At 67.9% G+C, this 57,671-nt stretch carries 47 protein-coding genes and 1 pseudogene (1 of these 48 running past the window's edge); 26 read left to right on the top strand and 22 right to left on the bottom strand.

The genetic code is table 11. The annotated features are described in order from the left end of the window. The 4 genes in view from ACOMG5_RS11360 to ACOMG5_RS11345 are tightly spaced (at most 18 nt apart) and all read left to right on the top strand, a layout consistent with a single transcriptional unit that may run on beyond the window. A protein-coding gene (locus ACOMG5_RS11360) for an ATP-binding cassette domain-containing protein (RefSeq protein ID WP_420343917.1) crosses the window boundary here: on the top strand, nt 1–321 show its final stretch. 504 nt of this gene lie to the left of the window's left edge; only the last 321 of its 825 coding nucleotides appear in the window; its start codon lies beyond the left edge, outside the window; it ends in the stop codon at nt 319–321. Next, complete coding sequence (locus tag ACOMG5_RS11355; RefSeq protein WP_420343916.1) at nt 318–1,556, top strand: sugar ABC transporter permease; 1,239 nt, start codon at nt 318–320, stop codon at nt 1,554–1,556. The genes ACOMG5_RS11360 and ACOMG5_RS11355 overlap by 4 nt, the downstream gene beginning before the upstream one ends. Nucleotides 1,557–1,574: 18 nt before the next feature. After that, nucleotides 1,575–2,303, top strand: a complete 729-nt coding sequence (locus tag ACOMG5_RS11350) for an SDR family oxidoreductase (protein WP_420343915.1) — start codon at nt 1,575–1,577, stop codon at nt 2,301–2,303. Between the two features lie 18 nt (nt 2,304–2,321). After that, nucleotides 2,322–3,935 carry an FGGY-family carbohydrate kinase gene (locus ACOMG5_RS11345; protein ID WP_420343914.1) on the top strand — a complete coding sequence of 538 codons (1,614 nt, stop codon included), beginning with the start codon at nt 2,322–2,324 and terminating at the stop codon, nt 3,933–3,935. Nucleotides 3,936–3,938: 3 nt separating this feature from the next. Here ACOMG5_RS11345 and ACOMG5_RS11340 read toward each other — a convergent pair whose 3' ends face one another. Next, nucleotides 3,939–4,913 (bottom strand): LacI family DNA-binding transcriptional regulator, encoded by a 975-nt coding sequence (locus tag ACOMG5_RS11340; protein WP_420343913.1) that lies wholly within the window; start codon nt 4,911–4,913, stop codon nt 3,939–3,941. 182 nt (nt 4,914–5,095) lie between these two features. On the opposite strand from ACOMG5_RS11340, the gene ptsP reads away from it, so the two are divergent. The 4 genes from ptsP (at nt 5,096) to ACOMG5_RS11320 (ending at nt 12,167) form a co-directional block, all read left to right on the top strand. After that, nucleotides 5,096–7,603, top strand: coding sequence for a phosphoenolpyruvate--protein phosphotransferase (gene ptsP / locus ACOMG5_RS11335; protein ID WP_420343912.1), 2,508 nt, complete (start codon nt 5,096–5,098; stop codon nt 7,601–7,603). Further along, a complete protein-coding gene (locus ACOMG5_RS11330) occupies nt 7,600–8,541 on the top strand; it encodes a 1-phosphofructokinase family hexose kinase (protein WP_420343911.1) in 942 nt (313 codons plus the stop codon). The genes ptsP and ACOMG5_RS11330 overlap by 4 nt, the downstream gene beginning before the upstream one ends. Nucleotides 8,542–8,584: 43 nt before the next feature. Further along, complete coding sequence (locus ACOMG5_RS11325) at nt 8,585–10,309, top strand: fructose-specific PTS transporter subunit EIIC (RefSeq protein WP_420343910.1); 1,725 nt, start codon at nt 8,585–8,587, stop codon at nt 10,307–10,309. Between the two features lie 139 nt (nt 10,310–10,448). Beyond that, on the top strand, nt 10,449–12,167 hold the full coding sequence (locus ACOMG5_RS11320; RefSeq protein ID WP_420343909.1) for a sugar phosphorylase: 1,719 nt from the start codon (nt 10,449–10,451) through the stop codon (nt 12,165–12,167). Here the strand turns inward: ACOMG5_RS11320 and ACOMG5_RS11315 are convergent. The 3 genes from ACOMG5_RS11315 to ACOMG5_RS11305 form a co-directional block, all read right to left on the bottom strand. After that, nucleotides 12,164–13,378, bottom strand: coding sequence for a glycosyl transferase (locus ACOMG5_RS11315; protein WP_420343908.1), 1,215 nt, complete (start codon nt 13,376–13,378; stop codon nt 12,164–12,166). The two genes, ACOMG5_RS11320 and ACOMG5_RS11315, sit on opposite strands and share 4 nt — an antisense overlap. Nucleotides 13,379–13,396: 18 nt before the next feature. Beyond that, a complete protein-coding gene (locus ACOMG5_RS11310) occupies nt 13,397–14,143 on the bottom strand; it encodes an HAD-IIB family hydrolase (protein WP_420343907.1) in 747 nt (248 codons plus the stop codon). A gap of 106 nt (nt 14,144–14,249) precedes the next feature. Beyond that, complete coding sequence (locus ACOMG5_RS11305; protein ID WP_420343906.1) at nt 14,250–14,882, bottom strand: RraA family protein; 633 nt, start codon at nt 14,880–14,882, stop codon at nt 14,250–14,252. Between the two features lie 152 nt (nt 14,883–15,034). Between ACOMG5_RS11305 and ACOMG5_RS11300 the strand changes: the two genes are divergently transcribed. Beyond that, a complete protein-coding gene (locus ACOMG5_RS11300; RefSeq protein WP_420343905.1) occupies nt 15,035–15,970 on the top strand; it encodes a LysR family transcriptional regulator in 936 nt (311 codons plus the stop codon). On the opposite strand, the gene ACOMG5_RS11295 is transcribed toward ACOMG5_RS11300, so the two are convergent. The 14 genes from ACOMG5_RS11295 to ACOMG5_RS11230 form a co-directional block, all read right to left on the bottom strand. After that, entirely contained in the window at nt 15,971–17,212 is a 1,242-nt protein-coding gene (locus ACOMG5_RS11295; protein WP_420343904.1) for a Zn-dependent hydrolase, read from the bottom strand. It lies immediately after the preceding gene. A gap of 151 nt (nt 17,213–17,363) precedes the next feature. Continuing rightward, nucleotides 17,364–18,383, bottom strand: coding sequence for a histone deacetylase family protein (locus tag ACOMG5_RS11290; RefSeq protein ID WP_420343903.1), 1,020 nt, complete (start codon nt 18,381–18,383; stop codon nt 17,364–17,366). A gap of 21 nt (nt 18,384–18,404) precedes the next feature. Beyond that, nucleotides 18,405–19,769 (bottom strand): FAD-binding oxidoreductase, encoded by a 1,365-nt coding sequence (locus tag ACOMG5_RS11285; RefSeq protein ID WP_420343902.1) that lies wholly within the window; start codon nt 19,767–19,769, stop codon nt 18,405–18,407. Continuing rightward, nucleotides 19,766–21,343 carry an ABC transporter ATP-binding protein gene (locus ACOMG5_RS11280; protein ID WP_420343901.1) on the bottom strand — a complete coding sequence of 526 codons (1,578 nt, stop codon included), beginning with the start codon at nt 21,341–21,343 and terminating at the stop codon, nt 19,766–19,768. Before ACOMG5_RS11280 ends, ACOMG5_RS11285 begins: the two co-directional genes overlap by 4 nt. After that, a complete protein-coding gene (locus ACOMG5_RS11275) occupies nt 21,343–22,179 on the bottom strand; it encodes an ABC transporter permease (RefSeq protein WP_420343900.1) in 837 nt (278 codons plus the stop codon). The genes ACOMG5_RS11280 and ACOMG5_RS11275 overlap by 1 nt, the downstream gene beginning before the upstream one ends. A gap of 4 nt (nt 22,180–22,183) precedes the next feature. Continuing rightward, nucleotides 22,184–23,158, bottom strand: a complete 975-nt coding sequence (locus ACOMG5_RS11270; protein ID WP_420343899.1) for an ABC transporter permease — start codon at nt 23,156–23,158, stop codon at nt 22,184–22,186. 52 nt (nt 23,159–23,210) lie between these two features. Continuing rightward, nucleotides 23,211–24,758 carry an ABC transporter substrate-binding protein gene (locus tag ACOMG5_RS11265; RefSeq protein ID WP_420343898.1) on the bottom strand — a complete coding sequence of 516 codons (1,548 nt, stop codon included), beginning with the start codon at nt 24,756–24,758 and terminating at the stop codon, nt 23,211–23,213. 162 nt (nt 24,759–24,920) lie between these two features. Then, entirely contained in the window at nt 24,921–25,622 is a 702-nt protein-coding gene (locus ACOMG5_RS11260; RefSeq protein ID WP_420343897.1) for a type 1 glutamine amidotransferase, read from the bottom strand. A 133-nt stretch (nt 25,623–25,755) separates the two neighbouring features. Next, nucleotides 25,756–27,066, bottom strand: a complete 1,311-nt coding sequence (locus ACOMG5_RS11255) for a glutamine synthetase (protein ID WP_420343896.1) — start codon at nt 27,064–27,066, stop codon at nt 25,756–25,758. A gap of 9 nt (nt 27,067–27,075) precedes the next feature. Next, the gene (locus ACOMG5_RS11250) at nt 27,076–28,275 is read right to left on the bottom strand and encodes a cytochrome P450 (RefSeq protein ID WP_420343895.1); all 1,200 of its coding nucleotides are present in this window, start codon (nt 28,273–28,275) and stop codon (nt 27,076–27,078) included. A gap of 51 nt (nt 28,276–28,326) precedes the next feature. Next, nucleotides 28,327–29,589 (bottom strand): RNA polymerase factor sigma-54, encoded by a 1,263-nt coding sequence (locus ACOMG5_RS11245; RefSeq protein ID WP_420343894.1) that lies wholly within the window; start codon nt 29,587–29,589, stop codon nt 28,327–28,329. A gap of 9 nt (nt 29,590–29,598) precedes the next feature. Next, nucleotides 29,599–30,927 carry a sigma 54-interacting transcriptional regulator gene (locus tag ACOMG5_RS11240; protein WP_420343893.1) on the bottom strand — a complete coding sequence of 443 codons (1,329 nt, stop codon included), beginning with the start codon at nt 30,925–30,927 and terminating at the stop codon, nt 29,599–29,601. After that, nucleotides 30,924–32,150, bottom strand: coding sequence for a PAS domain-containing protein (locus ACOMG5_RS11235; RefSeq protein ID WP_420343892.1), 1,227 nt, complete (start codon nt 32,148–32,150; stop codon nt 30,924–30,926). The genes ACOMG5_RS11240 and ACOMG5_RS11235 overlap by 4 nt, the downstream gene beginning before the upstream one ends. Nucleotides 32,151–32,494: 344 nt before the next feature. After that, nucleotides 32,495–33,154, bottom strand: coding sequence for a GntR family transcriptional regulator (locus ACOMG5_RS11230; RefSeq protein WP_420343891.1), 660 nt, complete (start codon nt 33,152–33,154; stop codon nt 32,495–32,497). 181 nt (nt 33,155–33,335) lie between these two features. On the opposite strand from ACOMG5_RS11230, the gene ACOMG5_RS11225 reads away from it, so the two are divergent. From ACOMG5_RS11225 to ACOMG5_RS11190, 8 genes are all read left to right on the top strand, one after another. Continuing rightward, nucleotides 33,336–34,625 carry an NAD(P)/FAD-dependent oxidoreductase gene (locus ACOMG5_RS11225; protein ID WP_420343890.1) on the top strand — a complete coding sequence of 430 codons (1,290 nt, stop codon included), beginning with the start codon at nt 33,336–33,338 and terminating at the stop codon, nt 34,623–34,625. Nucleotides 34,626–34,633: 8 nt separating this feature from the next. Beyond that, on the top strand, nt 34,634–35,947 hold the full coding sequence (locus tag ACOMG5_RS11220) for a hypothetical protein (protein ID WP_420343889.1): 1,314 nt from the start codon (nt 34,634–34,636) through the stop codon (nt 35,945–35,947). Nucleotides 35,948–35,973: 26 nt separating this feature from the next. Further along, a complete protein-coding gene (locus tag ACOMG5_RS11215) occupies nt 35,974–37,452 on the top strand; it encodes a glutamine synthetase family protein (RefSeq protein WP_420343888.1) in 1,479 nt (492 codons plus the stop codon). Nucleotides 37,453–37,498: 46 nt separating this feature from the next. Beyond that, a complete protein-coding gene (locus ACOMG5_RS11210; protein WP_420343887.1) occupies nt 37,499–38,548 on the top strand; it encodes an ABC transporter substrate-binding protein in 1,050 nt (349 codons plus the stop codon). 113 nt (nt 38,549–38,661) lie between these two features. Continuing rightward, entirely contained in the window at nt 38,662–39,759 is a 1,098-nt protein-coding gene (locus ACOMG5_RS11205; RefSeq protein ID WP_420343886.1) for an ABC transporter ATP-binding protein, read from the top strand. Next, on the top strand, nt 39,756–40,622 hold the full coding sequence (locus ACOMG5_RS11200) for an ABC transporter permease (RefSeq protein WP_420343885.1): 867 nt from the start codon (nt 39,756–39,758) through the stop codon (nt 40,620–40,622). Before ACOMG5_RS11205 ends, ACOMG5_RS11200 begins: the two co-directional genes overlap by 4 nt. A 1-nt stretch (nt 40,623) precedes the next feature. Further along, nucleotides 40,624–41,415, top strand: coding sequence for an ABC transporter permease (locus ACOMG5_RS11195; protein ID WP_420343884.1), 792 nt, complete (start codon nt 40,624–40,626; stop codon nt 41,413–41,415). A 6-nt stretch (nt 41,416–41,421) separates the two neighbouring features. Further along, on the top strand, nt 41,422–43,188 hold the full coding sequence (locus ACOMG5_RS11190) for an MOSC domain-containing protein (protein WP_420343883.1): 1,767 nt from the start codon (nt 41,422–41,424) through the stop codon (nt 43,186–43,188). On the opposite strand, the gene ACOMG5_RS11185 is transcribed toward ACOMG5_RS11190, so the two are convergent. Next, complete coding sequence (locus tag ACOMG5_RS11185) at nt 43,185–44,045, bottom strand: urea carboxylase-associated family protein (protein ID WP_420343882.1); 861 nt, start codon at nt 44,043–44,045, stop codon at nt 43,185–43,187. The two genes, ACOMG5_RS11190 and ACOMG5_RS11185, sit on opposite strands and share 4 nt — an antisense overlap. A 417-nt stretch (nt 44,046–44,462) precedes the next feature. Here ACOMG5_RS11185 and ACOMG5_RS11180 point away from each other — a divergent pair, with 417 nt between their 5' ends. The 7 genes from ACOMG5_RS11180 (at nt 44,463) to ugpC (ending at nt 51,127) form a co-directional block, all read left to right on the top strand. Further along, nucleotides 44,463–45,104, top strand: a complete 642-nt coding sequence (locus ACOMG5_RS11180) for a BTAD domain-containing putative transcriptional regulator (protein WP_420343881.1) — start codon at nt 44,463–44,465, stop codon at nt 45,102–45,104. Between the two features lie 3 nt (nt 45,105–45,107). Further along, nucleotides 45,108–46,094, top strand: a complete 987-nt coding sequence (locus tag ACOMG5_RS11175) for a tetratricopeptide repeat protein (protein WP_420343880.1) — start codon at nt 45,108–45,110, stop codon at nt 46,092–46,094. Between the two features lie 102 nt (nt 46,095–46,196). Beyond that, on the top strand, nt 46,197–46,673 hold the full coding sequence (locus ACOMG5_RS11170; RefSeq protein ID WP_420343879.1) for a cupin domain-containing protein: 477 nt from the start codon (nt 46,197–46,199) through the stop codon (nt 46,671–46,673). A gap of 327 nt (nt 46,674–47,000) precedes the next feature. Next, on the top strand, nt 47,001–48,296 hold the full coding sequence (ugpB, locus tag ACOMG5_RS11165) for a sn-glycerol-3-phosphate ABC transporter substrate-binding protein UgpB (protein ID WP_420343878.1): 1,296 nt from the start codon (nt 47,001–47,003) through the stop codon (nt 48,294–48,296). A gap of 55 nt (nt 48,297–48,351) precedes the next feature. Beyond that, on the top strand, nt 48,352–49,233 hold the full coding sequence (gene ugpA / locus ACOMG5_RS11160; protein WP_420343877.1) for a sn-glycerol-3-phosphate ABC transporter permease UgpA: 882 nt from the start codon (nt 48,352–48,354) through the stop codon (nt 49,231–49,233). Further along, nucleotides 49,226–50,071 carry a sn-glycerol-3-phosphate ABC transporter permease UgpE gene (gene ugpE / locus ACOMG5_RS11155; RefSeq protein ID WP_420343876.1) on the top strand — a complete coding sequence of 282 codons (846 nt, stop codon included), beginning with the start codon at nt 49,226–49,228 and terminating at the stop codon, nt 50,069–50,071. The genes ugpA and ugpE overlap by 8 nt, the downstream gene beginning before the upstream one ends. Then, complete coding sequence (ugpC, locus tag ACOMG5_RS11150) at nt 50,072–51,127, top strand: sn-glycerol-3-phosphate ABC transporter ATP-binding protein UgpC (RefSeq protein WP_420343875.1); 1,056 nt, start codon at nt 50,072–50,074, stop codon at nt 51,125–51,127. 16 nt (nt 51,128–51,143) lie between these two features. On the opposite strand, the gene ACOMG5_RS11145 is transcribed toward ugpC, so the two are convergent. Then, nucleotides 51,144–52,946, bottom strand: a complete 1,803-nt coding sequence (locus ACOMG5_RS11145; RefSeq protein ID WP_420343874.1) for an NAD(P)-binding domain-containing protein — start codon at nt 52,944–52,946, stop codon at nt 51,144–51,146. 279 nt (nt 52,947–53,225) lie between these two features. Here ACOMG5_RS11145 and ACOMG5_RS11140 point away from each other — a divergent pair, with 279 nt between their 5' ends. Continuing rightward, nucleotides 53,226–55,028 (top strand): sigma-54-dependent Fis family transcriptional regulator, encoded by a 1,803-nt coding sequence (locus tag ACOMG5_RS11140; RefSeq protein ID WP_420343873.1) that lies wholly within the window; start codon nt 53,226–53,228, stop codon nt 55,026–55,028. On the opposite strand, the gene ACOMG5_RS11135 is transcribed toward ACOMG5_RS11140, so the two are convergent. Both ACOMG5_RS11135 and ACOMG5_RS11130 read right to left on the bottom strand, forming a co-directional pair. Next, the gene (locus tag ACOMG5_RS11135; protein WP_420343872.1) at nt 55,025–55,984 is read right to left on the bottom strand and encodes a dihydrodipicolinate synthase family protein; all 960 of its coding nucleotides are present in this window, start codon (nt 55,982–55,984) and stop codon (nt 55,025–55,027) included. The two genes, ACOMG5_RS11140 and ACOMG5_RS11135, sit on opposite strands and share 4 nt — an antisense overlap. A gap of 69 nt (nt 55,985–56,053) precedes the next feature. Further along, on the bottom strand, nt 56,054–56,755 hold the full coding sequence (locus ACOMG5_RS11130; RefSeq protein WP_420343871.1) for a GntR family transcriptional regulator: 702 nt from the start codon (nt 56,753–56,755) through the stop codon (nt 56,054–56,056). Between the two features lie 794 nt (nt 56,756–57,549). Here ACOMG5_RS11130 and ACOMG5_RS11125 point away from each other — a divergent pair. Beyond that, a pseudogene (locus tag ACOMG5_RS11125) lies at nt 57,550–57,671 on the top strand (transposase); the annotation flags it as partial.

Here is a 57,671-nt window from a genome sequence, read left to right as displayed (position 1 = left end):
TCGCTGCTCCTCGACCCGAAGATCATCATGCTCGACGAGCCCACCGCCGCGCTCGGCGTCGCCCAGACGGCGGAGGTGCTGAACCTGATCGAGCGCGTCCGCGACCGCGGCCTCGGCGTGATCATCATCAGCCACAACATGGAAGACGTGCGCGCCGTCGCAGACCGCATCGTCGTGCTGCGTCTGGGCAAGAACAACGGCGTCTTCACGCCGGAGGCCAGCAACCACGAACTGGTGGCCGCCATCACCGGCGCCACCGAAAACGCCGTATCCCGCCGGCGCGCCCGCAAGGCCGCCGAACAGGGGGAGATTTCCGCATGAGCCAGAAGCAACCCGCCCTCGACCGCAGCGACGAACGCGTCCGCCATGCGGAAACGCTGGGCGACAGCCTGCGCGCCTTCCTCGACCGGGTCCGCTCGGGCGATCTCGGCATGCTGCCGGTGATCGTCGGGCTGATCGTCATTTCGGTCGTGTTCACCTCGCTCAACCCGGTGTTCCTCGCGCCGAACAACCTCGTCAACATGCTGTTCGATTGCGCCACGGTGGGGATGATCTCGCTCGGTATCGTCTGCGTGCTGCTCTTGGGCGAGATCGACCTTTCGGTGGGCTCCATGAGCGGCTTCGCCTCCGCCATCGTCGGCGTGCTGTGGGTGAACCACGGCTGGCCGGTGCCCGCGGCAATCGCGGTGGCGATCCTCGCCGGGGTCGCGGTCGGCGCGATCTACGCGACGCTTTACAACCGCCTCGGCATGCCGAGCTTCATCGCCTCGCTCTCGGGCCTGCTCGCGCTTCTGGGCATGCAGCTCTATATCCTCGGGCCGACCGGCTCGATCAACCTGCCCTATGCCTCGCCGCTGGTGAAATTCGGCCAGGTGCTGATCATGCCGGATTGGGTGGCCTATGTGGCGGCGCTGCTGCCGGGTGCTGCGCTGCTGGTGACCGGGCTCTCGGTGCGGGCCCGGCGGATGACTGCGGGCCTGACCGCGCAGCCGATGGCAAACCTGATCCTGAAAGCCGCGGCGATCACCCTCGGGCTGCTGTTCGCGGTCTATTACCTGAACCTCGGCCGGGGCGTGCCGTGGATGTTCGGCCTGTTCGTGCTCCTCGTGGTGGCGATGAACTATGCGCTCACCCGCACGCGGTGGGGCCGTTCCATGTTCGCCGTGGGCGGCAACCGCGAGGCCGCGCGCCGCTCGGGCATCAATGTGCGGCGGATCTATCTGTCGGCCTTCATGCTGTGCTCCACGCTGGCGGCGCTCGGCGGGGTGCTCTCGGCCTCGCGCCTGGCCTCCTCCAGCCAGCAGGCCGGTGCGGGCGATGTGAACCTGAATGCCATCGCAGCGGCAGTCATCGGCGGCACCAGCCTTTTTGGCGGGCGTGGCAGCGCCTGGGCAGCACTTCTGGGCATCATCGTGATCCAGGCGATCTCCAACGGCCTGACGCTGCTGAACCTGTCGTCCTCTTTGCGCTACATGATCACCGGGGCGGTGCTGGCCATTGCCGTGATTGTGGATTCGCTCGCCCGGCGCTCCCGCGTCAGTCACGGCCGCGCCTAATTCCCAGGAGAACTGAACATGGCTGAATCACTGCAAGGCAAGGTTGCCGCCATCACAGGGGCTGCCTCCGGCATCGGGCTGGAATGCGCCCGGCATCTGGTGGCGGCGGGGGCGACGGTCGTGCTCATCGACCGCGCCGAGGACCGGCTGAAGGCACTGTGCGTCGAGATCGGGCCGCGGGCGCTGCCGCTGGTGGTGGATCTGCTGGATGGCGCGCAGGTCTCGGGCATGCTGCCGCGGATCCTGGATCTGGCGGGGCGGCTCGATATCTTCCACGCCAATGCCGGCGCCTATATCGGCGGCCCGGCGGCAGAGGGGAACCCCGACGCCTGGGACCGCATGCTGAACCTCAATATCAACGCGGCCTTTCGCTGCGTGAATGCGGTCCTGCCGCATATGATCGCGCAGAAGTCGGGCGACATCCTGTTCACCAGCTCGGTCGCGGGCGTGGTGCCGGTGGTCTGGGAGCCGATCTATACCGCCTCCAAATTCGCGGTGCAGGCCTTCCTGCATGCGACCCGGCGGCAGGTCTCGCAATACGGGATCCGCATGGGCGCTGTGCTGCCCGGTCCGGTGGTCACGGCGCTGCTCGACGATTGGCCGAAGGCCAAGATGGAGGAGGCGCTGGCCAACGGCAGCCTGATGCAGCCGAAGGAGGTCGCGGAGGCGGTGGTGTTCATGCTGACGCGGCCGCGCGGTGTGGTGATCCGCGATCTGGTGATCCTGCCCAACAGCGTCGATCTCTAAGCGCCGGAGGGCTGCGGCATGGCACAGGCAAGCACAGCGCAATCCTATCTGATCGGTGTCGATGTCGGCACCGGCAGCGCCCGGGCGGGCGTGTTCGATGCCGGGGGGCGGATGCTGGCCTCGGCCCGGCGCGAGATCACGCTCTGGCGCGCGCCCGGCGGGATCGTGGAGCAATCCAGCGACCAGATCTGGGAGGCGGTCTGTGCCTCGGTACGCGAGGCGGTGGCGGCCGCAGAGGTGCCTGTGGCGCAGGTGAAGGGCATCGGCTTCGATGCCACCTGTTCGCTCGTGGTGCTGGGGGCGGAGGGGCGGCCGCTGCCCGTCGGCCCGTCGGAGGATCCGGCGCGCAACATCATCGTCTGGATGGATCACCGGGCGGTGGCGCAGGCCGAGCGGATCAACGCGCTCGGCCATGAGGTGCTGCGCTATGTGGGCGGGCGGATCTCGCCCGAGATGGAGACGCCGAAGCTCCTGTGGCTCTCCGAGCATCGCCCGGAGGTCTTTGCCGAAGCCCGGGATTTCTTCGACCTCGCCGATTTCCTGACCTGGAAGGCCACCGGAAGCCGCGCGCGCTCGACCTGCACCGTCACCTGCAAATGGACCTATCTCGCGCATGAAGGCCGCTGGGACCCGGAGTATTTCCGCAAGGTCGGCCTCGGGGTGCTGGCCGATGAGGGCTTCGCCCGGATCGGTACGCAGGTCGTCGCGCCCGGCACGGCTCTGGCGCAGGGCCTGGGCGCGGAGGCGGCGCAGGCGCTCGGGCTCCTGCCCGGTACCGCCGTGGGGGCGGGCATGATCGATGCCCATGCCGGGGGCATCGGCACCGTGGGCGTGGAGGGCGCGCCCACGCGCACGATGGCCTATGTGTTCGGCACCTCGTCCTGCACCATGACCAGCACCGCGGCGCCGGTTTTCGTGCCGGGCGTCTGGGGGCCCTATTATTCGGCGATGGTGCCGGGGCTGTGGCTGAACGAGGGCGGCCAGTCTGCCGCCGGTGCCGCGATCGACCAGCTGCTCTCGCTGCATCCGGCGACGCCCGAGGCGCGCGCGCTGGCGCAGGCGGCGGGCAAGCCGTTCCCGGTCTATCTGGCCGATCGGGCCGTCGCGGCCGCGGGCGGCCCCTCCGAGGCGATTCGCCTTGCGGACCGGCTGCATGTGGTGCCCGAATTCCTGGGCAACCGCGCGCCGCTCGCCAATCCGCATGCCCGCGCCCTGATCGCGGGGCTGGGGATGGAGAGCGATCTCGACAATCTCGTCGCGCTCTATGTGGCGGGGCTGTCGGGCGTGGCCTATGGGCTGCGCCAGATCATCGAGGTGCAGGCGCAGGCGGGGGCGCCGGTCGGGGCCATAGCCATCAGCGGCGGCGCCGGGCAGCTCGATCTGATCCGGCAGCTGCTGGCCGATGCCACCGGCACCCCGGTGATCGCCACGGCAGCCGAGGAGCCGGTTCTTCTGGGCGCCTCCATCCTCGGTGGGGTGGCAGCGGGGCTCTACCCCGATATGTCCGCCGCCATGTCGGCGATGACGCGCGCGGAGCGCCGCTATGCGCCGCAGGGTGGGGAGATCGCCGCGCTGCATGACCGCCGCTATGCGGCCTTCGTCAAGCTGCAGAGCCTCGGCGCGGAGCTGTAGACCTCAGGCGGGGGCGGTCGATCCCCGCACCACCAGCTCGCCCGAGAGCGTCACCTTTCGGCTCGGCAGGTCCGGGTGGTCGAGCCGCGCGAGCAGCATCTGCATCGCCTCGCGGCCGAAGCTCTCCACCGGCTGGCGAATCACGGTGATCCCCGGCTCGACGAAGGTCGTCCAGGGCTCGTCGTCGAAGCCAGCGATGGCGACGTCTTGCGGAATCGCCAGGCGCCGCTCGCGGCACAGCCGCAGCATGGCGCCGATGAAGAGCCCGTTGGAGAGCACCACCGCCTCCGGCTGCTCCGCGAGCAGGCCGCAGAGCGCATCATGCCCGGCATCGGTGCTGGGCGCGACCATCCGCAGGATCGGTGCCAGCCCATGGCGGCGCATCGCGCTCTCGAAGCCTTCGCGCCGCTCGGCGCCGGTGGCCGATGTCGCGCCGAACAGCCCGGCAATCCGGCGTCGGCCGGTCGCGACCAGATGATCCACCAGCATCTCCGCCGCCGCGCGGTTGTCCAGCACGACGGTATCGCGCGGCCCGCCCGGCAGCCCGCGGTCCACCAGCACGACAGGCATGTCAAAGCCCGCAAGCTGCGCCGGCGCCAGCGCGCGCGTGGGCGCGAGGATAAGGCCGCTCACCCGTTCCTCCGCCATCAGGCCCAGGTACATTTCCTCGCGCGCGGGGTCTTCGTCGGTGTTGCACAGCAGCACGCGCATGCCGTTGCGGTAGGCCGCCGTTTCCACTGCCCGGGTCAGCTGGGTGAAGAACGGGTTGCGGATATCGGCCACGATCAGCCCCACCGTCATCGTCTGCTGCGAGCGCAGCCGCCGCGCCGCGAGATTCGGCCGGTAGCCCGTCGCCGCGACCGCGGCCTCCACCTTGCGGCGCACGTCCTCGCTCACCGGCCCCTTGCCGAGGGCGCGCGAGACGGTCGAGGGCGCCACCCCGGCCGCGCGGGCCACATCCTTGATACTGATGGTCATGATGCGTGGAAACGATCCCGGTTCTGTTCGCGGATAGAATGGCCTTTACCGCGGTTCTTGGCAACGAAATTGCGGGTCATTGAGCGGTTTTGGCGCGCAGGATGAAAATTCAGAGTGGAAACGTTTCCACAAATCAGGTAAGACAGATAGAAACCGGAGATTGGGAGGAGCCAGTGTCCCAGATGAGCGAAATGGATATTCTGCCGCGCGAGCTCGTCCGCCTCGACGCGACGGTCGCCGACAAGGCCGATGCCCTGCGTCAGGCGGCGGCGCTGCTGTTGGCCGCGGGCTGCGTGAAGCCCGGGTTCGAGGACAGCATGACCCGGCGCGAGGCCGCGTCGAACACCTATCTGGGCAAGGGTATCGCGATTCCGCATGGCATGGTCGAGGACCGCGACCTGATCCAGCGCGACGGCATCGCGGTGTTGCAGGTGCGCGGCGGCGTCGAATGGAACGCCGGGCAGCGCGCGCAGCTGGTGGTGGCGATCGCCGCGCGCTCCGATGCGCATATCGGGATCCTGCGGCGCCTGACCCGGCTTTTGCAGGACGATGCGCGGATCGCGGCTCTGGCCGCGACGGATGATGCGCAGGCGGTGATCGCAGCGCTGAGCGGGGCTGCGGCGGCCGAAGCGGTGGGTGAGGTCGCGACCGACCTCGCGCAGGGGTTTGACTGGGTGCTGGATTACCCGAACGGGCTTCACGCCCGGCCCGCCACGGAATGGGCCGAGACCGCGCGCCGGTTCGCGGCCCGCATCCGGGTGCGCCATGGGGCAGAGGCCGCCGATGCGCGCAACCTGATTTCGCTCCTGCAGCTCGGGCTGAAGGCGGGGGAGACGATCACGGTTTCCGCCGATGGCCCGGATGCGGCCGATGCGCTTTCCACGCTGAAGATCGTGCTGAGCGGGCTCAGCGCCCGCGAGAAGGACGAGGCGCGCAAGGCCGAGGCGAAGCGTGCCGCGGCTGCCGCGGCCGGTGCCTGGGTGCCGCAAGACGGGCCCGATGTGGTCGAGGGGGTGTCTGCCTCGCCGGGGCTCGCGATCGGGCGGCTGCACCGGATGCTGGCCGGGCCGGTGGTGATCGCCGATACGGCGGTCGATCTGGCCACTGCGGCGGACCGGCTGCACGATGCGCTGGCCCGTGCGCGCGAGCAGCTCCGCGCGCTGGCCGATGATACCGCCCGCCGCCTGGGCGAGGCCGATGCCGGGATCTTCCGTGCGCAGGCCGAGCTGCTGAACGACCCGAGCCTGATCACGCTTGCCTCGCAGAAGCTCGTCGAGGGGCACGGGCTCGCCTGGTCCTGGAACGCGGCGATCGAGGAGACGGCGGCGCAGCTCCTCTCCGTTGGTAATGCGGTTCTGGCCGGCCGCGCGACCGACCTGCGCGATGTGGGCCACCGAGTACTCGCGCTGATCGATCCGGCCTTCGCGCGCCCGACTCCGGCCGAAGTCCCCCCGGGCACGATCCTGATTGCCGATGACCTGACCCCCACCGATACCGCGGGCCTCGATCCCGAGCGCATCGCGGGCCTCGTGACGGCGCAGGGCGGGCCCACCTCGCATACCGCGATCCTTGCGCGCACGCTGGGCCTGCCTGCGGTCGTTGGTGCCGGGGCGGCGCTGGCGCGGCTGCCGGAGGACGGCGAGGCGATCATCGATGGCAGCACGGGGCGGCTCTATCTCGCGCCCACCGCGCAGGATCTGGCCTCGGCCCGGGCCTGGATCGAGGGCGAGCATGCGAAGCGCGCCAAGGCCGCAGAGGCCCGCGCGCTGCCCGCAAAGACCCGGGATGGCCACCAGGTGGCCATTGGCGCCAATATCAACCTCGCCGAGCAGGCCGCCTTCGCGCTGGAGCAGGGCGCGGAGGGCGTCGGCCTGATGCGGACTGAATTCCTGTTCCTCGAGCGCGGCGACAGCCCCTCCGAGGAGGACCAGTACCGCGCCTATTCCGAGATGTCGCGCGCCATGGGCGGGCGGCAGCTGGTAATCCGCGCGCTGGATATCGGCGGTGACAAGCAGGTGAGCTACCTCGACCTCCCGCGCGAGGAGAACCCGTTCCTGGGCGTGCGTGGCGCGCGGCTGCTGCTGCGGCGGCCGGAGCTGCTGGTGCCGCAGCTGCGCGCGCTGTACCGCGCGGCAAAGGATGGCGCCGATATTTCGGTGATGTTCCCGATGATCACCTCCGCGGCCGAGCTGCTTTCGCTGCGCGAGACCTGCGCGCAGATCCGCGCCGATATCGGCGCGCCGGAAGTGCCGCTCGGGATCATGATCGAAGTGCCCTCCGCGGCGCTGATGGCGCAGGAGCTGGCGCAGCACGCGGATTTCTTCTCGATCGGCACCAATGACCTGACGCAATACACGCTGGCGATCGACCGGCAGAACCCGGTGCTCGCGCCCGAGGCGGACAGCCTGCATCCGGCAGTGCTGCGGCTGATCGAGCGCACGGTTGCAGGGGCGCATGCCCATGGCCGCTGGGTCGGCGTCTGTGGCGGGATCGCGGGCGATGCCTTCGGTGCGGCGCTGCTGGCGGGGCTGGGCGTCGATGAGCTGTCAATGACGCCGCGCGACATTCCGGCGGTGAAGGATGCGCTGCGCAGCGCCGATATCTCCGGGCTGAAGGCGCTGGCCACGCGGGCGCTGGCGGCGGCGGATGCCGCTTCGGTGAGGGCGCTGGCGGTGGAGCTTCCGGCATGATCCATACGGTCTGTCTCAATCCGGCGATCGACCAGACGGTCTGCCTCGATCATCTCGCCCCCGGCGAGGTGCACCGGGCGAGCGCGGTCTGGCGCGATCCGGGCGGCAAGGCGGTGAACGTGGCGTCGGTGCTGGCCGATTGGGGGCTTCCGGTCACCGTGCATGGCCTTCTGGGCGCGGAAAACGAGGCTTCTTTCGAAGAGCTGTTTGCGCGCAAGGGGATCGCGGATGCGATGGTGCGCATGCCCGGCGCCACCCGGACCAACATCAAGATCCTCGAAACCGGCGGGCGCACCACCGATCTTAACCTGCCGGGCTTCGCGGCCGACAGTGCGGCGGCCGGGGCGGTCCTGGCGGGGCTGGATGCGGTGGAGGATCTGGTCGTGGTCTCGGGGAGCCAGCCCGACGGGCTGCCGCCCGGCGCCACGGCGGATCTCGTGGCGGCGCTGGCAGCGCGGGGCGCGCGGGTGGTGCTCGATGTGAGCGGCGCGCCGCTTGCGGCCGCGCTCGCCGCGGAGCGGCTCCCGCATGCGATCAAGCCCAACCGGCACGAGCTCGAGACCTATACCGGGCGCAAGCTCCAAGGGCGCGAGGTGCTGCGCGTGGCGCGCGGGTTGCAGGAGCGCGGGATCGCGCTGGTGGTGGTCTCTCTCGGCACCGATGGCGCGCTGTTCGTCTCGGCCGAAGGCGCCGTGCAGGCGCGCCCGCTTGCGCTTGCGACCGGCAGCACGGTCGGCGCGGGCGATGCGATGGTCGCGGGGATCACCGCGGGCCTCGCCGAGGGGCTGGGGCTTGCGGATCTCGCGCGGCAGGCCACCGCATTCGCTGCGGGCAAGCTGCGCAATCCGGGGCCGCACCTGCCGCCTGTGGCGGAGGTCAGGGCGCTGGCCGGGCAGGTGGAGCTGCGCCCGGTCGCGGAAGAAATCACCGGGGGATGAGCCCGGATGTCCGGCGGGGACCGGACAGTCAGAGGAGGAAGCAATGTCGAATTTCGTTGCCGTGGTCGGTGCCGGGGAGCTCGGCACCCATGCGGTTCTGGCCCGCGAGGCGCTGAAGAAGGCGGCCCGTGCGCTCGGCCAGACAATCGCCGTGGAGGTCGAGACCGCCGATGGCGTTCTGGATCCGCTCGATGCTGCCGCGGTGGGGCAGGCCGAGGCCGTGCTTCTGGTCGGCCATGTCGACGAGGCCCGGTTCGGGAGCCTGCGCAAGGTCAGCGCAACGCTGGCCGAGGTGCTGCAGGATGCGGGCGCGGTCGTCGGGCGGCTGGCAGTCGGGGCGGATGCGGCGCCGCTGCCGCAGGCCGTGTCCGGCGCGCTGAAGATCGTGGCCATCACCTCCTGCCCGACCGGCATCGCGCATACGTTCATGGCGGCCGAGGGGCTGCAGAGCGGAGCGGCGGGGCTTGGCCATACGATCCGGGTGGAGACGCAGGGCTCGGTCGGCGCGCAGGATGCGCTGAGTGCGGAGGAGATCGCCGCGGCGGATCTGGTGGTCATCGCCGCCGACAAGCAGGTGGAGCTTGGCCGCTTTGCGGGCAAGCGCGTGTTCACCTCGCCCACGAAGCCTGCGATCAACGACGGCGCCGGGCTGATCCGCCGCGCCATTGCCGAGGCGAAGCTGCAGGGCGCCGAAGCCGCGGCCGCAAGCGATGCCGCGCCCCAGCCCGCGCACAAGACCGGCATCTACAAGCACCTGATGACGGGCGTGTCCTTCATGCTGCCCTTCGTGGTGGCCGGCGGGCTGCTGATCGCCATCGCCTTCGCGCTTGGCGGGATTTATGTGTACGAAGACCAATATGCCGGGACGCTGGGATACGTTCTGTTCCAGATCGGGGCGAAGGGCGCCTTCACGCTGATGGTGCCTGCGCTTGCGGGCTATATCGCCTATTCCATCGCCGACAGGCCCGGCATCGCGCCGGGCATGACGGGGGGCGTGATCGCGGGCACGATCGGGGCCGGGTTCCTCGGCGGTATCGTCGCGGGGTTCATCGCGGGTTATGGCGTGCTGCTTCTGAACCGCTGGATCCGCCTGCCAAAGACGCTGCAGGGGCTGAAGCCGGTGCTGATCCTGCCGCTGCTCGGCACGGCGCTCACGGGCCTTCTGATGTTCTATGTGGTCGGCGCGCCGACGGCGAAGGCGCTCGCGGCGCTCACCTCCTGGCTGCAGGGGATGCAGGGCTCCTCGGCCGCGATCCTCGGGCTGATCCTCGGCGGCATGATGGCGGTCGATATGGGCGGGCCCATCAACAAGGCGGCCTATGTCTTTGGGACCACGCTGATCGCTTCGAACGTGACCGAACCGATGGCCGCGGTGATGTGCGCGGGCATGACCCCTCCGCTCGCGCTCGCCATCGCGACGCGGCTGATGCCCGGCCGCTTCACGCCGGAAGAGCGCGAGGCGGGCAATGCAGCCTTCGTCCTCGGCCTCGCTTTCGTCACCGAAGGCGCGATCCCCTTCGCGGCGCGCGACCCGCTGCGGGTGATCCCGTCGCTGATCGCGGGCTCCGCGGTGGCCGGGGCGCTGTGCATGGCGATGGGGGTGCAGCTGCGCGTGCCCCATGGCGGTATCTTCGTGCTGCCGATCCCGAATGCGGTGGGCAATCTCGGCGGCTTCGTCGTCGCCATGCTTGCAGGCACAGCGGTTTCGGTCCTGGCGCTGGCGCTGGCCAAGCGGCGCGTTGCCGCTCCGGCCGCAGCCGCCGCCTGACCGGAGCCCGCCCGTGCCGGGGGTCCTCCCCCCTCCGGCACGGGCGGGCAAAAGCCCCTTTACCCCGCGCCACCCTGCCCTAACTTGAGGGTATCAGGACAGGAGCGGACCCATCCCCGAGACAGCGAAACCCACCGGCTTGCGCGCCCGGCTGCGCCATCTTCTGGCTCAGCTTTACCCCGACCGCGATACAGAGGCCCTGGTGGCCGAGGTGATCGCCGCCTTCTGGCCCGATGGCCGCACCCGGCGGCAGCGGCCAAGGCGCCCCTCGAACAGCCTGTGGTCCGAGGCCGATGCGCTGGTCATCACCTATGGCAATTCGATCACCGATGGCACGCACAGGCCGCTCGATCTGCTGCGCGCCTTTCTGGCCGGGCATTTGCAGGGCGCGGTGAACGGGGTCCATGTGCTGCCGTTCTTCCCGTTCTCCTCGGACGATGGCTTCGCCGTCACCGATTATACAGAGGTCGATCCGGCGCTCGGGGACTGGGGCGATATCCGCCGCCTCGGAGCGCAGTTCAGCCTGATGTCGGATATGGTGCTCAATCATGTCTCGGCGCAAGGGGTCTGGTTCACGGCCTATCTGCGCGGCGAGCCGCCCTATGACCGCTTCTTCATGGAGGCCCGGCCGGAGGACGACCTGCGCGCCGTGGTGCGCCCGCGCACTTCGCCCCTGCTGCGCGCGGTAGACACCGCCGCGGGCCCGCGGCATGTCTGGTGCACCTTCAGCCACGATCAGGTCGATCTGGATTTCCGCAACCCCGAGGTCCTGCTCGAGATCCTGCGCGTGCTGCGGCTGCACATAGATCAGGGCGTGCGGATCATCCGGCTCGATGCCGTGGCCTTTCTGTGGAAGCAGCCGGGCTCGCCCTCGATCCATCTGCCACAGACCCATGCTGTGGTGAAGCTGATGCGGGCGCTCGCGGATTTCGCCGCGGAAAAGGTGATCCTGCTCACCGAGACCAACGTGCCGAAGGCCGAGAACCTGTCTTATTTCGGCCGGCGCGACGAGGCGCATATGGTCTATCAGTTCCCGCTGCCTCCGCTGGTGCTGCATGCGATGCTCTCGGGCACGGTGCGGTTCTTGCGCAAATGGCTGCGTTCGATGCCACCGGCGCCGCTGGGCTGCGCCTATTTCAATTTCTCCGCCAGCCATGACGGGATCGGGATGCGCCCGGTGGAGGGGATCCTGCCGCCCGAGGAGATCGACGCGATGATCGGGGCGGTGATGCAGGCGGGCGGGCTCGTTTCCATGCGCAGCCTGCCGGGCGGGGGCGAGGCGCCCTATGAGCTCAACTGCGGCTATTTCGACGCGATGAGCCGGACCTTCGCCGGCGAGACCACGCAGAAGATCGCGCGGTTCCTGTGCGCGCAATCCATCGTGATGGCGCTGGAGGGGATCCCGGCGTTTTATATCCATTCGCTGCTCGCTACCCCCAACGACCACGCGGCGGTGGCGCGGCGCGGCATCAACCGGGCGATCAACCGCCATCAGTGGGACTATACCGAGCTGCAGGCGCGGCTGGCGGAGCCGGACAGCGATCAGTCCCAGGTGCTGGCAGAGCTGCAGCGGCGGCTGCGGCTGCGCGCGCGCCAGCCCGCGTTCCACCCCAATGCCACGCAGATGACCCTGCAGCTCGATGACCGGCTGCTGGCTGTGTGGCGGCAATCCCTGGACAGAAACCAGTCTGTCTTCGCGCTGCACAATGTCTCCGCCGAAGCGGTGGAGATCGACGCCTATGCGCTCAATCTGATCGACGGCGAGGACTGGCGCGACCTGCTCAGCGGCGAGGCGGTGGACCCGGACGGGCGCATCGCGATGGCGCCCTATCAGGTGCGGTGGGTGTCCAATATCTAGTCCGCGTGGTCGGCCGCCACGGCCGCGCGGAAATCCGTGAGGAAATCCGGGTCCGCGGCGTGGACAAGGTTCCAGTTCGGAATGAAGGGCAGCTCCTGCGGGTTCTCCAGGAAGACCTGGCCCGCCTCGAAGATGTTCTCCGCGAACATCGCGATGGAGCGTTCCTCGCTGTGGCGGTCGAAGTCGAGCCCGTTCATCATCGCGTCGTGGGAATATACCTCCAGCATGTCGAGCGCGCGGCGGTAATAGGTCGCGCGGAGGGTGCGGAAGGTATTGACCGAGAACACCGTGCCATCGGCCGCGAGCTTGCGGAAGATCGCCTTGCAGATATCCATCGACATCCGGTTCAGCCCGGTCTGCGCATCCTCCGGCGAAAGGTCCTGATGCTTGTGGTCGTAGCGGTCCGCGATCTCCACCTGGCAGACGGCGCGCGGCCCGAGGTTGCGCCAGGCCTCCGAGAGCACGCCGATCTCCAGCCCCCAGTCCGAGGGCATGCGCAGATCGGGCAGGGACGCCGTGCGCATCGCGAATTCGCCCGAGAGCGGGTAGCGGAAGGCGCGCAGATAATCGATATAGTCGCGGTCGCCGATCACCTTCTTCAGCGAGATCAGGAGCGGGCTCACGAGGTTGCGCGTGACCCGCCCGCCCATGCGGTTGGAGCCGATGCGCGGGTAGAACCCCTTCGAGAGGTGATAGGGCATCGCCGGATGCGCGACCGGATAGACCAGCCGCGAGAGCATGCCCCGCTCGTAGGTGACGATGTCGCAATCGTGGATCGCCATCACCGCGCTGTCCTGGCAGGCGATGAGATAGCCGATGCAGCCCCAGACGTTGCGGCCCTTGCCCGGCTCGATCGGGCCGAGCCCGAGCGGCTCCAGCCGCTCCATCACCTGCTGCACCCGCGGCCCGTCGTTCCAGATCACCACATGGTTCTGCGGCAGCTGCGAGAAGAATTCCCGCGCGTGGCGGAACTGCGCGGCGTCGGCCTGATCGAGCCCGATGATGACCCGGTGCAGGTATTTCACCTTCGCAAGTTCGGCGAGGATATGGGGCAGCGCGTCCCCCTCCAGCTCGGAATAGAGCGAGGGCAGGATCAGGCTGATCTTGCGGGTCTGGGCGAAGGTCTCCAGCCGGTATTCCAGCTCCTCCAGCGGGCGCGTCCGCAGGTCGTGGAATTGCGCGATATTGCCGTTTTGCTGAAAGTCAGCCATCGGTCCCTCCGTTGCGGTTCAGTGGCCGAGATCGGCCAGAATGCGCCCGAGCCCTTCGGCCCATCCGGCCGGGCCGGAGGCGGTGCTGCGCAGGATCCGGCCATGGCTTTCGCCGGGCATGGGCGGCAGGCCGGGCCCGTGATCGTTGCGCACGATGACGCCCCGGTCCGCGGCGGCGATCATTTCGGCGTCATTGGGCGCATCGCCAAGCGCGATCACCACATCGGGGCGGAAGCGCGCGCGCAACGCCGGGATCCAGCCGGCCTTGCTGCCGCCCAGGCCGAGGGTCAGGAACCTGCCCCCGCGCCGCACGGTAATGCCCTGCGCATCCAGCGCCGCGCAGAAATGCGCGAGCTCCTCGTCGGTGCCGCTCCAGAGGCCGGGCTCGGTGTGCTGGCGCCGCTGCGCGAGCGCGGCCTGCGCGGGGCTCAGCCCGGTTACGGCCGCGATCTCGGCGGTGCTCATGGCGCCAAAGCCGCGGAGCGGGGCGCGGAGTGCCGCGAGCGCCGCGCGGATGCGGCGATAGGCGCTGTCGTCCTGCGCTCCATCATGCAGCGCGGCACCGTTCTCCACGATCGCGGGCCAGGCTCCGAGCTCGAGGCGCTCTTGCCAGAAAGCGATCTCCGCAGCGGTTTTGGAGGAGGCAAGAATGACCGGCACCTGCGCATGCGCGAGCCGCGCGAGCATAGGCTGCGCGGGCGCGAAATCATAGGTTTCGTGGTCGAGCAGCGTTCCGTCGAGATCGGTCAGGATCAGCAGGCGCACCGGGCCTCCGTTGCATGCGGGGTGGATGGCTTTGCCGCTCAACGCCCGCCGCGGGCTTCGGTTCCCTCTTTTTTGCGAAGATCATCCCGGAAGATGAAATAAGTGTTCAGCTGCGCACAGGATGGCGGAGCCTGTCCTCCGGGTGAAGCCGCGGCGCGACCCGGTTCAGGGCCTCGCCCGCGCGGATCCGGCGCAGCAGTTCGGCCTCCTCCGCCTGGTGGCGCAGCGCTGTGGCGGCGGCATCTGCGGTCTTGGCCGGATCGAGCACCACGACGCCGCTCTCATCGGCGAGGATCACATCGCCCGTGCGCACCTGCGCGCCGCCGCAGGTGACGATCCCGCCAATATGGCCGGACATGCCCTGATTGCGGGTGGTGAGGGGCGAGCGGCCGCGGCACCACACCGGCAGGCCGATGGCGATCAGCGTGGAAATATCGGTCACGAAGCCGTCGATGACGAGCCCGGCCACGCCGCGCTCAAGCGCCGCGGTGCCGCTCAGCGCGCCGAGGCAGGCGTGGCGCAGATCGCCGCAGCGGTCCACCACCACCACCGCGCCCGGCTCCGCGACGGAGAGCGCCTCGATCAGCGCGGAGCCATCCGCCCCGGGCAGCCGCACCGTGAGCGCCGGGCCCCAGATGCGCCGCCCCGGGATCAGCGCCTGAATGGCGGGCGCCATGAAGCCGTCGGTCAGGAACTGGCCGAGGGTGGCGGTCTCCACTTGCGACAGATCGGGCAGCATCGGCATCCTTGCGGTTCGTTCACCCGGGCAGGCTAGGCCGCCGCCCCCGGGAAACCCACCCGCAATCCGGCGCCGGGGTGATCCGAAGAATAGCCGCAGCCTATGTCTGGGCGCTGTCATGCGTGCTAGAACTGCGTCAGAAAGGACCAAGCATGCCGCAACGCCCCGATCTGTCCGACCTGAACTGGAACCTGCTGCGCAGCTTTTGCGTGATCGCCGAAGAGAAGGGGATCACCCGGGCTGCGCGCCGGCTGAACATGAGCCAGCCTTCGGTGAGCCTGGCGCTGCAGAAGCTGGAGGAAAATCTCGGCTGCCAGCTCATCTTCCGCGGCAGCCGGCATTTCGCGCTGACGCTGCGCGGCGAGAAGATCTATCAGGAATGCTCCGAAATGTTCCGCGCGGTGGACCGGATCGGCACGCTGGCGGAGGACCGCAACGACGAGGAATTCGGCGAGCTGCGGCTGTTCCTGATCAGCGGGTTGCGCTCGCCGCTCTTCGATGAGGCGATCCGGCTCTATCATCAGCGCTACCCGTCGATCAGCTGGCGCATCGACGTGCTGAATTCGCCCGAGATCGTGCGCCGGCTGAACCAGGACAAGGCGGGCCTCGGCATCTGCCTGCTGACCAAGCCGATGATCAATCTGGAATGCCGGCACCTGTTCCGCGAAGAATTCGGCATTTTCTGCGGGGCGGAGCATCTGCTTTATGGGCGCGCAGAGGTCTCGGTGCGCGATCTGCAGCAGGAGCCCTTCGTGGCCTTCACCTGCGCGATCGAGGGGATCGGGCTCGAGCCGATGGTGATGGCGCGCGAGGGGCTGGGCCTTGGCAACCGCATCTCGGGCTCCAGCCACGACCTGCAGGAGGTGCAGCGGATGATCGTCTCGGGCGTGGGGATCGGGCTCTTGCCGGTGCCTTCGGCGGCCGACGAGGTGGCGGCGGGGCGGCTCTGGCCGCTGCGCCTCACGGATCAGCCGCTCGGGGCCGATCTGTTCCTGGTGTACAATCCGCAGACCCCGCCAACCCCGCCCGAGCAGCGGTTCATCGACCTGATCGACGAACTGCTGAAGCTGTATCCCGGAATGATGTGATCAGCGGTCGGCGCGCGCCACCACCGCATGCAGCAGCATGTTCAGCGCCGGGGCGATATCCTCCGGGGTGCAGTTTTCGTTGTTGTTGTGGGTGATGCCGCCCTTACAGGGGGTGAAGATCATCGCGGTGGGGAAGCGGGGCGCCATGTGATAGGCGTCATGCCCCGCCTGGGACTGGATATCGCGCCAGTTGTAGCCCTGGCGGATCGCCTCGCCGCGGATCAGCCCGATCAGGCCTGCGTCAAATATATCGCCGCCCCAGACCCATTCATCCTCGATCATGGCGGTACAGCCCGCGCGCGCGGCGGCTTCCTGCGCGGCCCGGCGCATCTTCTCGGCCATGACGCGGGCGGTGATCGGGTCGGGGTGGCGCACATCGGCCACGCATTCGGCGGTGTCCGACAGGATCCCGGGCTTGTTCGGCCAGGCCGCGAGCCGCGAGCCGGTCGCTTTGCCGTCATGCACGGCATAATCCCAGCCGATATCATCGACCGCGGTCAGGAAGCGCGCCCCGGCCACCAGCGCATTGTGGCGCAGGTCCATCGGCGTCGGGCCGGTATGGGCGGTCTCGCCGGTGAAGCGCACGCGGATCCCGTGGCTCGGGTAGCCGCCCGTCACCACGCCGACCTCGCGGCCCTCGGCATCGAGGATCGGGCCTTGTTCGATATGCAGCTCGAAATAGGCATCCACCTCCCCGCCACAGGGCTTTTCGCCCAGATAGCCGATCCGGGCCAGCTCATCGCCGAAGCGCGCGCCGTCATCCGAAATCAGATCATGCGCCCAGTCCAGCGCATAGCGCCCGGCATAGACGCCCGAAGCCACCATCGGCGGCGAGAAGCGCGCGCCTTCCTCATTGGTCCAGTCGACGATGACGAGCGGGCGGCGGGTCACATGGCCCGCGTCGTTCAGGCTGCGCACCACCTCCAGCCCCGCCAGCACCCCGGCGATGCCATCGAAGCGGCCGCCGTTGATCTGGGTATCCAGATGCGATCCGATCATCACCGGCGGCAGGGTCGGGTCCGTGCCTTCGCGGCGCCCGAAGATGGAGCCCATCGTGTCGATCTCCACCGTGAGCCCCGCCTCGCGGCACCAGGAAACGAAAAGGTCGCGCATCTCGCGGTCGCTGTCGGTCAGGGTCAGGCGCGCGAGGCCGCCGGGGCGGCCCTGGCCGATGCCGGCGGAGGCTTCGATCGTAGACCAGTATCGGCTCAGGCTGGCGCGGCTGTCGGGGGTGAAGCTCATGGCGGGTCTCCTGTTGGGTTGCTCCAAGTGAACCAGCCCGAGGAGAGAAGCGCAAATAGGCGCCGTCTATGCCTATGATATAAAAATATAAAGTCAGATGCGCGCATGCCAACCGGCCCCGTTCCCGGGGCCGGTTGGCGCGGGCTTTGGCTCAGGCCTGAAGGCCGCTCAGCAGGCTGGTGAGGTTTGCATGCAGGCAGGGCTGCATGTAGCCGCCCTCCTGGACGCTCAGCACCGGCAGGCCCAGCGAACCGATCGCGCGCCCGATCCGGCTGAAGCCCTCGGTCGTGACTTTCAGGCCCTGGAACGGATCGTCCTCATGCGCATCGAGGCCCTGTGCCACGACGATCACCGTCGCGCCGAAGGCCGCGATCTGCTCCAGCGCGCGGTCGAGCGCGCGGAGGTAGCCCTCGGTATCGGTCCCGCGTGCCAGCGGCAGGTTCAGGTTGTAGCCAAAGCCGCGGCCTTCGCCCACTTCCTGCGCGCCGCCCGCATAATAGGGGTAGAACGCCGCCGGATCGACATGCAGCGAAATGGTGAACACGTCGTCGCGGGCATAGAAGATGCCCTGCGTGCCATTGCCATGGTGCACGTCGATATCGAGGATCGCTGGGCGATGGCCCTGCGCGCGCAGATATTCGGCCGCGATTCCCGAATTGTTCAGGAAGCAGAAGCCGCCCGCGATTTCCGAATAGGCATGGTGCCCGGAGGGGCGCGAGAGCGCATAGCAGCGGCGCTCGCCTGCGAGGATCTGGTCCGCGCCGGTCAGCGCCGTTTGGGCCGACCAATATATCGCATCCCAGCTGTGCTCCGAAATCGGGCAGGAGGTATCGGCATTGTGGTAGCCGATCTGCGCCTCGGTCTCGTAGGAATAATGCACCTTGCGGTCCGGGCTGATCCGGCTCGGCACCACCTCGGCCAGATCGGGCACCGTCTCCTTGCGCCGGTCATAGATCGTGCGCAGGAAGGCCAGATAGCGCGGCGTGTGCAGCGCCGCCAGCGGCGCCATGCCATGGTCCACGCTCTCGCTCAGCGTGAGGCCCGCGGCCTGCGCGCCCTTCAGCAGCTCGGCCACGCGCTCGGGCCGGTCGGTGTTCAGGATCACCTTCCCGTCCTGCAGCCGGAAGCGCGGGTCGTGCCGCCGCTGCCGTTCGTCGAAAATCACCTTCATCATCTGCTCCTGTTCCCCGGGTCAGCCTTGGGGGAGGGTCTTGCCCGGATTGAGAATGCCCTGCGGATCGAATGCGGCCTTGATCCGGCGCATCATCTCGAGCGCCACCGGATCCTTGTAGCGCGCCATCGGCGCGAGCTTCGAGAGCCCGACACCATGCTCCGCAGAAAACGTACCGTTCATCTCCATCGCCAGCGCGTCGATTTCCGCGCGCAGCGGCGCCATCAGCGCGGCTTCGGTCGGGTAGCAGCAGTAATGGATGTTGCCGTCGCCCAGATGCGCGACCGAGGAGACCTCGCAGCCCGGATCGACCGCGCGCAGCCGCGGCTCGATCGCGCGCAGATATTCCGGCACGCATTCGCGCGGCACGGCGATGTCGGTGTCGATCACCGGATGCTTGCGGAAGGAAATCTCGGCCGCGGCTTCGCGCCGGGCCCACATCTCGCGCCGTTGCGCCTCGTTCTGCGCGATGACCGCATCGGTGACGATGCCGCGCTCCATCCAGCCCGCCAGAACCTCCTCCAGCGCGTCTCCCAGCGGCCGTGTCGCGGCCAGCTCAATGAGAAGGTTCACCGCATGCGGCGCCGCAAAGGGCTCGCGCGCCTTCGGATCGACCAGGAAGTGCCCCTCGACGAAGCTGCGCGGCATGAATTCGAACGCCACCACCGCATTTCCGGATGCATCCTGCAGCGCGTTGAGCAGCGCGCCTGCCGGATCCAGCGTCTCCATCGCCACCATCGCTGTGGCGCGTTCGCTCGGGCGCGGGTGCAGCTTCATGATCGCGCCGGTGATGATGCCGAGCTGCCCCTCGGCGCCGATCATCAGGTCGCGCAGATCGAAGCCCGCGTTGTTCTTGTGCAGCGCCTGCATCAGGTCCATCACCCGGCCATCGGCCAGAACCACTTCGAGCCCGAGGCACAGATCGCGGGTGTTGCCGTAGCGCAGCACATTGGCGCCGCCCGCATTGGTGGAGAGCACGCCGCCGATCATGGCGGAGCCCGAGGCCCCGAAGGCCAGCGGGAAGATCAGCCCGTGGTCTTCGGCGGCCGCGTTCAGCGCATCGACGATGACGCCTGCCTCCACCACCGCCACCCGCGCCTGCGGGCGGATTTCGCGGATCCGGTTCATCCGGTCCAGGGCGATCACGAGCGCATCCGTGCCGAGCGCGCCGCCATTGAGCCCGGTATTGCCCGAAACCGGCACCACCGGGATGCCGCGGGCCGCGGCGAAGCGCAGCACCGCGGCCACTTCGTCGCGGCTGCCGGGGCGCAGCACGACGCGGGGGCTGCCCGTGTAATGGCCGGTCCAGTCCCGCGACCAGCGGGCCATGTCGGTGCCGGTGAGGACATTGGCCGCGCCGACGATTTCGGCAAGTTCCGCGATCATTGCAGCTCGAGCCCCGGTGCCGCATCCAGCAGGCTGCGGGTGTACTCTTCGCTGGGTGTGCGGAACACCTGCGCCACCGGGCCGAGCTCGACGATCCGGCCCTGGCGCATCACCGCGATCCGGTCGCAGATCTTGCCCGCGACGCGCAGGTCGTGGGTGACGAAGATCATCGTGAGCCCGAGCCGCGCCTTCAGATCCTCCAGAAGGTCGAGAACCTGCGCCTGAACCGAGACATCCAGCGCCGAGACGGCCTCATCCGCCACGATGATCTCGGGCTCCAGCGCCAGCGCCCGGGCGATGCCGATCCGCTGCCGCTGCCCGCCCGAGAATTCATGCGGGAACCGCTCCATCGCGCTCGGCTTCAGGCCCACCAGCTCCAGAAGCTCGCGCGCCCGCGCTTCGGCGGCGGCGCGGGGCTTGCCATGGGCCACGGGGCCTTCCGTCAGGATGCGCCCGATCCGCGCGCGCGGGTTGAGCGAGGCGTAGGGGTCCTGGAAAATCATCTGGATCCGCCGCCGGTGCGCCTTCAGCGCCGCGCCGCGCAGATGCGAAATGTCCTTGCCGTCCATTTCGATGGTGCCGGCATCGGGCGTGATCAGCTGCACGATGGCGCGCCCGAGGGTGGATTTGCCCGAACCGGATTCGCCCACGATCCCCAGCGTCTCGCCCTTCATCAGATCGACCGAGACATGATCGGAGGCCTTCACCACCCGGTCGCCGGTGCGGAACTCCTTCACCAGGTCGCGCACGCGCAAAAGCGGCTCCGCCTTCGGCGCGGTTTCGGTGAAAACCACCTTCGGGATCGCGTCGATCAGGCGGCGGGTATAGGGGTGATCGGGCGTCACCAGCACCCTGGAGGCCGGTCCCTGCTCCACCAGCTCGCCGAGCTCGATCACGGCGACATCATCGGCGATTTCCGAGACCACGCCGAAATCATGGGTGACGAACATCACCGCCATGCCGTGACGGGTCTGGAGCTCCTTGATCAGGAGCAGGATTTGCGCCTGGGTGGTCACGTCGAGCGCGGTGGTGGGCTCGTCCGCGATCAGAACCTTCGGCTCCAGCGCCAGCGCCATCGCGATCACCACGCGCTGGCGCTGCCCGCCCGAAAGCTGGAACGGATAGGCGAATTGCGCGCGCTCCGGATCGGGGATGCCCACCTCGCGCAGCAGCTGCAGCGCGCGAAGGGCCCGCTCCGGGGGTGTCAGGCGGCCATGGGCCTCGAACACCTCGGCAATCTGTGCGCCGATCTTCATCAGCGGGTTCAGCGCGGTCATCGGCTCCTGGAAGATCATCGCGATGCCCGCGCCGCGCAGGTCCTGATACTGGTCCTCGGTGAGGCGGGTGATGTCGCGCCCCTCAAAAAGGATCCGGCCGGAGCCCACGGTGACGCCCTTGGGCAGCAGCCCCATCACCGCATTGGCCGACATGGACTTGCCCGAACCGGATTCGCCCACGATGCACAGGGTGCGGCCCGGATAAAGCGCGAGCGATACATCGCGGATCGCATGCGGCCGGTCCGCGCCGGGGGGCAGGTCGATCGTCAGGTTCTGAATGCTGAGGGTCGGTTCCATCAGGTCCTCCGGCGCGACAGGCGCGGGTTCAGCGCGTCGTTCAGGCTTTCGCCGATCAGGTTCAGCGCCAGCACCGTGAGCACGATGGCGACGCCGGGGAAGAACGAGAGCCACCAGGCCTGGCGGATCACCGTGCGCGCGGCGCCGATCATGTAGCCCCAGCTCATCATGTTCGGATCGCCAAGCCCGAGGAAGCTCAGCGAGCTTTCGAGCAGGATCGCCGAGGCCACCATCAGCGAGGCCATGACGATGATCGGCGAGATCGCATTGGGCAGCACCTGGCGCAGGATGATCTGTGGCGCGGACAGGCCCTGCAGGATCGCCGCCTCCACATATTCGCGCTTGCGCAGCGAGAGCACCTCGCCCCGCACAAGGCGCGCCACCGGCGGCCAGGAGACGATGCCGATGGCAAGCGTGATCGAGACCACCGAGGGCTGGAAGATGGCCACGATGACGATGGCGAGCGCAAAGCTCGGCACCGTCTGGAAGAATTCGGTGACCCGCATCAGCGCATCATCGACCCAGCCGCCGAAATAGCCCGCAAGCGCCCCCATCGGGATGCCGATGATCAGCGCGGCCAGCGTGGAGACCAGCCCCACCAGGAGCGACACCCGCGCCCCATGCGCCAGCCCCGCCGCCACGTCGCGCCCGACGGTATCGGTGCCGAGCAGGAATTTCGCATTCTCGAACGGCGGCAGGAACGGGCGCGATACCATCTTCCACGGATTGCCCGGGAACAGCATCGGCGCCGCCACCGCAACCGCCACGATCAGCACCAGCAGCACGAGGCCGATCACACCGCCCCGGTTTGCCGCGAAACGTTTCCAGAATTCCATCGGCTCACTCCACGCGGATGCGGGGATCGACGATCCCGTAGACGAGATCGGTGATCAGGTTGAACAGGATCACCATCGCGGCCGAGACGAAGAACACCCCCAGAAGGACGTTGTAATCGCGCTGCGTGAGCGCCTCGAACATCAGCCGCCCGATGCCGGGCCAGGCAAAGACGGTTTCCGTCAGCACCGCGCCGCCGACCAGCTGCCCGGCTTGCAGGCCCGCCAGCGTGACGATCGGCAAAAGCGCATTGCGCAAAACGTGGCGGCGCTGGATCACGGCCGGAGCGAGGCCCTTGGCGCGTGCGGTTTTCACGAAATCCATCTGGCTCACCTCCAGCATGGAGGCGCGGGTCATCCGGCTGTAGACGGCGGTGAAGAACAGCCCGAGCGAAACCGCGGGCAGCACCAGATGCTCGGCGATATCCAGCGCGCGGCGCAGGCCGGTGAAGCCAGAGCCCACGGTTTCGTAGCCGAAGGGCGGCAGCCAGCCGAGCGTGACCGAGAACAGCAGCACCCCCATCAGCGCGGCCCAGAACAGCGGCGTTGCATAGAACAGGAGCGCCACCGAAGAGATCAGCGTATCGGACCATTTGCCGACCCGGCTTGCCGCCAGCACCCCCGCCAACACGCCAAAGCCGAGCGAGACGAGGAAGGCCGTCCCGGTGAGCAGCAGCGTCGCCGGGAGGCGATCCAGGATCAGGTCCAGCACCGGCATCTGCTGGCGGTAGGAATAGCCCAGATCCAGCCGCGCCACATCGGCGACATAGGTCCAGAGCTGTATATAGAGCGGCTGATCCAGGCCGAATTTCTCGCGCAGCTGGGTCAGGAAGATCTCGTCCGTCGCCCCGGCTTCGCCCGCCATAACGGCGGCCGGATCCCCGGGGGCGGCGTGGATCAGAAGGAAATTCAGAACAAGAATGGCCAGCAGCACGATGGCGGCCTTGGCCAGTCGCCCGACGACGCGGGTCACGATCTTCATGGCGGGTATCCTCGGGCGGAAACCCCGGGCCGTTGCCGGCCCGGGGATTGCGTCACTTCTCGATATAGGCGTTCTTGAACCCGTCGTTCAGGCCGATGCCCGTCGTGATCAGGTCCTTGACATTGCAGCGGCTGATCGTCGGCATGCCGAGATCCAGCAGCCAGGCATTGGGCACCTCGTCGGTGAGGATCTGCTGCACCTCGCTATAGGCCTCCTGGCGCTTGGCCGGGTCGATCGTGCCCGCGCCCGCATCGAACAGCGCATCCACCTTCGGGTTCGAATAGCCCTCGACGTTGTTCCAGGGCGAGCCCTTGGCGATGTTCGAGGAGATATAGGTCCGCGACACGCCGAGCGCCGGATCGCCGTATTGGTACAGATAGGTGGTGGAGAGGTCGAAGTCCCAGTCGGAGAGCTTCTGGTTCCAGCCGGCCACATCCGTCGCCACGATCTCGACCTTGATGCCCACATCCTCGAGGTTCTGCTTGATCACCTCGCCGAGCCGCATCCAGGTCTCGCCATAGGGCATCGGCACGAGCTTCAGCGTCTCGCCCTTGTAGCCCGAGGCCTTCACCAGCGCCTTCGCCTTCTCCGGATCGTAGGCATAGGGCTTGATGCCGGTGTCGTTGTATTTCGTCGATGCCGCGAAGGGCCCGTTCGAGACCTTGCCCAACCCGTTGAACAGCGCGTCCTTGATGAAGTCGCGGTCGATCGCATACATGATCGCCTGGCGGAAATCCTTGTTCGCGGTCGGGCCCTGGCGGTTGTTGATCCAGACCCAGCTTTGCGGCGCGAAGAATTCCCAGCCCGATTCCGTCATGCAGGTGTTCTCCAGCGCCGAGACCCGCGGAATGTCAAAAGTCTCGATCGAGCCTGCCGGCAGGATATCGACCTGCCCGGTCTCATAGGCCACGGCGCGCGAGGCCGCATCCGGGATCACATGCCAGTAGATCTCGTCCAGATAGGGCTTGCCTGCGTCCCAGTAGTCGGGGTTCTTCACCAGCTTGATGAAGGATCCCTTCTGCCATTCGCCGAATTTGAACGGGCCGGTGCCGATCGGGGTGTTGTTGGCCGGGTTGGTCTGGAAATCGGTGCCCTCATAGATGTGCTTCGGCACGATCGGCATCGAGCCGACCTCGAAGCTGTTCAGGAACGGGCCGAAGGGCGATTTCAGCTTGAACACCACGGTGTTCGCATCGGGCGCGGTGATGGTGTCCACATGGGCGAGGATGGCGCGGAACCGCGGGTGTTGCTTGCGCAGGAACACATCGGCGGTGAACACCACGTCATCGGCGCTGAAGGCCGCGCCATCATGCCATTTCACGCCCTGTTGCAGGTGGAACGTGTAGGTCAGCCCGTCTTCCGAGACCTCCCAGCTCTTCGCGAGCGAGGGCATCGGGTTCAGCCCGGTGTCGTAGCGCAGCAGGCCTTCATAGATGTTGCCCGCGATCTGCTGGGTGGGCGCGTTCTGCACGAGGCCCAGCATCAGGCTCGGCGGTTCGGGCTGGATCACGACATTGGCGCGCCCGCCCGCGACGGGTTCGGCCACGGCCGGAGCGAGGGTCAGGAAGCTGGCCACCACGGCGGCGAGAATGCGATTCATCGGTTTTCCCTGTTCAAAGCAGCGTGCGATAGTGCTGTGGGCGGGGTTTCTGCGGGGCCATTTCCGGCCACCGGCCCGCCTCTGAGCCGGACTATTCGGCAAGGCGGCGGGTTTCGCAAATAGCCCCGGCCTATCGCTGCGATAAATGAGCCGCCTGCGGGGTCAGGCCTTGTCGCGGAAGAGCCGCGCCGCGCGCTGCGCGACCGCCCGGGCATCGACCTGTGCCGTCGCGAGCGCGGCAATCGTGGCTTCGGCCTGTTCGGGCGGGATCGCGCTGCCCGCGAGGTCGCGCGCGAGCGCCGCGGAGAAGGTCTTGTCGAATTCGGGGTGGAATTGCAGCGAGATCGCCGGGAAGCGGTAGCGGATCGCGCCGATCGGGCAGGAGGCGTTGCCGCCGACATGGGCCGCGCCTTCCGGCAGCGTTTCCACGCGGTCCTGGTGGAAGACGATCATGGTGCCGTCGGCGAGGCCAAATTCGGGGTCGAAGCGATATTGCTGCGGCCCGGTCCGGAACCCGAGCGGAGATTTTGCCACATGGCCGCCGAAGGCCGCGGCCATCACCTGATGCCCGAAGCAGACCCCGACCATCGGCACCTCCGCCGCAGCGACGGCGCGCAGGAAGGCCTGCAGCCGCCGCATCCAGGGCAGGTCCTCATAGACCCCATGCGGCGAGCCGGTGACCAGATAGCCGTCGAAGGCCGCGGGGCTGGCGGGCAGAGGCGCATCCTCGAGCACCCGGATCGTGGAGAACACCGCTTCGGGCAACTCCGGGCGGAGCCAGGCCTGCAGCTGATCCGCCGGCTGGCCATGCGTGGCCACCAGCGTTTCGGAATTCAGTCCGGTCTCCAGAATGCAGATCTTCATGGGCTTCTCCGGATGCCCCGGGCTTCTCGGCCGGGGTGCTGCAATTGTGCAGCGGGTGATGATCAAATACAGCGGCCAGGGCAGCAGCACCTGGCGCAGATATGCGCCGCCAGGGTGCGAAGGTCCAGCGGCCTCAGCCTTCCAGATAGCGCCGCCGCTCCGCCGCCGTCACCTCGCGGGCAAGGCTCGCGGTTTCCGCCGCGCAAAACGCCGCGAAATTCTCCACGAAAGGCGCGCCGAACAGGACCTGCGCCCGCTCCGACGCCCGCAGCCGCACTGTGGCCTCCTGGAGCGTGACGGGCAGGGGCGTGCCGGTGATGTCGTCCGGGCCGGCTTCGGGGGTGGGGTCGGGGGCGCTCAGCCCGCGCTCGATCCCGTCGAGCCCGGCTGCGAGCATCAGCGCGAGCGTCAGATGCGTGTTGCAATCCGCGCCCGGCAGCCGGAACTCCAGCCGCGCCGTCTCCTCCGCAGAGGGGCAGGAACGCACCGCGGTGGTGAAGCACCACTCCGACCAGTTCACCGATTTCGGCGCCCATGTCCCCGGCGCGAAGCGGCGGTAGGCATTGACGGTATGGGCCGCGAGCGCGAAAGTCTCGGGGACGAGCGCGATCATGCCCGCGATGAAGGCGCGTGCGAGGGGGTTCGTCTGCCCGTCCGGGGCGGCGAACAGGTTCTGCCCGGTGCTCCGGTCCAGGAGCGAGAGCGTCAGATGGCCGCCGAGGCCCGGATACTCCGGCCCGAGCGAGGGCATGAACGTGGCCGTCAGGCCGCGCCCGCGGGCGAAGGCGCGCGAGGCCAGCCGGAAGAAGGCGCCGTCATCCGCGGCCTTGAGGCCCGATGTGGCGCCCAGCGTCGCCTCGAAGCAGCCGGGGCCCAGCTCGCCGCCAACCCCGAAGAGATCAATCCCGTGGCCGAGCAGGGCCTGCTCCCATTCGGTGACGAAGCCCGCCTCGGCGGCGCCCGTGGTGCCGGACCAGCATTTGTTGTCCTCGGCATAGGGGGCGGGGGGCGCAAAGCCCTTCTCGCGCAGGCTGGTGGCGGTTTCGCGCAGGAAGATCACCTCGAATTCGAAGGCCGCGCGCACGTCGAACCCCATCTGCTTCGCCCGCGCGAGCTGCGCCTTGAGCACATTGCGCGGCATGATCGGCGCATATTGCCCGGCCAGATCCGCAATCAGCGAGGCCGCATGCGGCTCGAAGGCGAAGGGGCGCAGCGAGGCCGGATCTATCTCCAGCCGTTCGGTGCGGTACGGGCCGCCGCCGATCAGCCCCTCGCCCGCGTCCCAATGGCCGAGCAGATTGGCGAATTGCGGCGCCCGCGCCCATTCGGCGAAGGCCGCCCGGCGCAGGCGCCGTTCGCGGAACAGGCCCATGTTGTCGAACTGGCCGACATGGAGGATGTCGATGCCGCGGGCATCGAGCGTGGCGAGCAGGTCTTCGAGCATCGGCTGTCCTCAGGCGTCAAAGGCGATGGGCAGGCGCAGCAGGCCGGTGTTGCCGCTGTCGCGCAGATATTCCGGGGTGCCGTCCAGCCGCGGGTTGCGCAGCCGGCGCGCCAGCAGGGCCAGCGCCTCGGTCATGTCGCCGCGGGCGATGAAATGGCCGATGCAATAATGCGCGCCGAGGCCGAAGCCGAAATGGTTCTTGCGGTCTGTCACGGTGATGTCGAAGCCCGGGGTCTCGAAGGCGCACGGGTCCGAGCAGGCGGCCTGGCTGAACATGTGGACGGTGGTGCCGGCGGGAATGGTCAGCTCCTGGAACTCCAGCTCCTCCAGCGTTTCGCGGGTGACCCAGGTGACGGTCGGGCGCACCCGCATCACCTCCTCCACCGCGGGCCGCGCGAGCTCCGGATCCGCGCCCAGCAGGGCCCATTGTTCGGGATGCTGCACGAAGACATCCATCGCCAGGGCCACCTGGCTGCGGGTGGTGTCGATGCCGCCGAAGATCGACAGCACGATGGTGTCGATCATCTCCTCCTCGCTCAGATGCGCCGCGTTCTCGTCATGCGCGCGGATCAGCGACGAGACGAAGCCATCATCGAGCCCGCCCGCGCGCAGCCTGCGCACGATACCGCGGGCATAATCCACCATCTGATCGGTCGCGGCATTCACCTGCGTCTGATCCTGCGTGTAGCTCGTCCCGAGCGCGAGACCCATGTCCGCCGCGAGGGTGACCAGATGGCGCCAGTCCTGATGCGGGGTGTCGAGCAGCAGGCAGATCACCCGCGTGGCATAGGGCTCGGAAAACTCCGAGACGAACTCGCAGCGGCCCCGGTCGATGAAAGCGTCGATGAGCTCATTCGCAAGCGCCTGGAACTCCGGGCGCAGCACCTTCACGATCTTCGGCGAAAAGGCCGGGGCGGCCAGCCTGCGCAGGCGCTGGTGATCCGCGCCCTCGCGGTTCAGCATGATCCGCAGCCACCAGTCGGCAAAGCTGCCGGTGGCGTCGTTATGCGCGGGCCAGGCATGCGAGCCCTGGCGCAGGCGCGGGTCGCGGATCAGCTTCGCGGCTTCGGCATAGCGCAGGATGGCGATGCCGTAATTGGTGCGGGCGTACCAGCTTTTCTCGCGCGCGGCAGTCACCGCCTCCGAACGCATCGAGAAATCCGGGGCGGAGAGGTCCAGATAGGGGATATCGTCGGTCTGGCTGTCCATCGTGGGGCTCCTGTCGGGATCGCGGCGGATGTCTCCCCGCCTGCTGGTGTATCATGCAAGATCCGTGCCACCGCCTGCGCCCCGGCGCCTTTCGGTGGCGCCGGGGATCCCGGCACGTACGCGATATTTGGCCACCGTGCGGCGCGCGACGCTGTATCCCGCCGCTGCGAGCCGAGCCGCGATCTGGGCATCCGTCAGCGGCGCGGCGGCGGGCTCCGCACGGAGGATGGCCCGGATTTCCGCCATCAGCCGGGGCGGGGAAAGCTCGGCCTCCGCAGGCCCGATTGCGGTGGTGAACAGGCGCTTCAGCGGAATCGTGCCGGCCGGGGTCTGCATCCAGACGGCATTGACGACACGGCTGATCGTGCTCTCGCTCAGCCCGATACCGCGGGCGAGATCGCGCTGCGAGAGCGGTTGCAGAAGGGCCGGGCCGCCCTCGAAACAGGCGCCCTGCCGGCGGACCAGCTCGGAGCCGATGCGCAGGACCGTGCGGTGGCGGTGCGCGACCGCGGCGCGGATCCAGCGCGCCGTACCGAAGGCTGCGCGCAGCTCCTTATCGGCGCCGCCGATCTGGCGCAGCAGATCCCCGTCTACCGATACCGTCGGCAGGGCAGAGCGGTTGAGCGCGAGCATCCAGCCCGCCGCCCCGCGCCGCAGCAGCAGATCCGGCACGACGATCTGTGCGGGTGCGGCGGAGAAGGCCAGTCCCGGCTGCGGATCGAGCAGGCGCAGCCGCGCGAGGGCGGCCTCCACCCGCGGGCGCGACATCCCGCTGCGGCGGGCAAGCAGGCCCGGACCGCCTTCGGTCAGCGCATCCAGGTGGCCGAGCAGCCCGAGCGCATCCGCATCGGGCGGGCCATGCTCCTCCAGCTGCAGCCGCAGACATTCGGCGAGGCCCCGCGCGAACAGGCCGGTGGGCTCCATCCGCTGCAGCTTCTCCAGCACGCGGCACAGCGCGCCGGGCGCGAGGCCATGCGCCTCAGCGATGGCCTCCGGCGTCTCGCGCAGCCAGCCCGAGGGCGCCAGAGCCTCGGCCAGCAGCAGCGCGAGGCGGCTTTCGGCCCGGGTCAGGCCGCACAGGGGGATCTGGCTCAGCACATGCCCGATCAGGCTCGGGCGCTGCGCCTCGGGTTCGCGGGGCGGGGCAGGCGGCGGCGCGCGTACATGCAGGAACGGGTTGTGCTGCGCGAGATCGCGCAGCGCGCTGCACAGGTCTTCGGCTCCCATGCCGAGCAGCGCGATTGCCTGTCGCAGCTCCGGGGTCAGCGCCGGAATGTGGCGCGCCTCCAGGCCGAGCGACAGGTCTATCTCCATCGCCGCCCCCTAACCCGCGGGCCGCGTCTTGCGCACGATCGTGCCGATATCGACCGCCAGCGCCGCGGCCGCGCGCCGCTTGCTGCCATGCGTGCGGATCGCGGCCTCGATCAGGCCCCGCTCGAATTCGGCCACCTGCGCCTGCAGCCCGCCGCTGGCCGAAGGCAGCGCCGGAGCCGGGTCCAGCCGGGCCATCACTTCGGTCTCGCTCATCACCATCAGCTGCTGGAGCAGATTGTTCAGCTCGCGGATGTTGCCGGGGTAGCCATGCGTTTTCAGCCGCCCGAGCAGCTCCGCGCCGACTTCCAGCGGCTCCGGCAGGCGCTGGTTCATCGCCTGGACGAAGCGCGCCACCAGATGCGGGATCAGCTCCGGCGTTTCCCGCAGCGGGCGCAGCGCCAGCTCGATCACCGCGAGCCGGTAGTACAGATCGAGCCGGAACCGCCCCTCGGCCACCATCGCGCGCAGGTCGCAGTTGGTGGCGCAGATCACGCGCAAGGTCACCGGCTTTGGCCGCATCGCGCCCACCCGCTGCACGGCGCGCTCCTCCAGAAAGGCGAGCAGCTTGGCCTGCAGCGGCAGCGGGATCTCCCCGATTTCGTCGAGGAACAGGGTGCCGCCATCGGCCTGCTCCGCCAGCCCCTTCTTGCCGGTGCTCAGCGCCCCGGTGAAGGCGCCTTTCTCATAGCCGAAGAGCTCCGTTTCAAACAGCGCGGCGGGAATGGCCGCGCAATTGACGGCGACGAACGGGTCGTCAGGCGCCGCGACATAGCCATGCAGGTGCCGCGCGATTTCGGTCTTGCCGACGCCGCTTTCGCCGGTGATCAGCAGGTTCGCGCCCTGCAGCAGGGCCTTTTCGCCGCGGGCTATCATCATGTCCAGATGGCGGCAGATCTGCCGCTGGCGGGCAAAATCGGGGCGCAGCTTGCGCGCGGCGGCAAAGCCCTCGGCCGGAGGGCGCCCGCCGCCGGCCGCGCGGCGGCGCCCGTGATCCAGCACCTCCAGGTCGCGCAGCTGCATCACCATGGCGCTGCCCGGGCCGATCCGGCGCAGGGCCACAAAAACCGCGGCCCGCAGCCCGCCGCGCAGCAGGAAATCGCCGTTCGCGCCCTCGGCCAGTGCCGCGAGGACGGCCTCCCAATCGTAACCGCCGGTGGCACCGAGCCGCCCGAAATCCTCCCCCGCCAGCTCTGCCGGGCGCAGCCCCAGCATAGCGCTCGCCTCTGCGTTCAGAAACAGGATCCGCCGATCGGCCGCGACGACGACGACACCATCGGGCAGGGCGCCGAGGCCGCGCAGGATGGTTTCGGTAGCCGAGACGGGCGGGGCTGTGCTCATGCCGCCCCCTGGCCCAGGGCTTCGGCCGGGTGCGCCGCCACCCGGCGCAGGGTGATGGTGATCCAGGCCTCACCATCGAGGCTCAGCCGGGCTGCGTTCAGCTCTGCTGCGATGGGGCCATCGGCCGTGCGGATTTCGGTGCGGATCGGGGCGCGCAGTCGGCCGGTGGCACTGCGCTCCAGCAGCCCGGCCAGAACGCGGGCCTGGGCTTCCGGGCCGACGAGCCGGTCGAAGGGCTGTTCGCCGATGCAATCGGGGGGGAGGGCGAACAGGGCCTCCGCCGCGAGATTGGCATGCGCGACGATGCCCGCCGCATCCACCACCAGCAGCGGATCCGGCACGGCCGCCAGCATCTGTTCGAGCCCGGCGATGCGCTTGCGCAGTGCCTGCACGCGGTGCAGGTGCTGGGTCACGTCGCGCACCGTGCCCCACATGCGATAGAGGCGGTTGTCGCGGATATGGCCGCGGACATCGTTCTCGACGGGGACGGTGGTGCCATCGTAGCGGGTGTCGTAGGAGAGCGCGCGGGCGACATCGAAGCCATTCCGGATCAGCTCCAGCGCGAAGCTCTCGTTCTCCGGATTGCGGCCGAAGACTTCGCTGACGGGCCGGTCGTTCAGATCTTCGCCGTCGGGCAGGCCGTAGAAACGGCCCATGGCCGCATTGCACAGCCGCCAGCGGCGACGGTTGCCGAAAATCTGCCGGACGATCTCCTGTTCGGGCGCGGAAAGGTCCACGGGCTCGTCGAATTCGATGCACCAGCCCGGGTCGGCCGAGCAGGCGACGATATCGGCGAGAATGGCCAGCTCTTCCGCCTGTGGCGGGCTCAGCGCCGCAGGCGCGCGGATCCATTTCGTGAGCTGCAGGAGTGGCGTGCCATCGGGCGCCCTGTGGCCGCCCGCGATTGCGAGGGCATGGAACGTCCGGCCATCGCGGTGCCGGAGCTCCAGCGCGCGCGGGACCTCCCCGGGGGGCGGAGAGCGAAGCAGCTGGTGCAGGTGGTCGCAGGTGCCCTGCAGGTAGATCCGGGACATGGGCTGGCCGATCAGTTCCGCCACATCATAGCCGAGCAGCTGCGCCTGTTCGGCATCGCAGCCGCGGATCGTGCCGTCACCCGCAAGGGTATCGACGAGCACGCGGCGGTCGTCTGGCTGATCGGCGTCGGTCATCCGGTCCCCGGTCTTCTGCGGGCGGGTGCTGCCCTGCGGGCCCAATTCTGTCATGCGCGGCTCCGATCCTGTCAATGCATGCTGTTTCGCCCCGAGGCGCCCGGGCGGCGCACCCCGAGGCCAATGCCCTATTCTTGCAAGGGCGATGCCAGCGCGCGTCGTATACACAAAAACAAGTGGCGCGGCGGTGAGCGGCTAAATTTTGAGCGTATCCATGCGGTTTCGGGCCTTCCGGAGCGGCTGTACCGCCCGTGGCACGGGATTTGCATAGGGATTCGGGAGGGCCTCGCTCCGCAAATCCTGCGGGCAGGGCGCAAGAGGAGAGCTGCATGCACGCAATTGCCTCGGGCAGATCTGAGCATTCCGGCGCGGCGCGGGCGCGCTTGCCGGCGCGCCGCTCAGCGTTCGGTGCCGAGGCCTGCCTTGCGGATGAAGTCCATGCCCTGGGTGACATCGCTGCGCAGGGCGGCGACGAAAGCGTCCTTGTCGCGCTGTGCAAGGGCCGCGATCGCGTGTTGGTGGTAATCGATCGCTACGGGCTCGGCGCCATATTCCCGCGCGATATAGCGCATGGATGGCCCGTATTGCAGCCACAGCGTTTCCGCCAGCCGCAGCAGCGTGGGCGATTCCGCCTTACGGTAGATGCGGAAGTGAAAATCGAAATTCGTGCGCATATACAACTGGATGTCGTGGTCCTCGATGGCGCGGTCCATCACTGTGTCGGTCTCGATCATGAAGTCCAGATCGGCCTGGGTCAGCGCGCCGAAGGCCATGCGGGCCAGTTCCGGCTCGAGCTGGCTGCGGGCGAACAGAACGTCGCGGTGATTGGCAAGGCTCATCCGCGGCACTTCGATCGTCCGGCTGTCCACGAAGCACAGCGCGCCCTCCGCCACCAGCCGGCGCACCGCATCGCGCACCGGGATGACGCTGACCCCACGCTGCTGCGCGAGCGCGCGGATCGAAACCCTGTCCCCCGGAAGCAATGCACCGCCCCAGATCTGCTGGCGCAGCTGGTCGTGAATCAGGTCCGCAACGGTGTCAGGCTGATAGGCGCTCATTTTTTAATCTCTTGCGGGCAGGGCGCATTCGGATTGCGCGAAATCTCTGGACTCATGATGTTATACCACGCCATCATGTATTATAACAGATGGGTGGCGCGAATTGTTCCGCAGGTTTGCGCAGCAATCCGCCCGCAACCCGCGAGACCCACCTGACCCGTTGCCACTGAGGGAGCCCGACTTGGCCGAGACGCATACCGGATCCTACTACGCCGCGACCGCGATCCCGCGCCCGGGTTTCCCGCGGCTGGAGGGCGAGACCGAGGCGGATGTGGTGGTGATGGGGGGCGGGTTCACCGGCGTGAACGCGGCGCTCGAGCTCGCCGGGCGCGGGCTGCGCGTGTTGCTGCTGGAGGCCAATCGCATCGGCTGGGGCGCTTCGGGGCGCAATGGCGGGCAGATCACCGGGTCGCTCTCCGGCGACAGGGCGATGGCCAGCGAATTCCGGCGCACGCTGGGCCCGGCGGCGGATGCCTATATCTGGGATTTGCGCTGGCGCGGCCATGACATCATCAGGCAGCGGGTCGCGCGGTTCGGCATTCAATGCGACCTGAAGCACGGGCACCTGCAGGCCGCGCTCACGCCCGCCCATGCGGCAGAGCTGCGGGCCATGGCGGCGGAGGCCGCGGCGCGCGGAATGGGCGATCAGGTCTCTTATGTGGAGGGGGCGGCGCTGCGCGATCTGGTGGAGATCCCGCTCTATATCGGCGGGGTCTACAACCGGCGCAACATGCATGTGCATTCGCTGAACCTGGTGACGGGGGAGGCGCAGGCGGCCGCGAGCCTCGGCGTGCGGATCCATGAGGACAGCAAGGTCGAGGGCATCGATCATGGCCCGCGCCCCGTGGTGCGCACGGCGCAGGGGCGGGTGCGCTGCGACATGGTGCTGATGGCGGGCAATGCCTATCACCGGCTGGCGCAGGGGCGGATGCGCGGGGCGCTATTCCCGGCCGCGCTCGGGATCGTGGCGACGGAGCCGCTGCCCGAGGAAACGGCGCGCGCGATCAACCCGCAGGACATCGCGATCTACGACAACCGCTTCATTCTGGATTATCACCGGCTGACGGCGGACCGGCGGCTTCTGTTCGGGGGCGGCACCAATTACAGCGGGCGGCCGAGCACCGACCTTGCCTCCGAGCTGCGCCCGGCGATCGAGCGCACCTATCCGCGGCTGAAGGGCGTGCGGATCGATTATCAATGGTCCGGCCAGGCCGGGATCATCCCGAACCGGATCCCGCATCTGGGACGGATTGCGCCCAATGTCTTCTATGCCGAAGGCTATTCCGGCCACGGCATCGCCACTTCGCATATCGTAGCCGAAATTATGGCCCGGGCGATGACCGGCGACACCGGGGAATTCGACACATTCGATGCCGTGCGGCGCCTGCGCCTGCCGGTGGGCCAGTGGCTGGCCCATCAGGCGCTTGCGCTCGGCATGGCCTGGTTCGCGCTCAAGGAGCGCCTGCGCTGAGAGGACACATGCAGACCCTGATCAATGCCCTGGATGCCCATGACGCCAAGATCGTCCATGTCGGGCAGTTCGACTATGCCTCGATCTTCCGGATGCGGCGCTTCCCGCGCGAGGCCTTCCTCGACTGGGCGACGGAGCCGCGCTTTTCCAACGTGCTGCCCTATTGGGACCAGACCGACGACCTGTGGGCGGGCGAGCGCTTCTTCCCGCAGCGGGTGGCGATCGACCCGGCCTCGATCCGGCGCAACCCGTCGGAGCCGGGGGCGGTGACGCTGATCGCGGAATATGAAGGAGAGGAGGCGCCGCTGATGCCGCGCGCGGTGCTGCGCCGGCAGCTGGAGCGCGCGGCAGCGATGGGCTTCGCGGTGGAGGCGGCTTTCGAATTCGAGGCGCTGATCCTCGAGGAGACCGATGTCTCGCTGCGCGAGAAGGGCTTTGCGGGACTGCGCAGCTTCAATCCCGGGCACAAATGCTGGTCGGGGGTGACGCATTCCGTGCATGCGGATTTCTTCGCCGGGATGCAGGCGGAGGTGGAGGGGCACGATGTGCATCTCTATTCCGTGGGCACCGAGCTTGGCCCCGGCTGCTTCGAGATCACCCTCGGGCGGGCGGCCGGGCTGAAGGCCGCGGATGACGCGTCGTTCTTCCGGATGGCGGCGCGCGCCTATGCCCGCAAACAGGGCAAGACCGCGAGCTTCATGGCCTATCTTGGCGAGGGGCTTCCGGGCACCGGCGGCCATTGCACCATGAGCCTGCGCGACAAGGCCACGGGGCGGAATCTGTTTGCCGCCGATGACGGGCAGACGACCGCGCTGGCCGGGCAGTTCATCGCGGGCATGATGAAGGTGGTGCCGCAGGCCTTCGCGCTGTGCACCTCCAGCGTCAATGCCTTCCGCAGGCTGGCGCCCGGCAGCTGGGCGCCGAAGGCGCTCACCTGGGCCGAGCAGCCCCATACCGTGGCGGTGCGCTCCGCCCCCAATGCAAACGACCGCGCGCGGCTCGAATTCCGGGTGCCGCCCTCGGATACCAACGCCTATCTGACCATGGCGCTGATGCTGGGCGCGGGGCTGGACGGGATCGAGCAGAAGCTGCCGGTGCCCGCGCAATCCGCAAACGCGCATCCGGATTTCATCCCGGAGGGGGCCGAGCGCTTCCCGCGGGATCTTTCCGAGGCCGCGGACCGGCTTGCGGCATCGGCGGATGCGAAGCGGCTGTTCGGTGCGGAATTCACCGCGCATTTCGCCGCCACCTGCCACCACGAATATGCCGCGCTTGCCCGCGCGGTCAGCGCCGAAGAGCGCGCACGCTACCTCGAGGCCTGACCTCGGGGACCACAGGGAGACTGACAATGACCACCGACACCGACTACCACCGCGAGATCGAGACCCCCGGCCGCGCCGACATGGTCTCCCGCGTCCGTCAGAAGATCGACGCGCTCGGGGTCGAATACATCTACTACCAGTATATCTCCATCACCGGCCGGGTGATGGGGAAGGCAGCACCCGCGCGGCATTGGGAAACCCAGGCCCGCAAGGGCGTGCAGACCTGGATGGGCGGGGTGACGAACGTCCTGCCCGATTTCCGCGGCAACCTGATCGGCTTCGATTCCAATGCGATGGAATGCATCGCGCTGCCCGATCCGGATACCTTCGTACAGCTGCCCTGGGACAAGCGCTGCGCGCGGGTGTTCTGCACGCTGTTCTACAGCCTCGAGGACCCGAACAGCCCCGGGGCCTATTACGAATACGATACGCGGGGCAACCTGAAGCGGTTCGACCGGGAGTTCCGCGCGGCCCATGGCGGGCTGCATCTGCGCGTCGGGCTGGAGCCCGAGATGCTGTGGCTGAAGCCCGCGCCCGACAAGTTCCCGCCCTATGAAGGGGTGACCGAGGCGCTGGCCTATCACATCGGCCAGTTCGAGAGCGCGCGCGATCTGTGGATCCAGGTGTCGGATTACGGCCGGGCGATGGGGCTCGACATGATCCAGGGCGATTGCGAGGATGCGCCCGGCCAGATCGAGTTGAACTACCAGTTCGACGATGCGCTCGCCACCTGCGACCGGATGACGACCTACCGCCAGATCTGCGCCGAGGTGGCGCGGCAGCGCGGCCTGATCGCGTGCTTCATGGCCAAGCCGTTCATGGGCTATGCCGCGAACGGCTGCCACCACAACTGCTCGGTCTGGACGGGCGGGTCGCGCGAATTGCAGCAGGTGGTGCCGGGCGAATTGCCGGGGATGGAGGAGAACTGGCTTTATTCCAAGGGCGGGGTCAACGAATTCGAGAACAAGGACGGCGGCTGGCTGCCGACCGAGCTCGGCCATTGGGTGCTCGGCGGATCGCTGAAGCATATCGACGCGCTCACCTGCCTTGGCGCCTCCACCGTGAACAGCTACCGCCGGTTCAACGATTATGGCCTCTGGGCGCCGATCGGGGCGAACTGGGGCCTGCAGAACCGCTCCTGCACGATCCGGATCTCCTCGCCCGACCGGTTCGAGTTCCGTGCGGTGGACAGCATGGTGAACCCGCATCTGTTCTGCAGCGCGCTGCTGAAGGCGATGGACGACGGGATCCGCAACAAGATCGACCCGGGCGCGCCGGAATCGCGCAATGTCACCCAGGTCTGGCAATCGGGCGAGCCGGTGAAGCTCATCCCGCTGAACCTGCGCGATGCGCTCGATGCGCTGAAGCAGGACGAGGTGATCCGCTCGGCGCTGCCCGGGCGGCTCTATGAGGTCTTCGACGAATACAAGCAGGACGAATGGACCCGCTTCCTGCGCGAAGTCACGAACTGGGATGTGGAGCGCTACCTGCACTGCGTCCCGTAAGAACCAGAGCCCAGAAGGGCCGATCAACCCCAACAGGAGAGACAGAATGACCAAAGGACGTAAACTCGGCGCCGGTATCGCCCTTCTTGCGATGCTGGCCTCCACCGCGGCGCAGGCTGCGGGCGAGCTGAACCTGCTGACCTGGGAAGGCTATGCCGACCCCTCCTTCGTGACCAAATTCGAGGAGGAGAGCGGCTGCAAGGTCAACGCGACCTATGTCGGCTCGAACGACGATTTCGCGCCGAAACTGATGGCGGGGGGCGGGGTCTATGACCTGATCGCGCCCTCGATCGACACCACCAAGCTGATGATCGACATGGATTTCGTCGAGCCGGTGGACCTGTCGAAGATCCCGGCCTGGAAAGACATCTATCCGCAGTTCACCGCGCTTGATGGCATCCAGAAGGACGGCACGATCTATGGCGTCCCCTATACCTGGGGCGCGATCGTTCTGATGTACAAGACCGATGCCTTCAAGACCCCGCCGACCTCGATCGCCGATCTGTGGAACCCCGATCTGAAGGGCAAGATCGCGATCTGGGACGACAAGTCCTCGCTCTATCTCGCCGCGCGCAAGGACGGCGACATGAACATCTACAGCCTCTCGGACGAACAGCTGGCGAAGGCGCAGGCCGGGCTCCTGGCGCAAAAGCCGCTGGTGCGCAAATACTGGGCCACGGCGGGCGAGCTGATCGACCTCTATAAATCCGGTGAGGTGGTGATCTCCAATACCTGGGCGGGGAACCAGTCGGGCGCGCTGAAGCGCGAGGGCGTGGATGTGACCGAATTCGTCCCGAAGGAGGGCGCCGAGGGCTGGCTCGATGCCTGGATGGTGGTGAAGGGTACGCCGAACCAGGAATGCGCCTACAAGTTCATCAACATGCAGCTCTCCGAGCAGGGGCAATGCGGCGTGGCCAATGTGAACAACTATTCGGCGGTGAACCCGGTGGCGGCCAAGGCCTGCATGACGCCCGCGCAATACAAGGAGCTGCACCAGGACGATCCGGCGTTCCTCGACCAGCTGATGGTCTGGCAGCCGCTGGGCGACCGGTTCGAGGCCTATACCAACGCCTGGAATGCCGTGAAGGCGCAATAGCCGGCCGGGCCCCCGCGCGGGGGCCTGCATCCCGGCCCCCCCGGGGGGGGCCCATGCAATTCCCGTGCGACCCCGGGGGAGGGGGGCCGCGCGGCCAGCCACAGGGACATCAGATGGCCGCGATCATCGAACTCGAGCGGATTTCCAAGCATTACAGCCCGACCATCATCGGCGTGGACAATGTCTCGCTGACGGTCGAGGACGGGGAATTCGTCACGCTGCTGGGGCCATCGGGCTGCGGCAAATCCACGCTTCTGCGCATGATCGGCGGGTTCGAGGATCCGACGGGCGGCACCATCCGCCTTGCGGGCGAGGACGTGACCCATGCGCCGCCCTACCGCCGCGCGGTGAACATGGTGTTCCAGGATTATGCGCTGTTCCCGCATATGAGCGTCGGGCAGAACGTGGGCTACGGGCTGAAGCTGATGGGGCTCGACCGGCTGGAGATCGAGACCCGGGTCTATGACGCGCTGAAGCTCGTAGGCCTCTATGACAAGCTGAAGCTGAGGCCGCATCAGCTCTCGGGCGGGCAGCGGCAGCGGATCGCGCTCGCGCGCGCCATCGTGCGCCGGCCGAAGGTGCTGCTGCTGGACGAGCCCCTTTCGGCGCTGGATGCGAAGCTGCGCGAGCAGATGCAGATCGAGCTGAAGCAGCTGCAGGAAAAGGTGGGCATCACCTTCATCATGGTGACCCACGATCAGACCGAAGCGCTGGTGATGTCGGACCGGGTCGTCGTGATGCAGAAGGGCCGGCTGGAGCAGGAGGGCAGCCCGCAGGCGCTCTATGACCATCCGGCCTCGCCCTATGTGGCGAATTTCATCGGCACCACCAATTTCCTCCCGGGCCGCGTCGCGCAGGCAAGCGAGAGCGCCGCCGTGATCGACCTGAAAAGCGGTCAGCTCTCGGCGCTGACAGACAGGCCGTTCCGCAGCGGGGCAGAGGTCACCGTCGGGCTGCGCCCCGAGAAGCTGCGCTTCCTCGGCCCCGGTGAAACCGCGCAGAATACGCTCGAGGGCGCAATCGACGAGGTGATCTATTACGGGCTCGGGCTGCGCATCGGCGTGGCGCTGCCGGGCGGCGCCCGCGTGCATGTGGATACCATGCTGCAGGACCGCCTGTCGCGCTCGGCTGTGCCCGAGATCGGCGCGCCGGTGCGGATCGCGGTCGAGGCGCATAACGTCTTCGTTTTTGAAGGCGGGGAGGCGGCATGAGGCTCTCCCGTCAGACGCTCGCCGGGGGGCTCGTCCTCGGGATCCCGTTCCTCTGGGTGGCGCTGTTCATGCTGCTGCCCTACGGGATCATCTTCACCTATTCGTTCTGGGTAAAGAAATACCCGGCCTTCGTGCCCGCCTTCCAGTTCGGCAATTACCTGACCCTGTTCACCGATCCGCAATATCTGATGGTGCTGCTGCGCACGCTGAAGATCTCGGTGCTGGTGTCGCTGTTCTCGTTCCTGCTGGCCTATCCTTTCGCCTATTGGCTGGTCTATCGCTGCCGCTCGGCGCAGCTGCGGCTGTGGCTCTACATGGCGGTGATCGCGCCGCTGTGGGTGAGCTACCTGCTGCGCGCCTATGTCTGGAAGACGATCCTCGGCACCGAAGGGGTGCTGAATTCCTTCCTCGTCTGGGCGGGCATCACCGATGGGCCCTCCTCCCTGTTCCTCTACAATCAGGGCGCGATGGTGCTGACCCTCACCTATATCTTCATCCCGTTCATGGTGATGCCGATCTATACCGCGCTGGAGAAGATCCCGCTGAACCTCACGGAGGCCTCGGCCGATCTGGGCATGGGGCCGTGGCGCACCTTCTGGCACGTTACGCTGCCGCTGTCGGCGCCGGGGGTGGCGGCGGGGTTCACCATGACCTTCTGCCTGTCGTTTGGCGATTTTATCGCGCCCTTCCTGGTGGGCGGGCCGGATGGCAACCTGATCGCCAATGTCATCACCTCGCAGTTCGGCTCGGCGCTGAACTGGCCTCTGGGCTCTGCGCTCTCGATCGTGATGTTGATCGTGGTGCTGGGGGTGGTCTCGCTCAGCGAGCGGTTCGAGCGGCGCGCCGCCGTGGGAGGTGCCTGAGATGCGCTCCCGCTTCATGGCCGATACCGCCTTCATGACCTTCGTCGCGGCGCTGATGGCGTTTCTCTATATCCCGATCTGGGTGCTGATCGCGTACTCCTTCAACGACTCGCGCTCGCTCAGCTGGCCGCCGACCGGCTTCACGCTGGATTGGTACGCCCGCCTCGCGCAGAACGGCCCCCTTCAGGCCGCGATCCTCAACAGCTTCTATGTGGCGGCGGGGGCCACCATCCTCACGCTGCTGGTGGGGGTGCCCGCGGCGCTGGCGCTGCACCGGTTCCAGTTCCCGGGCAAGAGCCTGTTCCGGCGGCTGATCCTGCTGCCGATCACGCTTCCGGGCATCGTGACCGGCATCTCCATGCTGAACATGTTCAAGCTGGTGGGCGCGCCGCTCAGCCTCGAAACGGTGATCTTCGGCCATGCCACCGCCCTGATCGGCATCGTGGTGACGCAGGTCTATGCCCGGCTCCAGCGCGTGCCGCGCAGCTATGAGGAAGCCGCCTCCGATCTCGGCGCCACGCCCTGGCGCAGCTTCATCGACATCACCTTGCCCAATATCCGCTCGGCGATCGTGGGGGCGGGGCTGCTCTCCTTCGTGCTGAGCTTCGACGAGATCCCGGTGACCTTCTTCCTCACCGGGCGCGACAACACCCTGCCGATGTATATCTATTCCACGCTGCGGCGCGGCATCACCCCCGAAATCAACGCCGTGGGCACGATCATCGTCGTGCTGTCGCTGGTGCTGATCGTGGTTTCGGTGATCGTCAGCGGCCGTGCCGAACGCAAGGAGTGAGCCTGCATGACCCGTATTTCCGGCATTTACCGCTATCCGATCAAGGGTTTCGGCGCGCAGCGGCTGCAGGAGGTGGCGCTGAGCCCCGGCGCCGGCGTGCCGTTCGACCGCTTCCTGGGCGTGGCCCATGGCGGCATCGACATCGCGCCCGAGGGCTGGACGACCTACAACGCCTTCGTGCGGCTGGCGAAGAACCCGCGGCTGCTTGGCTTCGGCATCGCCTTCGAGGATGACAGCACCCGGATCACCCTGTCGGACCGGGCCGGGCACACCGCCACCGCGCAGCTCGACGCGCCCGAGGAGATGGCGGCGCTGAACCAACAGCTGGCGCAGTGGTTCCCCGATACGCCCGCGCCGCCGCGCCTGGCCCGGCGCCATGCGGACCTCGGCTGGTGGGATTGCGCGGATTCGCCGATTTCGCTCATCAACACCGCCTCCGCCCTGTCGCTGGAGCCGAAGGCCGGGCAGGCGGTCGATCCGATCCGCTTCCGCGGCAACCTCTATCTCGAGGATCTGCCCGCCTGGGAGGAATTCGCCTATATCGGCCACCGGCTGCGCATCGGCGCGGCCGAGCTGGAAGTGCTGCGCCCGATGGAGCGCTGCTCCGCCACCTCCGCCGATCCGGAGACGGGCCTTGCCGGGCTGAACGTGCCCGCGTTGCTCGGCCGGGCAGAGGGGCATCTGTTCTGTGGCCTCTATGCGCAGGTGGTGCGCGCAGGCCGCGTGCGCGCGGGCGACCGGGTCGAGGTTCTGGCGCCCGATCCGCGGATCTGGCAGCTCGGCGCGGTGTATGCCGAGGCGCCGCCGGTGCCGAAATGGCCGCGCCCGGCCGAGGTGATCGAGACCCGTGCCGAAAGTGTCGATGTCACCAGCCTGTGGCTGCGCGACCCGGCCGCGGGCACGCGCGGCGCCCTGCTGCCGGGCCAGCATGTGCGCGTCCATCTGGGCGGGGCCGAGGCGGTGCCGCTGTGGCGCAGCTACACCGTATCCGGTCTGCGCGACGGGCTTTTGCGGCTGAGCGTCAAGGCGCAGGGGCGGGTTTCCACGCGGCTGAGCGCCCTCGCGCCCGGCGAGGCGGTGGTGATTTCTGGCCCCTATGGCGAATTCACCCTGCCGGAGGAGGTGGACCGGCCGCTGGTTTTCATCAGCGCCGGGATCGGGATCACGCCGATGGCGGCGATGCTGGAGGCCGCGGAGGACAGGGCCGTCCATGTGCTGCACACGGCGCGGAGCGGCAGCAGGCTCGCCCTCTGGAGCGAGATCCGGGCGCAGGCGCCCGATGCCCGGCTGTTTCTCACGCAGCCCGGCGCCGACGCGCCCGCCCATGAGGCCGGGCGCATTCCCGATACGGCGCTCAGCGCGCTGCCGCTGGCGGAGGCGGTGTGCTTTCTCTGCGGCCCGGTGCCCTTCATGGAGGAGATGCGCGCGCGCCTGTTGGCCCTCGGCGCGCAGGATATCCGCCACGAAGTTTTTGCGACGCCCGCCGATACGCCCCTGGAGATGCGCCCGATCCCGGAGCCGGGCCCGTTCCGCGTGAGCTTCGGCGCGGGCGAAAGCACCTGGCAGGCCGGGGATGGAACGCTTCTGGAATTCGGCGAAGGCGCGGGGGTGAAGCTCGCCTCGAATTGCCGCTCCGGCGTTTGCGGCGCCTGCAAGGTGAAGCTGCGCAGCGGCGCGGTGGCGCATCTGCTCGATGCACCGTTCCCGCTCGCCCCGGATGATGTGCTCACCTGCTGCGCGGTCCCGCTCGGAGACGTTCGGCTGGAGGCCTAGAGCCCGTGGGTTCCGTCGTAGCCGTTGGGCTGCGGCGGGGCCCAGCCTTCGGGCACGCGCTCCGGCTGCAGAACCTCCACCACCAGCGGATGGCAGCGGGCGGCATCCGAGGAATGCTCGGCCGAGCAATCCCCGCCCGGGCAGGCCGAGAGGCAGCCCAGCAGGTCGATCTCAGCAAAGAACTCCAGATAATCGCCCGGCCGCACCGGGCTGGCCTTCATGAAATACTGGCCGGTGTCGCGGGTGAAGCCCGTGCACATGAACACGTTCAGCACATCATGCACATGGCGCGCGGCCTCCGCGGGCGGCAGGCCGGTATGGGCCGCCAGCGCGCGGGTCAAGTTCGAATGGCAGCAGTGGTGATACTGCCCGCCATGGCTCAGCAGGTTATGGGTATAGGGGTCGCAGCGGGTGCCGATCACGTCATGCACTGCGCCGCCGAAGGCATCGAAGCCATACCAGTCCAGCGTGTCATGGGTGATGGTGGCCATCGGCCGCATATAGGGGAAGGCGGAGAACATCTGATCGCCCAGCCCAAGATGGGTGCCATTGAGCGCGCGGGTCTTGCCGGAATAGAAGCGCTCCTCCAGGTTCGCGGCATTGAACAGGTTCAGATCGCCCACCTGCGGCCCCGCCTCGCAGCGGATGCGGAAGAAATGCCCGGCCGGGACCGTCCAGCAGGCAGCCTCCCGCGCGGGCACCGTGATCCGTTCGGTCACGCGCAGCCCGTCGCGCAGCGCGCGATAGGCGCTCAGATCGGGGCGGGGCAGGGTTTCGGTCGGGTAACAGATCACCGGCGCGATCGCCTTGCGCAGGGCGGCGTCTTGCGGGGCTTCGCTCAGGGGTTGGGGTTTCATCATCGGGTCCGTTGCTGGCTTCGGCGCGAGCCTGCGTCGGACGGCCAGCCCTGTCAATCTGCCCTCCGGCACGTTCTGGTGCGGCACCGACACGCGTGGTACATTCCGTCACAGATTTGAGATGGACCCATTGCCCTGACGGCCGATGCGCCGCGCGAGCCCTTTCCCGCCCCGCTGCGCCTCCTGGGCAGCCCCTGCCTGAGCGATCCTGCCTCCGGCGAAACCGCGGCGCTCAGCGGGAAGTTCGCGCTGCTGCTCGCCTGCCTCGCGCGCGCGCCGCAGCGGCGGGCGCATCTTGCGGCGCTCGTTTGGCCGGACCGCGGCGAGGAGCAGGCGCGCGGCAGCCTGCGCAATGCGCTGTCGCGGCTACGCGGGCTGGGCCTCGATCTGCGGGCGGACGGTGACACCGTCCTGCTAATGACTGAGAGCGACCTGACGCATCTGCTGCGGGCGGCGCGGGGCCCAGTGGACCCGGAGCGTGCGATTGCGCTCTCCGCGCCGCCTCTCCAGGGGATCGAGCCCGATAGCGACACCGCGGAGGACTGGCTGCGGGCTGAGCGCGCGCAGTGCCGCATATTGGCGGAGCGGGCGCTGGAGCGCGGGATCGAGGGCGCGCTGCAGCGTGATGAGCCCGCGCGAGCGCTGCCGGCGGCGCGGCGGCTGCGCGGCCTCGACCCGCTGCGCGAGCAAAGCCACCGTCTGTTGATGCAGCTGCATGCAGCACGGGGCGACCGGGCGATGGCAATGGCGCAGTACCGCTCCTGCCGCGATACGCTCCGCCGCGAGCTGGACCTTGCGCCCTCGCCCGAGACCGAGGCGCTGATGCGCAGCCTGGCGAGCCCGGAAATGCCGCCGCGCGACGATTACCGGATCTCGATCGCGGTCATGGCCTTCGCCCATGCCGAGGATGACCCCGATGCGCAATTCCTGGCCGAAGGCATCGCCGAGGACATCACCACCGAACTGAGCCGGCACCGCGATTTTCTGGTGATGGCGCGCCCCACCAGCGCGCGTTTCGCAAGCGGCGGCGCACTCGCGCGCGACCTTGGCGTGCGCTAAACGGTGGCGGGCGATCTGCGCCGCGCGGGCGACAGCATCAGCCTTGCGGCACGGCTGGTGGACGAAACCGAAGGCCGCAGCCTCTGGGCGGTGCGGCACCGGGGCAGCAGCGCGGAGTTCTTCGCGCTGTGCGAGCGGCTGGTTGCCGACCTGTGCGACCAGCTCGATGCGCAGATCCGCGAGGCCGAACGCGAACGCGCCATCGTTGCGCCACCCGGCCACCTCGGTGCATGGGGCCTGTATCACCGGGGCATGTGGCATGCCTTCCGCTTCGACGCCGCGGAGCTCGACCGGGCCGAAGCCTGCTTCGCTCAGGCCCTCGCGCTGGCGCCGGATTTCGGCCTCGCCCATGCCGGGCTCGGCTATGCCGCCATCGTCCGCGCGGTGATGCTCTGGGCTCCGGATGCGCCCGCAGTTCTGGCGCGCGGGCTCGATCATGCCCGTTCTGCGACGGCGCATGACCCGGTCTCGTCCTTCGTGAGCATGGTCCATGGGCGGCTCCTGCTGATGCATGGCGAAACCGGCGCGGCCTTCGACCTGCTGACCGCGGCACGCGACCGCCATCCCTCCTATGCGCATCTGCAGTATTGCCTCGCGCTGTCGCATCATGGTGCGGGCGAGCCGGATCTCGCGCTGCAGGCGATCGACCGGGCGATACGGCTGTCGCCCCGCGATCCGCTGATGTCCATGTTCCTCACGGTGCGGGCGGGTAGTCTCTATTTTACCGATCGCCCGGCCGAGGCCGAAGCCGCTGCGCGGGCCGCGCTCGGCATCAGCCGCACAGACGTCTGGGCGCTCACCATGCTGGCAGTGGTTCTCGCGGAAAAGGGCGAGGCCGCGCAGGCGCGGGCGCTCCTGACCGGGGCCGACGGGGCATTCCCGGATCAGGCCGGGGCCACGATGTGGCCGCTGATCCGGCGCACTGTCGCCCCGCAGGCCGCCGATCGCGTGCGCAGGGCGCTGGAAAATATCGGGCTGAGTGGCTTTTGAGCGCGATTTAACGCCTGTTTGACGCCCGGATGACGCAGCGCTCCCGCGCCCGGGCGAAACCTTTGCCATCCCGGAAGCACCGGGCTTGCAAAGGATGACCACATGAACGACCTGACCACACTGACGCGCCGCCCCTCCATCTGGTTTGGCAATGGCCGCGCCACGATCCGCCTTTCGGCCGCCGAATCCGACAGCGCGATCAGCTTCATCGAACATCACGTCCCCTATGGCGACAGCCCGCCCCTGCACATCCACCTCAACGAGGATGAGGTCTTCATGGTGCACGAAGGCACCGTGCGGATGCGCATCGCGGCGGTGGAGCTGATCCTGCGGGCGGGGGATATTGCCGTGGCACCGCGGGGCATTCCGCATAGCTTCCGGGTGGAGACCCTGTCGGGCGCCCGGTTCACCACCATCTGCCGCGGCGCCGATTTCGAGACGCTGGTGGTGCAGTCCGGCCGCCCCGCCATCGCCCCCGGCCTGCCCGAGGCTCAGCGGCCCGATGCCGGCATGCAGGCGGCCCTCGCCAGCCTCGCGGCCGCGAACGGGATCGAGATCATCGGCGCGCCGCTGGGCTGAGGGCGGCCCCCCGGGGCTATTCCACAGGCCTCCGCCGGGCGGGAGCGGCTTTGTCACATCCCTGTCGTCTGCTCATGATGATGTCCGGCCATGACCGGCGCCGGTGCCGCAATCCGCAGGCAAAACAATAGTTTTGCCGGGTTGCTGCCGTTGCGTCATCCCGCGTGGAACGGTCTCCGGCGTCTGCCGGAGGTTGACACACCCGCATTTCGGTCGAAGTCTGGGAGCGCTATCGGTCCGCGAGGGGCCGGTCGCCCGGGCGTGGCCGATGGGAGCGGTCGCGAAACCGGGGCGCGTCCCCTCTGGCCCGCAAGGGAGGAATGACAGATGAAACACACTCTGCTGTGGCTGGCGGCCTGCGCCGCACTGCCCAATATCGCGCACGCCAAAACCGACATTTCCTGGTGGCATGCGATGACCGGGGCGAATGCCGAAGTGGTGGCGAAGATCGCCGCCGATTTCAACGCGAGCCAATCGGATTACGAGCTGAAGCCGGTCTTCAAGGGCACCTATCCGGAGACCCTGAATGCGGGCATCGCCGCCTTCCGCGCGGGCCAGGCGCCCGATATCATTCAGGTGTTCGATGTGGGCACGGGCGTGATGATGGGCGCACAGGGCGCGATCAAGCCGGTGGCCGAGGTGCTGAAGGAGGGCGGCTACAGCTTCGACAAGAGCCAGTATCTGGCCGGGATCGTGGGCTATTATTCCACCCCCGAGGGGGAGATGCTGTCCTTCCCGTATAACTCCTCCTCGCCGATCCTGTATTACAACAAGGACATTTTCGCGAAGGCGGGCCTGGCCGAGGATACGCCGCTGAAGACCTGGGCCGATGTCTGGGCGGCGGCGCGCAAGATCAAGGCATCGGGGGCGGCGGGCTGCGGCTATACCTCCACCTGGCTGACCTGGATCCACACCGAAAATTTCGCCGCCTGGAACAACACGCCTTGGGCCACGCATGAGAACGGCCTCGCGGGCACGCCGGAGCTGAAGATCGACGGGCCGCTGTTCGTCAAGCATTTCGGCGAACTGGCGCAACTGGCGAAGGAGGGGGTGTTCGTCTATGGCGGGCGCACCTCGGAAGCAAAGCAGAACTTCACCTCGGGCGAATGCGCGATCTTGACCGAAAGCTCGGGCGGGCTTGGCGATGTGATCAAATCGGGGATCAATTACGGCATCGGCCAGCTGCCCTATGACGAAACCGCGCCCGGCGCGCCGCAGAACACCACCCCGGGTGGCGCGTCGCTCTGGGTGATGGCGGGGAAACCGGAGGCGACGTACAAGGGCGTTGCGGCCTTCTTCCACTATCTGTCGCAGACCGCGGTGCAGCAGTATCTGCACGAGAAATCGGGCTATCTGCCGGTGACGATGGCGGCCTATGAGGCGACGAAGGCCTCGGGCTTCTACGAGAAGAACCCGGCGCGCGAGGTGCCGATCCTGCAGATGTCGGGCAAGGCGCCGACCGAAAATTCCAAGGGGGTGCGCGCGCCAAACCTGCCGCAGCTGCGCGATATCCAGAACGAGGAATATGAAAAGATGCTCGCTGGCCAGCAGACGGCCGAACAGGCGCTGAAGAACGCGGCCGAGCGCGGCAATGCCGCGATCCGCGAGGCCACCGGCGGCTGACCCATCCCGGCGGCGCGCGGGCAGGCCCCGCGCGCCGTTCTGCATGCGAGGTTTCATGAGACGCACTGTCTTCCCGCACCGGATCCTGCCGTGGGTGCTGCTCGCGCCGCAGCTGGCGATCACGCTGATCTTCTTCTACTGGCCCGCGGCGCAGGCCTTCCGCCAATCGCTGTTCAAGGAGGATGCCTTCGGCCTGAAGACGACCTTCGTCGGCCTTGGCAATTTCCGGCGCGTGCTGTCGGATCCGAACTATCTGAATGCGCTGCAGGTGACGGCGGTGTTTTCCGTGCTGGTGGCCTTCGGCGCGCTCGCGGTCGCGCTGTTTCTCGCGGTGCAGGCGGAGAAGGTGGTCCGGGGCAGGGGGCTCTATCGCACGCTGATGATCTGGCCCTACGCGGTCGCTCCGGCCATTGCGGGGATGCTGTGGCTGTTCATGTTCAACCCGACCTTCGGCACATTGTCGGTGCCGCTGAAGGCCCTCGGGCTGGACTGGAACCCGCTGCTGAATTCGGGTCAGGCGATGGCGCTGGTGGTGGCCGCCGCCACCTGGAAGCAGATCAGCTACAATTTCCTGTTCTTCGTCGCAGGGCTGCAGGCGATCCCGCGCGCGCTGCTGGAGGCTGCGGCGATCGACGGCGCCTCGCGCCGCCATGCCTTCTGGACGATCGTGTTCCCGCTTCTCGCGCCCACGACCTTCTTCCTGCTGGTGGTGAACACCGTCTATGCGCTGTTCGACACCTTCGGCATCATCCATGCGGTGACGGGGGGCGGGCCGGGCAAAGCCACCGAAACGCTGGTCTACAAGGTCTATAACGACGGGTTCGTGAACCTGATCGTGGGCTCCTCGGCGGCGCAATCGGTGATCCTGATGGTGCTGGTCATCGCGCTGAGCGTGGTGCAGTTCCGCTTCATCGAGCGGAGGGTGCATTATGGCTGAGCCTGCGGCGCAGCGCCTCTGGGCGCATTTCTGGATGGTGCTGGGGGTAGTCGTTGTGGCCTTCCCGGTCTGGTATGTCTTCGTGGCCTCCACCCACAGCACCGGGACGATCCTGCGCCCGCCGCTGCCGCTCCTGCCGGGGCCTGAGGCGGGCGCGAATTACGGCGAAGCCTTCGCAGGCGGGGTGAGCCGGATCGGCGGCGTCAGCCTATGGCGGCTTTTGGGCAATACCACCCTCGTCGCCGTGGGCATCGCGGTGGGCAAGATCGCCATCTCCATGGCCTCGGCCTATGCCATCGTGTTCTTCCGCTTCCCGCTGCGGATGGCCTGCTTCTGGCTCATCTTCATCACGCTGATGCTTCCGGTGGAGGTGCGGATCCAGCCGACCTACAAGGTGATGGTGGATCTCGGGCTGATCGACAGCTACGCCGGGCTGATCCTGCCGCTGATCGCCTCGGCCACGGCGACATTGCTGTTTCGCCAGTTCTTCCTGACCATCCCGGACGAATTGCTGGAGGCCGCGCGGGTGGATGGCGCGGGGCCCTGGCGCTTCTTCCGCGATATCCTGTGGCCGCTGTCGCTCACCAATGTGGCGGCGATCTTCGTGATCCAGTTCATCTATGGCTGGACGCAATATCTGTGGCCGCTGCTGGTCACGAATTCCAACGAAATGAACACCATCGTCATCGCGCTGCGCAAGATGATCTCTTTCGCCGATGCCGATACGCCCTGGAACCTGGTGATGGTGACGGCGGTGCTGGCGATCGTGCCGCCGATCCTGGTGGTGGTGCTGATGCAGCGCTGGTTCGTGAAGGGCCTGGTGGAGACGGAGAAGTGAATGGCTGAGGTTGCGCTGCGGGATGTCCGCAAGAGCTATGCGGGAAATGCGGTGATCCATGGCATCAGCATGGACATTGCCGATGGCGAATTCGTGGTGATCGTGGGGCCCTCGGGCTGCGGCAAGTCCACGCTGCTGCGCATGGTGGCGGGGCTGGAGGAGATCACTGCGGGCACGGTGGAGATCGGCGGGCGGGTGGTGAACGGGCTGGAGCCGCGCGCGCGCGACATTGCCATGGTATTTCAGAACTACGCGCTCTATCCGCATATGAACGTGCGCGAGAACATGGCCTATGGGCTGAAGATCGCGAAGATGCCCGCGCCGGAGATTGCGGAGCGGGTGGCGCGGGCGGCGAAGATGCTGGAGCTGGAGCCCTATCTGGAGCGCAAGCCGCGCGCGCTTTCGGGCGGGCAGCGGCAGCGGGTGGCGATGGGGCGCGCGCTGGTGCGCGATCCGGCGGTGCTGCTGCTGGATGAGCCGCTCTCGAACCTGGATGCGAAGCTACGGGTACAGATGCGGTTGCAGATCAAGGAGATGCACCTGCGCACCGGGCAGACCTCGCTCTATGTCACCCATGATCAGGTAGAGGCGATGACGCTCGCGGACCGGCTGATCGTGATGAACCAGGGCGTGGCGGAGCAGATCGCGACGCCGGGCGAGGTGTATGAGCGCCCGGCGAGCGTGTTCGTGGCCGGGTTCATCGGCTCGCCTGCGATGAACCTCCTGCCGGTGCAGGCCGCGGGCGGGGTGGTGGAATTCCCGGGAGGGCACCGGCTGGCGCTGCCGGTGCGCGATGGGGTGCTGCGGTTCGGCATCCGCCCCGAGGACCTGCGCATCGGTGCCGCAGAAGGGGCGGAGGGGGTGCCCGTGCGGCTGCGATCGGTCGAACGTCTCGGGGCGGATGCCTTCGGCTACGGCGAAATTCTGGGGAGCACCGAGCCGATGACCCTGCGTCTGCCGGGAGGCACACCGCTGGACCGGGGCGAGGTGGTGCGGGTGCTGCCGGATCCGGCACGGATCCACCTCTTCGATCCTCAGACGGGGCGGAGGGTCTGACCTCCGCCCGCGCGGCTCACTTCAGGTGATGCGGCGCCTCCAGCCCGTAGACCGGCGTATCGAGCCCCGCGTGCCGCGCCTTCAGCTGCAGCGACAGGTAGCGCGAATAGTGCCGGGACTGGTGCAGGTTGCCGCCGTGGAACCACAGGCCCTCCTGCATAGTCGGCTTCCACATGTTGCGCTGCTCGCCCTCCCAGGGGCCCGGATCCTTGGTGGTGTCCGAGCCGAGGCCCCAGCATTTGCCCACCTTGTCGGCGACCTCCTGGCTGATGAGATCGGCGGCCCAGCCGTTCATCGAGCCATATCCGGTGGCATAGACCACCAGATCGGCCGGCAGCTCGGTGCCGTCATCCAGCACCACCGCCGTCTCGCTCAAATGGCTGATGCCCTTGCCCGATTGCAGCTTGATCGAGCCATCAATCACCAGGTCGCAGGCGCCCACATCAATGTAATAGCCCGAGCCGCGGCGCAGGTATTTCATGAACAGCCCGGAGCCGTCATCCCCGAAATCCAGCATGAAGCCCGCCTTGCGCAGCGCGGCATAGAAATCCGCATCGCGGCGCTGGATCTCCTCATATTGCGGGATGTGGAATTCATGCATGATCTTGTAGGGCACGGAGGCGAAGATCATGTCGGCCTTGTCGTGGGTGATGCCGTTCGCGACGGCCTGCTCGGAATAGAGCCCGCCGAGGCAGACCTCCATCAGGCTGTCGGATTTGACGATATGGGTGGAGCTGCGCTGCACCATCGTCACATCGGCGCCATGCTCCCAGAGTGCGGCGCAGATATCATGGGCGGAGTTGTTCGCCCCGATCACTACCACCTTCTTGCCGCGATAGGCATCGGGGCCGGGGTGCTGGCTCGAATGCTGCTGCTCGCCCTTGAACACGTCCTGCCCCGGGATCGCGGGGATGTTCGGCTTGCCCGACATGCCGGTCGCGAGCACCAGCTGCTTCGGGCGCAGCACCACGGTTTCGCCATCGCGGTCTACGGTGACGGTCCATTCCTTCTTCGCTTCGTCATAGACCGCCGATTGCGCGGTGGTCTTCGACCAGTAGTTCAGCTCCATCACCCGGGTGTACATCTCCAGCCAGTCGCCGATCTTGTCCTTCGGCGCGAAGACGGGCCAGTTGTCGGGGAAGGGGATGTAGGGGAGGTGGTCGTACCAGACGGGGTCGTGCAGGCACAGAGACTTGTAGCGCTTGCGCCACTGGTCTCCGGGGCGCTCGTGGCGGTCGATCACGATGGTCGGCACGCCGAGCTGGCGCAGCCGCGCGCCGAGCGCGATGCCGCCCTGCCCGCCGCCGATGACCAGCACATAGGGCTGGTCTTCATAGCCCAGCCGTTCGGCCTCCTCGATCCGCTTTTCCTTCCAGGTCTTGCGGTGCGGGTCGTGGCCGTGCTCGGCGCCCATCGGGCGGCGCAGGCCGCGCGGCTCCTCATGGCCCTTCAGCTCGTGCAGCGTGGTGAGCAGGGTCCAGATCTTGCCTTCCTTCATCCGGATATATCCGACGCCGCGGCCGCTGGCGGTCTCGAACTTGAGCCAGCCTTCGGTGACGCCGCCGGCCTCGGTGACGGTCTCGGACGGGTCCAGATGCAACGATTGCGGCGCGATCGCGTCCAGCTGAGCCGCCGCCATGGCGCGGATCTGATCGGGGCCTTCGCAGGTTTTCAGGTTCCAGGTGAAGGCTGCGAGGTCGCGCCAGAATCCCGTATCCAGAAACAGATCGGCGACCGCCTGCGGGTCGCGGGCCGTCAGCGCCCGTTCGAGATCGGTGACGAGCGCGGTCAGCGCGCCCTGCGGGGTCGTGTCGAGCATGGTTTCCTCCCTTGGCTCGGAGCGCGCCGCCCGGGCCTCCCAACCCGGCCAAACGCACCCGTTTTGCCCCACCAGCCTGCGGCAGGGCGCAAAATGCCCCAAGCGGGGAATTTCGGATGCAGGCATTTCAAGGGCTTGCGGGCAGGGACTGTGGCAGGGCGCGCCACACCTGCGGCATCGGGGCGCTACGACCATTGGGGGCTTGCGCCACAGGCTCAGCCGGTTAGGCTTCGAGGGCTGCGGCACCTTGGGAGGGGGGCCCGGCACAGGGAGGAGCTGGTGGAGGATCTCCAGCATATCCGTGAGATCGAGGCGGTCTCGCAGGGGGGCGGGGCATCGCGCGACCCGCTGGTGGTGCAGAGCTGGCTGCGCTGCCTCAATCAGCATGGGCTGGACCCGGCGCAGCGCTCCGAGGCCTATATCGTGCCCGAGGCCGAGCTGCGCAGCCACCGCGAACGGTCCGGCGACCTGATCGCCATCGCGCGCTCCGGCATTGAAAGCCTGTACCGGCTGGTGGCGGGGCAGAATTATGTGCTGCTGCTGGCCGATCGGTTCGGGGTGACGGTCGAGTATCTGGGCGATCAGGCGCAAAAGGATGCGCTGCGCCGCTCGGGGCTGTTTCTGGGGGCGGAGTGGTCCGAGGCGCGCGCCGGGACCTGCGCGCTCGGCGCCTGTATCGAGACCGGCGAGCCGCTGGTGATCCATCAAAGCGACCATTTCGACGTGACCCATGGCGGCCTGTCCTGCACGGCGGCGCCCATTTTCGACACGCGCGGGCAGCTGACGGCGGTGCTCGATATCTCGCTGCTGTCCTCGCCGCAGCCGCGCGAGAGCCAGGGGCTCGCGCTCAATCTCGTGCGGCAGGCGTCGCGGCGGATCGAGATGGCCAATATCATGGCCGAGAGCCGCCGCGAATGGGTGCTGCGGCTCTCGGGCAACCCGGATTTCCTCGATGTGGACCCGGAGGCGGCGGTATCGCTCGATGGATCGGGGCGGGTGATCGGCATGACCCATGGCGCGGCGCGGCTGATGGCGCGGGCCGAGGGCATCGACTGGCGCCGGGCCGATGCGCTGATCGGGCGCAAGATTGCGGATTTTCTGGATGTCCGGACGGACCGGCTCGATGACCTGACCCGGCTGCGGCCGGCGTCGGAGCGGCTGATCCGCACCCGCGACGGGCATGCGCTTTTCGCCCATGCGATCGAGCCCAGGCGCGCGGCGCCGGTGGCCCGGCGTGCGCCGCCCGGCCTGCCGCCCGCGCTGCGCGATCTGGCGGGGGAGGACCCGGCGATGACGGCGCTGCTGCAGCGCGCGGCGGGGCTCGCGGCGGGGCGGCTGCCGCTTCTGATCACCGGGGAAAGCGGCACCGGCAAGATGACGCTCGCGCGCGCCATTCATGCGGCCGGGCGCGCGGGGCCCTGCATCACTGTGCCCTGCGCGGAGCTTGCGGACGGGGATGAGGCGCTGCTCTTCGGCCGGGCGGAGGGCCGGCGCGCCGAGGCGGGGCTGATCGCGCAGGCCCATCGCGGCACGCTGATCCTCGACAAGGTGACAGAGCTGCCCGCCCGCATGCAGGGCCGGCTCCTGCGGCTATTGGGGGAGGGGGGCTGGCTGCCGGTGGGCGCGCTGCGGCCCGAAACGGCAGACGTGCGGGTGATCGCGACGGCGCAGCTGGACCCGATGGCCGCGCCCGGGTTCCGCCGCGATCTGGCGCACCGGCTGGCGGGTGCGGTTCTGGCGCTGCCGCGCCTGGCCGCGCGGCAGGACCTGCTCTGGCTGGCCGGGCGGATGATGGGGGGAAGCTTCAGCCCCGCGGCACAGGCGTGCCTCGCGCGCCACGACTGGCCGGGCAACCTGCACGAGCTCGATCATCTCGCAGCCCAGCTTCCGGCCGGAGCGGAGATCGAGCTGGAGGACCTGCCCGAAACCCTGCGCCGCGCCGGGCCCGCCGCCCCTGCCGGAGAGGCGGCGCTCCTGCGCCAGATCCTGCGCGACACCGGCGGGAACATCTCCGAGGCCGCGCGCCGGCTGGGCGTGGACCGGACCACCGTGCACCGGCGGATCCGGCGGCTCGGCCTTTAGGCGGCGTATTTCAGCGCCGGGCTGCGCTGTGTCCAATCGGCATACCAAGTGTCGAACAGCTTCAGCTGCGCTTCGATGAAGCCCTGCTGGCTCGGGGACAGGGCGTCGCTCTCGTTGAAGTGGAGGGCATATTCCGGGTTCCCCTTCAGCACCATCATATGCTTGAAGAACAGCACCAGATCCGGCCCGGCATCGACCTTCGCGAGCTCGTGCATCGCCGCATCCAGCTCCTGCGCCAGGACCCGCGCCGTGGCATCGCCCGCCGCAGCCGCCTTCGAGAGCGCGACCAGATGCAGGACCTCGCGCGGCAGCACGCAGCCGATACCGGTGATCGCGCCCGCCGCGCCGCAGTTCACATAGCCATGCACCACTGCCGTATCGACGCCGATCATCAGCGTCACCTCCTCATCGCGCGAGGTGATGTGCTCGGCGGCATAGGACAGGTCGGCATTGCCACCGAATTCCTTGAAGCCGATCAGGTTCGGATGCTCCGCGCGCAGCGCGAAGAACAGCTCGGCCCGGGTGGCGAAGCCGTAATAGGGGCTGTTGTAGATCACCGCCGGAAGGTCCGGCGCCGCGGCCAGAATGGCCTTGAAATGCGCCTTCTGCGCCGCGATCACCGAGCCGCGCGAGAGCACCCGCGGGATCACCATCAGCCCCTTGGCGCCGACCTTCTGCGCATGGGCGGCATGCGCCACCGCGATTTTCGTGTTCACCGCGCCGGTGCCGACGATCACGGGAATGCCTGCGGCGACGAGGCGCTCCACGCCCTCCATCCGCTCGGCATCGGTGAGCAGCGGCCAGTCTCCCATGGAGCCGCAATACACCACGGCCGACATCCCGAGGCCGATCAGCTCCTCGGCCTTGCGCACCAGCGCATCGAAGTCGGGCGTCCGGTCGGCCGTGCAGGGCGTCATCAGGGCAGGGATCGTTCCGGTGAAGATGGTCGAGCGCATGGGGCATCCTTTCGGGAATCGGGTCAGCTCCACCATAGGATTTGTATTTTATTTGTCGACAAGATTTCGCTAGAGCGCGATCGGCTGCCGCAGGTCCCGCGATATGAAGGCCCGGATCTGGCCCACGATCTGATCGGCATGGGCTGTGGCCAGCCGGTCCGCCGTGGCCACATCGCCGGCTTCGATGGCGGCGATCATCTCGGCATGCTCATCCACGAAACGCTGCGGCAGCCGGTCCTGATAGGAGGAATAATAGATCCGCAGGATCCGCCGGCCCTCGTCCAGCAGCCGGTTGAACAGCGCGATATAATAGGGGTTGCGCCCGGCTTCGGCGATGGCGGCATGAAACTCGCGGTTGGTCGCGATCATCGCCAAGGCGTCCTGCGCCTCCACCGCGCGGCTGAACTCCGCCTGGTGGGCGCGGATCACCGCCAGGTCTTCCGCCGTGCGGTTCTGCGCGGCGAGGCGTGTGGTCACGCGGTACATCAGCGTCAGGGCGTCGAAATAGTGGTGCAGGTTCAGGAAGTCGATCTGCGAGACGATGGTGGCGCGGTTGGGCAATGTGGTCACCAATCCTTCCGCCACCAGCCGCACCAGCGCCTCGCGCACCGGGGTGCGCGACATCGACAGGCTTTCGGCAAGCTGCACCTCGTCGATGGGCGATCCGGGCGGGCGGGCGAGGTTCAGGATCTCGTCGCGCAGCACGTCGTAGACATGCTTCACGCCCGAGCCGCGCTTGCGGTCGGGGGTGGTGGCGGATTTCTCAGACATGCGATCTCCTCTGTATCGGGGGCAGGATAGGCACGGGCGAAGCGTCCTTCAACGCCCCATTCGACGGCGGGCCAGAGATGCCGCGGAAACGGGCGTGCCTGAAGCGCGAGCGAGCATTGCTACCCCGAATGGCATCGCTGGCGCTGATCGGCTCCGGGAGAAGCCCCGCTGTTCCGCCGGAGTGGTTCCGCAGGGGCGGTTGAACCTGTTGCACGCCGGTATCTGCAATGGAGACCCGTTCTGCGGGAAAGCTCCTGTTCTATAGGGTGCGGGCAGTCTTTGAGTGTTGCACTTTGCCGCTCCGCGCGCCGAAGAGGCTCAAGGTCCCGGTCCATCGGGTTGTTTTGAGTTGGATTTGCCGCACCTCAGAGACACTCTGTGCCATGGCGCAACCTGCCCGAGGCGCGTGGCGAGCAGTCCTCCGTTTATCGCCAACTCCTGCGTTGGACATGGGCCGGGCGGCGGGAGCTGGTCATCGAAGCCATGACGAAAGCCAGATCATATTTGACCGGCTCGCCAGAGAGTCCATGTCTATTCGTTGTCCCTGTTCAGCATTTGGTTGCCTGCCGGCCGTTGGCGTTGATCCCACGGGGCGAAGGCCTCGAAGATCATGTGGGGCGGTAATAGCTGTCGTTGTCGCGCGAGGCTTCTCAGCTGAAATTACGGCCAATAAGAGGCCATAGCAGTAAAATTTCTTCCTTGAAATCAATGACTTTTTCGAATTCGGCGGCGTTTCTGTTCCATTCCGAGGGCAAATAACGCCCATCGAAACTCGCCTGTGACCTCTGAAAGGCACGTTCTATGCCTGGAAGGCGAAGTATTCCGGGATGACGGTGTCCGAGGCCAAGCGGCTGAAGGCGCTCGAGGACGAGAATGCCAAGCTGAAGAAGCTATTGGCCGAGCAGATGCTGGACAT

The organism is Paenirhodobacter sp., assembly GCF_041916475.1.
GTDB lineage: Bacteria > Pseudomonadota > Alphaproteobacteria > Rhodobacterales > Rhodobacteraceae > Rhodobacter.
This window is presented reverse-complemented; position numbering and strand designations above follow the sequence as displayed.

Coding starts and splice junctions, on each gene's coding strand:
- ACOMG5_RS11330 (WP_420343911.1), top strand. CDS start 7,600: ATGATCCATACGGTCTGTCTCAATCCGGCGATCGACCAGACGGTCTGC.
- ACOMG5_RS11180 (WP_420343881.1), top strand. CDS start 44,463: ATGACTGAGAGCGACCTGACGCATCTGCTGCGGGCGGCGCGGGGCCCA.
- ACOMG5_RS11135 (WP_420343872.1), bottom strand. CDS start 55,984: ATGCGCTCGACCATCTTCACCGGAACGATCCCTGCCCTGATGACGCCC.
- ACOMG5_RS11290 (WP_420343903.1), bottom strand. CDS start 18,383: ATGAAGGTGATTTTCGACGAACGGCAGCGGCGGCACGACCCGCGCTTC.
- ACOMG5_RS11260 (WP_420343897.1), bottom strand. CDS start 25,622: ATGAAGATCTGCATTCTGGAGACCGGACTGAATTCCGAAACGCTGGTG.
- ACOMG5_RS11130 (WP_420343871.1), bottom strand. CDS start 56,755: ATGTCTGAGAAATCCGCCACCACCCCCGACCGCAAGCGCGGCTCGGGC.
- ACOMG5_RS11265 (WP_420343898.1), bottom strand. CDS start 24,758: ATGAATCGCATTCTCGCCGCCGTGGTGGCCAGCTTCCTGACCCTCGCT.
- ACOMG5_RS11315 (WP_420343908.1), bottom strand. CDS start 13,378: ATGGCTGACTTTCAGCAAAACGGCAATATCGCGCAATTCCACGACCTG.
- ACOMG5_RS11250 (WP_420343895.1), bottom strand. CDS start 28,275: ATGGACAGCCAGACCGACGATATCCCCTATCTGGACCTCTCCGCCCCG.
- ACOMG5_RS11355 (WP_420343916.1), top strand. CDS start 318: ATGAGCCAGAAGCAACCCGCCCTCGACCGCAGCGACGAACGCGTCCGC.
- ugpA (WP_420343877.1), top strand. CDS start 48,352: ATGAGACGCACTGTCTTCCCGCACCGGATCCTGCCGTGGGTGCTGCTC.
- ACOMG5_RS11340 (WP_420343913.1), bottom strand. CDS start 4,913: ATGACCATCAGTATCAAGGATGTGGCCCGCGCGGCCGGGGTGGCGCCC.
- ACOMG5_RS11325 (WP_420343910.1), top strand. CDS start 8,585: ATGTCGAATTTCGTTGCCGTGGTCGGTGCCGGGGAGCTCGGCACCCAT.
- ACOMG5_RS11200 (WP_420343885.1), top strand. CDS start 39,756: ATGAGGCTCTCCCGTCAGACGCTCGCCGGGGGGCTCGTCCTCGGGATC.
- ACOMG5_RS11350 (WP_420343915.1), top strand. CDS start 1,575: ATGGCTGAATCACTGCAAGGCAAGGTTGCCGCCATCACAGGGGCTGCC.
- ACOMG5_RS11345 (WP_420343914.1), top strand. CDS start 2,322: ATGGCACAGGCAAGCACAGCGCAATCCTATCTGATCGGTGTCGATGTC.
- ACOMG5_RS11285 (WP_420343902.1), bottom strand. CDS start 19,769: ATGATCGCGGAACTTGCCGAAATCGTCGGCGCGGCCAATGTCCTCACC.
- ACOMG5_RS11220 (WP_420343889.1), top strand. CDS start 34,634: ATGCAGACCCTGATCAATGCCCTGGATGCCCATGACGCCAAGATCGTC.
- ACOMG5_RS11210 (WP_420343887.1), top strand. CDS start 37,499: ATGACCAAAGGACGTAAACTCGGCGCCGGTATCGCCCTTCTTGCGATG.
- ACOMG5_RS11205 (WP_420343886.1), top strand. CDS start 38,662: ATGGCCGCGATCATCGAACTCGAGCGGATTTCCAAGCATTACAGCCCG.
- ACOMG5_RS11275 (WP_420343900.1), bottom strand. CDS start 22,179: ATGGAATTCTGGAAACGTTTCGCGGCAAACCGGGGCGGTGTGATCGGC.
- ACOMG5_RS11240 (WP_420343893.1), bottom strand. CDS start 30,927: ATGAGCACAGCCCCGCCCGTCTCGGCTACCGAAACCATCCTGCGCGGC.
- ACOMG5_RS11245 (WP_420343894.1), bottom strand. CDS start 29,589: ATGGAGATAGACCTGTCGCTCGGCCTGGAGGCGCGCCACATTCCGGCG.
- ACOMG5_RS11300 (WP_420343905.1), top strand. CDS start 15,035: ATGCCGCAACGCCCCGATCTGTCCGACCTGAACTGGAACCTGCTGCGC.
- ACOMG5_RS11270 (WP_420343899.1), bottom strand. CDS start 23,158: ATGAAGATCGTGACCCGCGTCGTCGGGCGACTGGCCAAGGCCGCCATC.
- ugpB (WP_420343878.1), top strand. CDS start 47,001: ATGAAACACACTCTGCTGTGGCTGGCGGCCTGCGCCGCACTGCCCAAT.
- ACOMG5_RS11280 (WP_420343901.1), bottom strand. CDS start 21,343: ATGGAACCGACCCTCAGCATTCAGAACCTGACGATCGACCTGCCCCCC.
- ACOMG5_RS11215 (WP_420343888.1), top strand. CDS start 35,974: ATGACCACCGACACCGACTACCACCGCGAGATCGAGACCCCCGGCCGC.
- ACOMG5_RS11305 (WP_420343906.1), bottom strand. CDS start 14,882: ATGCTGCCCGATCTGTCGCAAGTGGAGACCGCCACCCTCGGCCAGTTC.
- ACOMG5_RS11230 (WP_420343891.1), bottom strand. CDS start 33,154: ATGAGCGCCTATCAGCCTGACACCGTTGCGGACCTGATTCACGACCAG.
- ACOMG5_RS11235 (WP_420343892.1), bottom strand. CDS start 32,150: ATGACAGAATTGGGCCCGCAGGGCAGCACCCGCCCGCAGAAGACCGGG.
- ACOMG5_RS11145 (WP_420343874.1), bottom strand. CDS start 52,946: ATGCTCGACACGACCCCGCAGGGCGCGCTGACCGCGCTCGTCACCGAT.
- ugpE (WP_420343876.1), top strand. CDS start 49,226: ATGGCTGAGCCTGCGGCGCAGCGCCTCTGGGCGCATTTCTGGATGGTG.
- ptsP (WP_420343912.1), top strand. CDS start 5,096: ATGAGCGAAATGGATATTCTGCCGCGCGAGCTCGTCCGCCTCGACGCG.
- ACOMG5_RS11170 (WP_420343879.1), top strand. CDS start 46,197: ATGAACGACCTGACCACACTGACGCGCCGCCCCTCCATCTGGTTTGGC.
- ACOMG5_RS11195 (WP_420343884.1), top strand. CDS start 40,624: ATGCGCTCCCGCTTCATGGCCGATACCGCCTTCATGACCTTCGTCGCG.
- ACOMG5_RS11185 (WP_420343882.1), bottom strand. CDS start 44,045: ATGAAACCCCAACCCCTGAGCGAAGCCCCGCAAGACGCCGCCCTGCGC.
- ACOMG5_RS11295 (WP_420343904.1), bottom strand. CDS start 17,212: ATGAGCTTCACCCCCGACAGCCGCGCCAGCCTGAGCCGATACTGGTCT.
- ugpC (WP_420343875.1), top strand. CDS start 50,072: ATGGCTGAGGTTGCGCTGCGGGATGTCCGCAAGAGCTATGCGGGAAAT.
- ACOMG5_RS11255 (WP_420343896.1), bottom strand. CDS start 27,066: ATGCTCGAAGACCTGCTCGCCACGCTCGATGCCCGCGGCATCGACATC.
- ACOMG5_RS11190 (WP_420343883.1), top strand. CDS start 41,422: ATGACCCGTATTTCCGGCATTTACCGCTATCCGATCAAGGGTTTCGGC.